This is a genomic window from Cellulomonas sp. Leaf395 (genome assembly GCF_001424125.1).
Taxonomy (GTDB): Bacteria; Actinomycetota; Actinomycetes; order Actinomycetales; family Cellulomonadaceae; genus Cellulomonas.
The window spans coordinates 288,165-344,398 of the sequence record NZ_LMQI01000002.1 but is presented as its reverse complement, the minus strand read 5'-3'; the positions used below and the strand labels follow the sequence as shown (position 1 = coordinate 344,398).

Sequence of the window (56,234 nt, the reverse complement as noted above, 5' to 3'; positions counted from 1 at the left end):
GCGCGGCATCCCGGTGGTCGAGGTCATCCTGCCCGCCGCCCGGCGCGCGGTGGCGGCGACCCGGACCGGGCGGATCGGCGTGATCGCGACCAAGTCCACGGTCGAGTCCAAGTCCTACGACGACGCGTTCGCCGTCGCCCCCGGCATCGAGCTGACCACGCAGGCCTGCCCGCGGTTCGTGCAGCTGGTCGAGGCCGGGATCACGTCCGGTCCCGAGGTCCTGGCCGTCGCGCACGAGTACCTGGACCCGGTCCGCGAGGCAGGCATCGACACGCTCGTGCTCGGGTGCACCCACTACCCGCTGCTCACCGGCGCGATCTCGTACGTCATGGGGGAGGAGGTCACCCTCGTGTCGAGCGCCGAGGAGACCGCCAAGGACGTCTACCGGACGCTCGTCGCGCACGACCTGGAGCGTGACCCGGCGGCGGGACCGCCCACGCACCGCTTCCTGGCCACGGGCGACCCGGACCAGTTCCGCATCCTCGCCCGCCGATTCCTCGGCCCCGAGGTCGAGGTCGTCGAGCCCAGCGCGGCCCTGCGGTGAGGCTCACCGTCCTGGGGTGCGCGGGCTCGTTCCCGAGTCCCGACTCGGCGGCGTCGGGCTACCTGGTGCAGGCCGACGACGCCGACGGGCGCACGTGGACCGTGCTGCTCGACCTCGGCAACGGAGCCCTGAGCCCTCTGCAGCGGTTCGGCGACCCCACCGCGCTCGACGCGATCGGGCTGTCCCACCTGCACGCGGACCACGTGGCCGACCTCGTGGTGCTCAACGTCCTGCGGCGGTACCGCCCGTCCGGCCCGTGCGAGCCGGTGGTGGTGCACGGTCCGGTCGGGACGGCCGAGCGGCTCGCGCAGATGGCCGGCAAGGACCCGGCGACCAGCACCGACGGTCAGTTCGACGTCGTCGAGTGGCAGGAGGGCTCGCCGGTGACCGTCGGCCCGCTCGTGCTCGTGCCCGTGGCCGTCGACCATCCCGTCCCCGCGTTCGGGATCCGGGTGTCCGGGCCCAGCGACGCGGACCCGTCGCACACCGTGACCCTGGCCTACACGGGGGACACGGATGCGTGCCCGGGCCTCGACACCCTGGCGGCAGGCGTCGATCTCCTGCTCTCCGAGGCGGCGTTCCTCGAGGGGCGCGACGACGCCACGCGCGGTGTGCACCTCACCGGCCGCCGGGCCGGCGAGGCCGCCGCGCGCGGCGGAGCCGGCCGGCTGGTGCTCACCCACATCCCCGCCTGGAACGACCCGGCGGTGACGCTCGCGGAGGCAGCCGCGGTGTACGACGGGCCGATCGACATGGCCCACCCGGGCGGGGTCCACGTCCTGTAGTCGCCACGTCCACACTCGAGCGGCCTCCGACCGGCCTGAGTGCGGACGTTGCACCTGTCGACCTGGTGACGTCCGCGCTCCGTAGGGCTCCAACCCGACGGAGTGCGGACGTCGCGGGGCGTCCGGGTGTGTCCGAGCGCCCGGTTAGGCTCGTACGCATGACTTCTGCTGCCACCACCTCGTCCGCGACCGGGAGCTCGTCGCGCGTCCGCGCCGACGGCCGCGCGCCCGACCAGCTGCGTCCCGTGACCCTGACCCGCGGCTTCCTGGAGGCCGGGGAGGGCAGCGTCCTCGTCGAGTTCGGCGGCACCAAGGTGCTCTGCGTGGCGTCCTTCACCCCCGGCGTGCCGCGCTGGAAGAAGGGCTCCGGCGAGGGGTGGGTCACCGCCGAGTACTCGATGCTCCCGCGCGCCACGTCCAGCCGCTCCGACCGCGAGTCGGTCAAGGGCCGCGTCGGCGGCCGCACGCACGAGATCTCGCGGCTGATCGGCCGGTCGCTGCGCGCGATCATCGACGTGTCCGCGCTGGGGGAGAACACGATCGTGCTCGACTGCGACGTCCTGCAGGCCGACGGTGGCACGCGGACGGCGTCGATCACGGGCGCGTACGTCGCGCTGGCCGACGCGGTCGCGTGGGCGGTCGAGAACAAGCACGTCCCCGCGAACAAGGTGGTCCTGCGCGACTCGGTCGCCGCCGTGAGCGTCGGCATCGTCGACGGCCTGCCCGTGCTCGACCTGCCGTACGTCGAGGACGTGCGTGCGGAGACGGACATGAACGTCGTGGTCACCGGGTCGGGCACGTTCGTCGAGGTGCAGGGCACCGCCGAGCACGCCCCGTTCGACCGCGCCGAGCTCGATGCCCTGCTCGACCTGGCCGTGGCCGGCACCGCGCAGCTGACAGCTCTGCAGGTCGCCGCGCTGGCGTCGGCACCCGGGGACGGCTCGGCCACCCGGCTGGCTCTGTGAGCGCGCGTCTGGTTCTTGCGACGCACAACGCCCACAAGGTCGGCGAGCTGCGGGCGATCCTCACGCCGGTGCTGCCCGGGCTGGACCCGGCATCGGTCGTAGGCGCCCGGGACGTCGGCGCTCCCGAGCCGGTCGAAGACGGTGTCACGTTCGTCGAGAACGCGCTGATCAAGGCGCGCGCCCTCGCCGCATTCACGGGGCTGCCGGCCGTCGCGGACGACTCCGGGCTCAGCGTCGACGTCCTCGGCGGAGCACCCGGCATCTTCTCCGCGCGCTGGGCCGGCAGGCACGGCGACGACGCCGCCAACCTCGCGCTCCTGCTGGCGCAGCTGGCCGAGATCGCCGAGCCGCACCGCACCGCCCGCTTCGTGTGCGCCGCCGCCCTGGTCACACCGGACGGCTTCGAGCACGTCGAGACCGGGACGCTCGAAGGCGTGCTCGCCACCGAGCCGCGCGGGGCCGGCGGCTTCGGCTACGACCCGATCCTCGTGCCCACCGGCGAGACACGTTCGTGCGCGGAGCTGACCCCGCAGGAGAAGAACGCGATCAGCCACCGCGGCACGGCGTTCCGCGCACTGGTCCCGACGCTGGTGCGGGTGCTCGGCGGATGACCTGTCGTGACTGAGAGTCCCTCGGGCGACGTGCAGCTCGTCGCCGACGCGGTGACCTACGGCTACCCGGGGCACCCCGTGCTGGACCGGGTCGACCTCGTCGTCAGCGAGGGTGACCGGGTGGGTGTCGTCGGCGAGAACGGCGCCGGCAAGACGACGCTGCTGCGGGTTCTCGCGGGCGAGCTGGCGCCTCAGACCGGCACTGTGCGCCGTCGCGGGACACTGGCGTCGGTCGAGCAGGAGCTCGATGCACCCGGCGGTGCGACCGTCGGCACGTTCGTCGCCGAGGCGCTCGGCGGGATCCGTGCGGCCGCCGTCGAGCTCGAGGCGGCGATCGCGGGCTTCGACCACGAGACCGGAGACCTCGCACGCCTGACCGCCGCCGTGGCCCGCTACGAGCACCTGGCCGCGTGGGACGCGGACCGGCGGGTCGACGAGGCGCTCACCCGGTTCGGAGCGCCGCGGGACCCGGACCGCCGGCTCGACGAGCTGAGCGTCGGCGAGCGGTACCGGGTGCGCCTGGCGTGCCGGATCGGGGAGCGCGCGGACCTGCTGCTCCTGGACGAGCCGACCAACCACCTCGACGCAGCCGGCATCGACTACCTGACCGCCCGCCTGCGCGAGTGGCCGGGCGCCGTCGTCATCGTCACGCACGACCGTCGCCTGCTCGACGACGTGATGACCGCGATCCTCGACCTCGACCCCGCGATGGACGGCCGACCCGCGCTCTACGGCGCGACGCGGTACTCCGACTACCGCTTCCTCAAGAGCCAGATGATCCGCCGGTGGCAGGCGCGGTACCGGGCGGAGCGCAAGCGCGCGCTGGAGCTGGCGGAGCGGCTCGACTCGACGTACGAGAACCTCTCCGACGAGTGGCGCCCTCCGAAGGGGTCGCAGACGCACCGCCGGGCCACCCGGGCGCGCGGGCACGTGAAGGCTGCCGACCGGCTGATCCAGAAGCTCGACGCCGAGGCGGTGGAGGTGCCCACCCCGCCGCTGGTCCTCACGTTCCCCGACCTGCCGTCGCTGCCGCCCGAACCGCAGCAGGCTCCGCTGCTGGACCTGCGCGCTCCGCTGGTGCAGGACCGGCTCGACCTGGCAGGTGTGCGGATCGAGGTGCCGGCGTGCGGGCGACTCCTCGTCACGGGTCCGAACGGCTCGGGCAAGTCCACGCTGCTCGCGGCGCTGGCCGGGTCCGTCACGCTCGACCGAGGTGTCCGGACCATCGCGCCGGGGGTCCGCCTCGGGGTGCTCGCGCAGGAGGGGCCGACGGAGCACGCCGCCGCCGTCATCGCCCACCCGCGTGCCGCGGGGGCGGCCGAGCAGCTCTCCGGCTTCGACGCGTATGCCAGGCACGCCCTGACGCTGCTGGAGGCCGAGCTGCTGGACCCGGACCAGCTGGTCCCGATCGCGGCCCTCGGGCTGCTGACCGAGGACGACCTCGACCGACCGCTGCGCGAGCTGTCCGTCGGTCAGCGCCGACGATTCGACCTGGCGTGCGCGCTGCTCGCGGCGCCGCACGTGCTGATCCTCGACGAGCCGACCAACCACCTGTCCGTCGGGCTGGTCGACGAGCTCACGGCCGCGTTGCGGGCGACGTCCGCCGCCGTCGTCGTCGCGACCCACGACCGCCGGATGCGTGCGGACCTGGCGGACTGGCCCGAGCTCACTCTCTGAGCGGCCCGTCCGTCACGGCAGCCGGCCGACGTGTCCCATCGCCTGCCGCAGCAGGAGGCCCTGGCCGCCGTTCATCTCGAACTGGATCTGCTGCGCGCACGCCTCCTCCGGCGTCATCCACGCGAGGTCGATCGCGTCCTGCTGCGGCCGGCAGTCACCCAGGACCGGCACCACGTACGCGAGCGACACCGCGTGCTGCCGGGGGTCGTGGTACGGCGTGACGCCGGGCGTGGGGAAGTACTCCGCGACCGTGAACGGCTGCGGCGACGCGGGGATCTGCGGCAGGGCGACCGGCCCGAGGTCCTTCTCGATGTGCCGCAGCAGGGCGTCGCGCACCCGCTCGTGATACATCACGCGGCCGCTGACCAGCGCGCGGGACATGACCCCCTCCTGCGTGACGCGCAGCAGCAGGCCGACCTGCACGACGTCGCCCGAGTCGTCCACCCGCACCGGGATGGCGTCCACGTAGAGGATGGGCAGCTGGGTGCGGGCGGTCGCGATCTCGTCGGCACTCAACCAGCCGGCGGGACGCTGCGGGCCGCGAGGGAACTCGGCGGAAGCAGTCACTGACCATGTCTACCGTCCCGCCGGTGCCGACGTCCGGCGCGCCGCGCGGATCAGCCCGCGCTGAGGTGTGCGTCGCGACACCCTCGGGAATAGTCGTCGGTGGCTGCGCGCTCTATCTGGCGGTAACCGAGCACTGGAGGAACTCATGGCGACGACTGAGCTGACCGGCAGCACGATCGGCCAGACCATCAAGGACAACGAGATCGTCCTTGTCGACTTCTGGGCGGAGTGGTGCGGCCCGTGCAAGCGCTTCGGACCGGTCTTCGAGGACTCCTCGGAGAACCACCCGGACGTCGTGCACGCGAAGGTCGACACCGAGGCCGAGCAGGAGCTGGCCGCCGAGCTGCAGATCTTCTCGATCCCGACCCTGATGGCGTTCCGCGACGGGATCCTGGTGTTCAACCAGGCCGGCGCGCTGCCCGCGCCCGCGCTGGAGCAGGTGGTCGAGGCCGTCAAGGCGCTCGACATGGACGAGGTCCGCGAGAAGATCGCCGCGGCCGCGACGCAGGCCTGACGCTCGAAGGACCGGCCCCCGATTCGGGGCCGGTCCTACTGCGCGTGCGGGAGACGGGATTTGAACCCGCACGCCCTTTCGAGCACCAGGACCTAAACCTGGCGTGGCTGCCGTTTCACCACTCCCGCGCAGCGGAAGTTTCCCACAGGCTCACGCCACCTTGAGGTCCCGACGCAGCTTCGCGACGTGCCCGGTGGCCTTGACGTTGTACTGCGCGAGCTCGACGCGACCCTCGGCGTCGACGACGACCGTCGAGCGGATCACCCCGGTCACGGTCTTGCCGTAGTTGAGCTTCTCGCCCCAGGCGCCCCACGCCTCGAGCACCGCGTGCTCCGGGTCGGAGCCCAGCGGGAACGTCAGGTGCTCCTGCTCGACGAACGCGGCGAGCTTGTCGACGGTGTCCGGGGAGACGCCCACGACGGCGAACCCGGCACCCTGCAGCGACGCGAGCGAGTCGCGGAAGTCGCAGGCCTGCGTGGTGCAGCCGGGGGTCATCGCGGCCGGGTAGAAGTACACGATCACCCGACGGCCGCGCAGGTCGGACAGCGTGACGGTGCTGCCGTCGGCGGTCGGGAGCGTGAAGTCGGGGGCGGGATCGCCGACGGCGAGACGGGGCACGTGATCTCCTGGGACGAGGCGTTCGGGATGCGGTCAGCCTATGTCGCACGGGTACGGTCGGACGCGTGAGCGACCTCCCGATCCGCATGCTGAACGACCGTCTGCTCGTCTCGCTCGACGGCGAGGCGGGGGAGCGACGTTCGTCCGCGGGCATCGTCATCCCCGCCACGGCCGCCGTCGGCAAGCGGCTCACCTGGGGCGCTGTCGTGGCCGCCGGTCAGCACGTCCGACAGGTCGAGGTGGGTGACCGCGTGCTGTTCGACCCGGAGGACCGCGCCGAGGTCGAGCTCGCCGGGGCGACGTACGTTCTGCTGCGGGAGAAGGACGTGCACGCCGTCGCCGAGCCGCGCGGCGCGGGCGAGGGAACCGGCCTGTACCTCTGATCGTTCATCCCCTCGACGGAGTCGGCCCGGCCACCTTGCACCGCGCGGAACGTGGTGATGGCATGGAGCAGTGGGGGACACGTCGTTCCCAGGGAGATGACGATGACCGAGCACGACCCCACGCCTGTACCTGCCGAGGACACCCAGGCCGTCCGCGACCTGCTCGCCCAGCACGTTCCGCTGGCCCTCATCGTCGACCTGGCCACCCCTGAGGCCACGTCCGCCGAGATCCTCGAGGCCGAGGGGCTGCCCGACGAGGCGTGGTGGGAGGCGGACCAGAAGTCGTCCGACGGCGGCGGTGCGTGACGGTCGTCACGGCACCCCGTTTCGATTGGCAGTTCGGGCGTCCGGCCTGCTAGCGTTCTCAACCGCGCGCCATTAGCTCAATTGGCAGAGCAGCTGACTCTTAATCAGCGGGTTCGGGGTTCGAGTCCCTGATGGCGCACCACCCGGAGGGCCTTCCACCAGCGGAAACGCTGGAGGAGGGCCCTTTGTCGTACCGCCGTGCTGCGCGGCCGCGACGACCGGGACACCATGGGCGAGGTCCCGGCTGCCCGCCGTGGACAGGGTGGGACGGACGGAGCCGGTGATGGTGCAGCAGGAACGCGAGTTCGACGTCGTGGTGATCGGCGGCGGTGCCGTCGGGGAGAACGTCGCCGACCGCGCCGGGCGGACCGGTCTGAGCGTCGCGCTGGTCGAGGCCGCCCTGGTCGGTGGCGAGTGCTCGTACTGGGCCTGCATGCCGTCGAAGGCGCTCCTGCGGCCCGGCGCGGCGCTCGCGGCTGCCCGTGGCGTCCCGGGCGCGGCCGCGGCCGTCACGGCTGACGTCGACATCGCGGCCGCGTTCGCGCGCCGGGATGCCGTCACCCACCGGTGGGACGACAGCTCGCAGGTCGAGTGGGTGGAGAGCACGGGGATCACGCTGCTGCGGGGGCACGCACGGTTCACCGGGGAGCGCGCCCTGACGGTCGACAGTGACGACGGGCCGGTGTCCGTGACCGCGCGGCACGCGGTCGTCGTCGCGACGGGGTCCGCCGCCGTGGTGCCGGCCATCGACGGGCTGGCGGAGCTGCCGCCCTGGACCAGCCGTGAGGCGACCTCCGCGCAGCAGGTTCCCGCGCGGCTGGCAGTCCTCGGGGGCGGCGTCGTCGGCGTCGAGATGGCCACGGCGTTCGCGGACTTCGGCAGTGCGGTGACGCTCGTCGTGCGGAGCGACCGGCTCCTGGCCAACGCCGAGCCGTTCGCCGGCGAGGCGGTCGCCACGGCCTTGGCCGACCGCGGCGTGTCCGTGCTGTTCGGCACCGAGGCGCAGTCGGTGCGGCGGGAGGCCGACGGCGTGCACCTGAGGACGGGCTCCGGCGCGGACCTCGTCGTCGACGAGGTGCTCGTCGCCACCGGCCGTCGGCCGCGCACCGTCGACCTGGGGCTGGAGACGCTGGGACTCGAGCCGGGCAAGCCCCTCACCGTCGACGACGCCCTCCAGGTGACCGGCGCCGATGGCGGCTGGCTGTTCGCCGTCGGCGACGTGTCCGGCCGGACCGCGACCACCCACCAGGGCAAGTACGACGCCCGGGTGGTCGGTGACGTCGTCGCCGCGCGCTTCGACCCGCGGGCCTCGTCAGTCGACTCCCCGGAGGGCGCGACGGCCGGCGATCGGGCGCTCGCCTCCGGCGACGAGCGGGCCGCCGCGCCGTGGAGCCGCTACAGGGCCACCGCGGACGTCACCGCCGTGCCGCAGGTCGTGTTCACGCGGCCCGAGGTCGCATGGGTCGGTCTGAGCGAGACGGCCGCCCGGGAGAAGGGCCTCGACGTGCGCGTGGTCGGGTACGACCTCGAGAACGTTGCCGGTGCCTCGGTCTTCGCCGAGGACTACGCGGGCCGCGCGCAGATCGTCGTCGACGAGGCTCGCGGCGTGATCGTCGGAGCGACCTTCGTCGGCCCGGAGGTGGCCGAGATGCTGCACGCCGCGACGATCGCCGTCGTCGGCGAGGTACCGCTCGACCGGCTCTGGCACGCGGTCCCGTCGTACCCGACGGTGAGCGAGGTCTGGCTCCGCCTGCTGGAGACCGCGGGGCTCTGAACGCGACGAAGGGGCGGACCCGACCGGGTCCGCCCCTCCCTCGGACCGTCAGCTGTCGGCGGCGAGGGACCCGTCGCTCGACAGCACCAGGCCGATGGCTGCCTCACCCTGGCGCACGGCCTGGCCGATCAGGCCGAAGTCGTACGACTGGAAGTCGGCGAACTCGATGCCGTACGTCTCCTCCAGACCGATCTGGCAGAACGGCCGGTCGGGGCACTCGGCCGGGCCGGCCAGGACCAGGCCACCGCAGGCGGCGGCGAGGTCGCTCAGCGTGGTCAGGTCGTGCTCCGTCGCGAACTCGCTGGTCACCGCGAAGGCGTTCTGGTCCTGCGCCGCGGACGCCGCGCCGACGGCCAGGCCGGCGGCGTCGGCGAGCGGGGTCAGCGCTGCCACGGTCTCGTCGACGTCCGCCGACGCCACGGACTCGGCGTCGGCGCCGTTCTGCTGCGCGTTGAGGAAGTCCGCGAGCGTCGCGGCGTACTCCGGGACCGCGGTGAGCGTGCCGTCCGCGAGCGGCGGGAGGTAGGTCTCGCGGTTGCCGATGGTGCGCACCTCGACGGTGAAGCCGGCCGTCCGCAGCACGGCCGCGTAGATCTCCGCCAGCGTCGCGCTCTCCGAGAAGTTCGCGGCACCGATGACGAGCGGCGCGCCCGCGCCGACGGCGCCGTCCTCGGCCGCGAGGTCCTCGGTGTCGACGAACTCCTGCGCCACGTCGCTCGACGTGCGCCGGTCGATGTCGACGGCCTTATTGAGCTCGATGAGCTTGTCGGTGTCGAGCGCGGCGGACACCGTGTCCAGCAGCTCGATGACGGCGGGGTTCGCCGCCGCGGCGGCCTTGTTCACCGCGGGGATGATGTTGTCCGCGTTCTGCAGGCCCTTGTCGTCCTCGAGGACGACAAGCTTCTCGCCCGCGATCGGGTCGCAGGTGGCCAGGCCGGACGTGCCGGACGACGTGGGGTCGGCCTCGCCTCCGCCCGAGCCGGGGTTCCCGCAGGCGCTGAGCGCGAGGGCGGCGATGGCGACCAGGGTCAGGGTGGTGGAGCGTCTCGCTCGCATCGTGCTCTCCTCGTGGAGTCGGCTGGGAGTGGTCCAGGGCGACGACAGGGCTGCCGTCGGAGGATGTCAGGCCGAAGAACCCGACCTATTCGATCCGCTTGGGGTGGGCTCGGCAAGCCCTGGGGCTGTGATCTGAGACCGGCGGGCGCGTCGGGACGGCGTGTCCGAGGTGTCCCGTGCCAAGGCGCGCAGCCCGCGCGGTGTCGAGAGTCGCTGCACGATCGCGAGCAGACCCTCGGAGACCAGGCACAGCCCGGCGACCAGGATGCCGCCCGCCAGCACCTGGCCGTAGTCCTGCGTCCCGAAGCCGGTGACCACGATCGTGCCGAGGCTGCGACCGCCGACGAGCGCCGCGAGCGGAACGGTCGCGAGCACCTGCACGGACGCGGTGCGGATACCGGCGGCGATCAGCGGGACCGCGAGCGGCACCTCGACCGCCCACAGGCTGCGTCGGCCCGACATCCCCACGCCGCGTGCCGCGTCGCGGATGTCGGCGTCGACCTCGCCGAGGCCGGTCACGGTGTTGGTGAGCAGCGGCGGGACGGCGAACACGGCGCACGCGAGCACGGTGGCCGTGTTGCCGAACAGGCCGCTCGCGGCGAGCAGGGTGAGCAGCGCGAGCGTGGGGAGGGCGCGCGTGGTGTTGGCGACGACGACGCCGGCGGTCGCGCCCCGGCGGCGGTGACCGAGCCACAGGCCGGTCGGCAGCGCGACGACGGCGGCGAGCAGCACAGCGAGGACCGACACGACGATGTGGTCGCGCGTCAGGGCGAGGACACCGTTGCGACCGACCCAGTTCAGCGGGTCGTTCAGCCAGAGGAAGGCCTCCTGGAGGACGTCCACGTCACACCGGCCTCTCGACGCGCGCCCACGGGGTGAGCCGGCGGCCGACCCCCGCGAGCACCAGGTCGCACACCAGCGCGAGCAGGAGGCACAGCACCGTCGCCGTCATGATCTCCGCGTGGTAGTTGCTGCGGAAGCCACGGAACATCAGCTGGCCGAGCCCGCCGTAGCCGACCACGACCCCGACGGTGACCAGCGCGACCGTGGTCACCGTGGCGAGCCGGAGCCCCGCGATGATGCTGGGAAGCGCCTGCGGCAGCTCGACGGCGAGCAGCAGCCGGGTCCGGCCGTAGCCCATGCCGCGCGCGGCGTCCCGGACCGCCGGGTCAACGCCTTGCAGCCCGACCAGCACGTTCCGGGTCAGGACGAGCAGGGCGTAGGAGACCAGGCCGATGAGGACGGTGGTGCGGCCGATGCCCGTGTACGGCGCGAGGATCGCGAAGAGTGCGAGGGACGGCACGGTGTAGAGGACGCCCGCGACGCCGAGCACCGGTCCGGCCAGGCGGGGCTTGAGGTGTGCCAGCGCACCGAGCGGCACCGCGAGCACGAACGCGATGACGACTGCCTGGAACGTCAGTGACGCGTGCTGCTCCAGGAAGCGGGCGATGTCCTGGTAGTTGCGCTCGACGTACTCCCAGGAGAACCACGGGTTGGGTGGAGCCTCGGCCGGACGCATGGGGGTGAACGTACCCGCGGCCTCCGACATGCGCAGGATGTGCGGCTGTGCGGCTGTCGGACGCAGCGACTAGCGTCCTGGAGGTGGCAGACGACCCGGCGATCGCCTTCGAGCACGTCAGCAAGTCCTACGCGTCCGGGCGCGGAGAGTCCGGCGCAGCGGTCGACGACCTGACCCTGGCGGTGCAGCCGCACGAGGTGCTCGTGCTCGTCGGTCCGTCGGGGTGCGGCAAGACGACCACCCTCCGCATGGCGAACCGCCTGGTCGAGCCCACCTCGGGACGCATCCTGCTCCAGGGTGAGGACGTCACGACGGTCGATCCCGTCGGGCTCCGGCGCCGGATGGGCTATGTCATCCAGAATGTGGGGCTCTTCCCGCACCGCACGGTCGCCCAGAACGTCGCGACGGTCCCGGGGCTGGTCGGCTGGGACCGCAAGCGGACGGCTGCTCGGGTGGAGGAGCTGCTCGACCTCGTCGGTCTGCCGCCCGACCGGTACGCGCGTCGGTTCCCTCACGAGCTGTCCGGCGGCGAGCGCCAGCGTGTCGGAGTCGCCCGGGCGCTGGCCACGGACCCCCCGGTGCTGCTCATGGACGAGCCGTTCGGCGCGGTCGACCCCGTGGGCCGGCGCCGCCTGCAGACCGAGTTCGCGCGGATCCAGCGCGCGCTCGGCATCACCGTGATGCTGGTCACGCACGACATCGACGAGGCCGTGCGGATGGCGGACCGCGTGGCGGTGCTCAGCACCGGCGCCCGGATCGAGCAGCTGGCCTCGCCGCTCGACATCGTGGCCCGGCCCGCCACCCCCGCCGTCGCGGACCTCGTCGGCCGCGGCCGCACCGCCCGCCTTCTGGCGCTCGGTCGCCTGGAGCGCGCTGACCTGGACCCGGGCGTGCAGGACGGCACAGAGAGCGCAGTCGGCACGGCGCTGACCATCGGCGCCGAGCTGGGCGACGTGCTGTCCGCGCTCGTCGGCGCCGACGGGCCTCTGCCGGTGCACGACGACCGGGGCCGGGTCGTCGGCAGCGCCACCCCCGCCACCGTCGTGCGCGCGCTGGACCGAGTCACCGAGCCGGACGACGAGACGCACGACACATCGGTCGGCGCCGCCCCCGTCGGTACGCTGCGCACGTGACCACGACGACGGCCCGACTCGCGCTCGCCACCTGTGCCGAGCTGCCCGAGCTCGACCCCGACGACCACGCCCTGCGCGCCGCGCTGCTCGAGCGCGGCATCGCCACGGACGCCGTCGTCTGGGACGACCCGACCGTCGACTGGGGCACGTACCCCCACGTCATCATCCGGTCCACGTGGGACTACACCGACCGGCCCGCGCAGTTCGCCGACTGGACGCGCCGCGTCGAGCGGACCAGCACGCTGCTCAACCCCGCCTCGGTGGTGGGCTGGAACATCGACAAGACGTACCTGCGGGACCTGGAGACATCCGGTCTGCCGATCGTGCCGACCATCTGGCTGGACCCGGAGCGCAACCACGACTCGCGCGCTATCCACACGCGCTTCCCCGCGTTCGGTGACTTCGTCATCAAGCCGACCGTCAGCGCCGGCGCCCGCGACACCGGGCGGTATGACGCCGGCGTCACGCAGCAGCGCTCGCTCGCCATCACGCACGCCAAGAACCTGCTGAGCGTGGGCCGCCGCGTCATGATCCAGCGGTACCTGCGCAACGTGGACACGGCCGGCGAGACGGGCCTGGTGTTCATCGACGGGCAGTTCAGCCACTCCGTCCGCAAGGGCGCTCTGCTCGACGGGCCGTTCCGGGGGCAGCTGGCGGACGAGCTGTACCGCCAGGAGATCATGGCCCCACGGGACGCGAGCGATGCCGAGCGCGAGCTCGCTGAGCGGGTCGTCGCCGCCCTGCCCGACCTCGCGCCGGGCGCGGACGGACCGCTGCTGTACGCCCGCGTCGACCTGATCCCGGACGACGAGGGCAACCCTGTCATCCTCGAGGTCGAGCTCACCGAGCCGTCCATGTTCTTCGCGCACGGGGAAGGCTCGGCGGCACGGTTCGCCGACGCGTTCACGGCGCGACTCTGACGTCGGCGGGGAGTGGCCCAGACCACTGCCCGTCGGTTCCAGAAGTGGTCCGAGCCTCGGGTACACTTCTGGACGGCCCGGCGTCCGCGTCGGGGATCGTGGTGGCTATAGCTCAGGTGGTAGAGCACCTGGTTGTGGTCCAGGGGGTCGCGGGTTCAAGTCCCGTTAGCCACCCCATCGCGTCGGGCGTCGACCATCTGGTCGGCGCCCGTCGCCGTTCCCGGGCCGCGCTATGGCCGCAGCGTCCTCGTGACGGACGTCGCGACGACCTCTGCGGCGATCTTCTTCGCCGCGGCCGAGTCAGGGCCCGGCTGGGCCGGCAGGAGAGCCGCGCGGTAGTAGCGCAGCTCGTCGATGCTCTCGAGGATGTCGGCCAGCGCGCGGTGCCCACCGTTCTTGCGGGGGGACGCGAAGTACACGCGCGGGTACCAGCGGCGGGCGAGCTCCTTGATCGACGACACGTCGATCACGCGGTAGTGCAGGTACGACACGAGCTCGGTCATGTCGCGGTCGAGGAACGCCTTGTCGGTGCCCACCGAGTTACCGGCCAGCGGAGCCTTGCCCGGGTCCGGCACCCACGCGCGGATGTACTCCAGAACCGTCTTCTGCGCGTCCTCGAGGGTGGTGCCCGTCGGCAGCTGGTCGAGCAGGCCGGACGTGGTGTGCATCGTGCGGACGAAGTCGTTCATCTGCTCGAGCGCGTCGGCGGGCGGCGAGATCACGACGTCGACTCCCTCCCCCAGGACGCGCAGCTCGGAGTCCGTCACCACCGCCGCGACCTCGACCAGGGCGTCGGCGCCGAGGTCGAGCCCGGTCATCTCACAGTCGATCCAGACGATGCGGTCGGCGCTCTCCTGGCCGGTCGAGGCGGGCGGGGGCGTCGGCGTGCTGGTCACGCTGGTCAGCCTAGGGGGCGTCGCGCGTCCGCGCGGTCGTGGGGTCGTCGTGTCCCGGTTAGCGTCGGTGCATGTCGGACGAACCCGCCCTCGCGCCGCCGAGCACCACAGCATTCGCCGGCCTGCGCGCCCGTCCCGTGCTCTGGGCTGTCCTGCCGGGGCTCGTGCTCGTCGCCGTCGGCCTCAGCGTGTTCCTCTCCGTCCTTGACGCCGTGCAGGAGCAGGACGACCTGTGGGCCCTCGACGAGCCGGTGCTCACCTGGCTCGTCGCCCACCGGACGCCTGCATGGACGGTCGTGCTGGCGGCCATCACCTTCGTGACAGGTCCGGTGGTCCTGCCGATCATCGTCGGGGTCGCGTGCCTGGTCTGGGGCCTGCTGAGCCACGAGTGGTGGCGGCCGGCGCTCCTCGCAGGGGCGATGATCGCCTCCACCCTGATCAGCCTCGCAGTCAAGGGCCTGGTGGGGCGCGAGCGACCACCCGAGGACGCGATGCTCGTGCCCGGTGCGGAGACCACGGCGTCGTTCCCGTCCGGTCACACCATCGGGACGGCGACGTTGCTGCTGGTGGCCGGCTACCTCGTGTGCAGCAGGACCCCGTCGGTGGCTCGGATCGTGGCGTGGGGCGTCGCGACCGTCGTCGGCACCGCCCTGGTCGCGCTGAGCCGGCTGTACCTCGGCTACCACTTCCTCACCGACGTCGTGGCAGCGGTGGCGCTCGCAGTCGTCGTGCTCGGGGTGGTCAGCGTGGTGGACCGGCTGCACACCGGACCGCCGTCGGGACCTATCGGTGCGGGTCGGGACCGGGGACCGTCGACGCCAACCACGCAGCGACCGGGATGATCACGGCGACCGTCCCCGCGATCCACAGGCTCGCCGTCCAGGACGTGCCGGCCCAGAGCAGGACCCCGAGCGTGCACGCGCCCGCGACGAGACCGAGTCCGATCCGCCCGAGCCATCGCAGGAGGAACCGCCCGAGACGCGTCCGGACGGGCAGCTGCGCGGCCGGGTCCGGGGTGTTGTGGCGACCCATCAGCGCGGCCCGCAGGTCCGGGAGCGCGCGCAGGGGTGGCTCGGCATGGCGACATGGTGACATGCACGACGGCGGGCGCGGACCAGTTCCTCAGGGAGGACCGGTCCGCGCCCGCCGGGGTGTGGATCATCGGGCGACGAGGACGCCGACGGGGTTCGTCGGACGCGCCTGGACGCGCCACGGATCTGGAGGTCGACCGATGTTCTCGGTCGGCTGTCTGGAGTCGAGTGCGGCCTCGCGGCCGTGGGCCTGGTGGGACAGAGCGAGGCGTTCGGCCTGGGCCTGGCGCATGACCTCGTAGGTCTGGGTCGGGTACACGGGGTGCTCCTCGGGCATGACGGCGTCCGGGTCGGAGCCCGGGCGATATGGATGGTGTGGGAGTACTCGACCACGCGGGAGTGGTCGTCGTCACACGTTTTTCGCCGCTTTTGCCCGCTTTGAGGGAGGCGGGATGGCCACCTACGCCGTGGGCGTGCCAGCGGCGTTGCGACAGCTCACGCGGGGAGCGCCAGGTGCTGGGCGGCTGGCTGCGCGTGCGCCCTGGCTTTCGGGCTCGCTGCGCTCGCGGGGAGGCATCAGTTGGTGCTGTTCGGGCTGCCGTTGGTCACCGTGGCGGTAGGCGTGCTCCCACACGGCAGGGCGCGCCCTCACTGAATGAGTCGTAGCCGGGGCCACGGGACGGCCGGCGCCCGGCGCTGCTTGTCCACAGATCGCGTCGATCTCCATCCGGTGCGTCCGGAATCGGTAGGTTCTCCCGCATGCGTGGACGGGGCAGCACGAAATGGGCATGGCAGCGGGTGGTTCCGGCCGTGCTCGGGGTGGCACTGGTGACGGGGTGTACGGGCGGGGAGCCGCAGGCGGCGGAGTCGACGCCGCCGCCCGTCGCAGATGCGCCACCGACGCCGACGCCGGTGGTGCTCCCGGAGCGGCCGGCGGCGATGAGTGAGCCGACGACGGACGGAGCGATCGCGGCGGCGACGTACTTCTTGCAGCTCTACGACTACGCGTTCTCCGTCCGTGATGCGGAGAGCTTGCTGAGCATGTCGGCAGAGGCGTGCAAGTTCTGCAACTACGTCGACGAGAGCGTTGCCGAACTCGTGGCCTCCGGGCACACATCAGTAGGGCCTCCAGTACGGGTCGTCTCCGCCATGTCGACCGAGATCAGGCCCGATGAGTGGTTCTCGGCGCGACTGCAGGTGGAGCAGGACCCCACGCGCGAGTTAGCCGCCGACGGAACCGTGGTCTCAGAGTCAGAGGCGAACGTCACGGACTTCATCTTTGCGCTCAGCTGGCTGGGCGACAGATGGAAGATCGAGGCCGTCGATCTTGCCGTGATCGAACAGTGACCCCTTTCACGGTCATCGCCATCGGCGTCGTGGCTCTCATGTTGCTCCCAGCGGTGCCCGGCGACGGTGAGTCCAAGTCCGACTCATCCAACAGCCGTGACTTCGCACACGGTGCACAGACTGTCGACCGTGGCCAGGCAATCGAGGTCGCTGGTTTCTGGTCTCAGCGACAGGCCAGTGACGACGGACCTGGGGGAAGCGGGCCGGGCGTGGTGCCGACCACGAGGTGGGAGTACATGAACGCCGCGGCGTGCTTGGAGGCACCGGGCGAATGGGTGCCAGCTGGTGACGATGGCGGGTGCACCAACGGGATACCTGATGCTCCTGCCCTGGACTGCATGGGGCAGGACTGGGTGGAGCCGCGCTGGCGGCGGTACCAGGTGCCTCCGGCCCCGGACTGGAGCGAGTGGGTGCAGATGGACTTCGGCTCGTGTGGCGCGCCGGTGGTGCCGTTGCTGACGGCGGAGGAGTTCCGGCGGTTGCCGTTGCCGGTCCCGGCGGTGCACATGCAGCCGGACACGGGGTGGGTGCTGGTGAACAAGGAGACGATCGTCTACACCGACCCGACTCCGGTGACGTTGACGACTCAGCTGTTGGGTCGGACGGTGACGGTGGAGGCGACGCCGTCGCGGTTCACGTACGCGTGGGGTGACGGCTCGGAGCCGGAGGTGACCAGCGATCCAGGAGCGCCCTATCCGGCGTTCGACGTGTTCCACGTCTACGAGGACCTCGGCGAGGTGGCGATCACCATCACCACGGAGTGGTCGGGTCGGTATCAGGTCGAGGGTGACCCACAGTGGCGGGATGTCACAGGCACGGCCACGACCACGGCGACCGGTCCGGTGTTCGAGGTCCAGGAACGCCGCTCCCGTCTCGTCACCGGCCTGTGCACCGACGAACCGAAACCCGCCGACTGCTGACGCATCTTCCAGTGCCGTTCGCGCCCTACCGCCATGGTCGGACTGCGGGACAAGTTCGGCGCGAGACCGACGGTCGTCGCGAGCGTTGCCGCCGGCCGGAACCTGCGTGGGCGCCCCCGGCAGGACTCGAACCTGCAACCTACGGATTAGAAGGCCGTTGCTCTATCCATTGAGCTACGGGGGCCGGACGTGCGCCCACAGCCTACTGGCGAGGCGCGCGATCCCGTGCTCGACAGGAACCGGACGGGGCCGGACCGCGTGGCGCGTTTTGCCAGGTCAGATCGCACCGTGACAATGGTTGAGTGAGCGCACAGCCCGGCACCGCGCCAGTGCAGCCTGTGCCGACCGCGCAGCCACCGGCCCCACACGCACGCCATGCCGCGTCGGACCCGCGCGACGTCCTCGCCCGTCCGCTGGCCGCGACGTCGCTGCTCGACGCGGTCCGGGACCTGCACCGCGACGTCGAGCGCACCGGGTTCCCGCTGGAGATCGATGGGATCGAGTCGGCCCGGGCGTCGCGGGCGCGGCTCGTGGACCAGCTCGGGGAGCATCTGGTGCCGCGCCTCACCGAGCTGTCCGCACCCGCGGTGGTGGTGGTCTCGGGCTCGACCGGTGCGGGCAAGTCGACGCTGGTGAACTCGTTGGTGGGGTCCGAGGTGAGCGCGGCCGGGGTGCTGCGGCCGACCACGCGCCGGCCGGTGCTGGTGCACAACCCGCTGGACTCCGAGCTTCTCTCGCACCACCCGGTCCTGGAGTCCGTGACCGTCATCGCCGACGAGCAGGTCCCACGCGGCATCGCGCTGCTGGACGCCCCGGACCTCGACTCGGTGCTGGAGTCGAACCGGGAGTCCGCCCACCGGCTGCTCGAGGCCGCTGACCTGTGGCTCTTCGTGACGACGGCCGCCCGCTACGGCGACGCGCTGCCGTGGCGGGTGCTGCAGGGCGCCGTCGAGCGTGGGGCCTCCGTCGCGATGGTGCTGAACCGGGTCCCGCCGGCGTCGCTGCCGACCGTGCGCGGTGATCTTCTCGACCGGCTCCGAGGCCACGGGCTGCAGGGGTCGCCGCTGTTCGTGGTCCCCGACCTGGGCCCGCACGAGGGGTTGCTCCCGGCTGCGGTCGTCGCGCCGATCCGGCGCTGGCTCGCGATGCTGGCCGGTCCCGACCGTGCGCGCACGGTCATCGGCCGCACGCTGCGCGGGTCGCTCGCGGCGCTGCGGCCGTGGGTCGACGAGCTGGCCGAGGCGGTGCAGGCTCAGGCCGACGCTGCCGGCACGATCGCGGCGGTGCTCGATGTGGCGACCGAGGCGCCGACCGTGCAGACGGCGGCGTCGATCCGTGGTGGTGCCGTCGCGGACGGTGCGGTGCGGGCGCGGTGGTCGGAGCTCGCGGCGGAGGGTGGTCCGCTCGGTCGGGTGGTCCGTCCGTCGGGTCGCATCCGGGGATCGTCGCGGGAGGGCCGAGCGCGCGCTGCCGCGGTCGAGCCCCTGGTGGAGGACCTGATCCGGTCGGCGGCAGCCACGCTGACGGCTGCCGGCGCGCACACCGAACGCGTCCTGCGGGCCGCGCTCACCGGCGCGGACGCGCCCGCGGGCGGCGCATCCGTCGACGCGGACTGGGAGTCCTCGACGCTGCGCACCGGTCGACGAGCTGCCGCCGAGCAGGCTGCACGTGCCTGGACGGCCCAGGGTCCGCGCGTGGTGCGCGCGGCGCTGACGGCCGGACCTGCCGAGACGTCGCCCGACGGGATCGCGCGTACGCGCAGCGACGTCGCGCGTGAGGCCCGTCGGCGGGCGAAGGCCGTGAACGCGCTGGGGGACGGCGGACTGGCGGCCGTCGCGCTCGCGGCGGCCTCGGGCGTACGCGAGGCGCGTGACCTCCTGGTCGACCTGATCGACACCGCCGGCGAGCGCGCCGTCGACGAGCTGCGGGACGACCTGGTCGCCCGGGTGGGGGGCCAGGTGGCGGTCGAACGTGCCGCGGTCAGTGAGGTGCTGTCCGACCCGGACCTCGCCGAGGACGCCTCGTCACGACTGCGTCTACGGCTCGCCGTGCTGAAGGGACTCACGTGACCGAGACCACCCGCTCGACGGTTCACGGCGACGACACGGCAGCGCTCACGGCTCGCGTCGACGCGCTCGGGCGTGCTCTGGCGATCGGCGGCGGGCGTCTGGCGCCCACCGTGGTGGAGCGGGTCGTCGGGACGGTCGACAGCGTGCGGGAACGGCTCGACCTCGGGGTGGACCACACGGTCGTGGCGCTCGTCGGCGGCACCGGTTCGGGCAAGTCGAGCCTGTTCAACGCGATCTGCCGGCTCGACTTCGCCGACGTGGGCGTCCGACGGCCGACGACGTCGGAGATCACGGCGTGCGTGTGGGGGGACGACGGCGGACCTCTCCTCGACTGGCTCGGGGTGGTGCCGGACCGCCGCATCGAACGCGAGAGCCTGCTCGACGGCGAGAGCGAGGCGGCGCTGCGGGGTCTGGTGCTGCTCGACCTGCCCGACCACGACTCGATCGCCCCGGAGCACCGCGAGGTCGTCGACCGGCTGCTGCCGCAGGCCGACCTGCTCGCGTGGGTGGTCGACCCGCAGAAGTACGCCGACGACGCGCTGCACAGCGGCTACCTGCGGCAGCTCGTCGGGCACGAGGCGTCGATGGTCGTGGTGCTCAACCAGGTCGACACCGTCCCGCCCGACGTGCGGCCGGACCTGGTGGCGGACGTCGAGCACCTGCTCGTCGACGACGGGCTCACCGGGGTCCCGGTCCGCGAGGCGTCGGCGCGCACCGGCGAGGGTGTCGTCGCCCTCCGCGAGCTCCTGGCCACGTACGTGGAGTCGCGGTCGTTGGCCGCCCGGCGGGCGAGTGCCGAGCTGAACGACGTCGCCACGCTGCTCGCGGCTGAGGTGGCGGAGCGCGAGCCTGCTCCGGCCGCCTTGTCGGTGACCGACGTGGTGGATCGATTGGCGGCTGCGATCGGGCTGCCTGCGGTGGCTGCAGGAGTCGGTGCAGCCGTGCGGACGCGGTCCACCTCGACGCCGGGGTTCGGTGCGGTCCAGGAGGACGCGGTCGAGGTGGCGCGGGCGACCTGGCTCGAGGCCGTGACCACGGGCCTGCCCCGCCGGTGGGGCGAGGACATCGCCTCGCGTGTGGCATCCACCACCGAGATGCGCCTGGCGGTGACGGACGCCCTGACGCAGCTCACGCTCACCGCCCGACGCTCCGGTCTCGCGCTGGCGCTGACGGTCGCGGCGGTGCTGCTCGCCGGTGCCGCGGTGCTCGTCGGGTCGGTGGCGGTCGGTTCGATGGTGGGGCAGGGGGACGCAAACCTGTGGGCTCCCGTGGGGGCTGTCTTGCTGCTCGTGGCGGCGGTCGTCGCCTTCGTCGGGGCCGGCGCTGCCCGACGGTCGGCGGGACGACGGCGGACCGCACGCGTGCTTCAGGACGGCCGGTCGGCGCTCGAGAGCGTGGCGCGCGCGCGGCTCGCCGTGCCCACCGAGGCGGTCCTGGCCGAGCACCGTACCGTCCGCGAGCTCATCGCCTCCGCCCGGGCCTGACCCGCCCACAGCCCCGTCCGGACGCGCACGATCCACTGGTTCGCCGCGGTCGACCCGGCGGGGGCGCGTGCGCGTCGACCCTGGTCGCACGAGCCCCGCAGCCGCTGGGGCCACGCACCGGAGGTATCCCATGAGCACGCACTCCCTGGACCTGACCGTCGTCGGGTGGATCGGCACGGACGTGCGGATCCATCACGAGTCGGACGGTGGCGTCCCGTTCACCACGTTCCGGCTGGGCAGCACGCGCCGCTGGTTCGACAAGCAGGCGGGCGAATGGCGCGACGCGCAGACCGAGTGGTTCAACGTGAAGGTGTGGCGCACCACGGCACTCAACGCCGCGCGGTCGCTGCGCAAGGGCGACCCGGTGATCGTGCAGGGCGTCCTGTCCACCGAGGAGTGGGTCGGCGCCGACGGGCCGCGGACCTCCCTCGTGCTCGACGCGAGCGCGCTCGGTCCCAACCTGGCGTTCGGCAGCTGCCACTTCGCGCGGACCGTGAGCCCGGTGCCGGCCACCGGCGCCGAGGATGCCCCGACCGACGTCTCCGCGTACGAGGAGATCCCGGACGACGAGGGTGGCGGTCTGGAGCCGGTGGCCGACGAGGAGCAGGAGCTCGCGCTGGCCGGTGCCAGGTGATCGCCTAGGCTGGGGCACCGGCAACCCGACGACGTGGCCGGTCGGACCGCGCGCACAGCGCAGCGCGGTCGACCAGCCTCGCGGGCGAGCCGGACAGCATTGCCCCGAGAACCGAGCGTGCGGGGCGACCCCCATCGAGCACCGAGGCGGACGAAGAGCCAGTGGCTGAGTTCATCTACTCCATGTACAAGACGCGCAAGGCGCACGGCGACAAGGTCATCCTCGACGACGTCACCCTGAACTTCCTTCCGGGTGCCAAGATCGGGGTCGTCGGACCCAACGGCGCCGGCAAGTCGACGATCCTCAAGATCATGGCCGGTCTCGACCAGCCGTCGAACGGCGAGGCACGCCTGAGCCCCGGCTACACGGTCGGCATCCTCCAGCAGGAGCCGCCGCTGAACGAGTCCAAGACGGTGCTCGGCAACGTCGAGGAGGGCGTCGCCGAGATCAAGGGCAAGCTCGACCGGTACAACGAGATCTCCGTGCTCATGTCCGAGCCGGACGCTGACTTCGATGCGCTGCTGGCGGAGATGGGCGTGCTGCAGGAGGCCATCGACGCGGCTGACGCGTGGGATCTCGACGCCCAGCTGGACCAGGCGATGGACGCGCTGCGCTGCCCGCCGCCGGATGCCGACGTCACGGTGCTGTCCGGTGGTGAGCGCCGCCGGGTCGCCCTGTGCAAGCTGCTCCTGGAGAAGCCTGACCTGCTGCTCCTCGACGAGCCCACCAACCACCTCGACGCCGAGAGCGTGCTCTGGCTCGAGGCGCACCTGAAGGACTACCCGGGCGCCATCCTGGCCGTCACCCACGACCGGTACTTCCTCGACCACGTCGCGGAGTGGATCTGCGAGGTGGACCGGGGCCGGCTGTACCCGTACGAGGGCAACTACTCGACGTACCTGGAGAAGAAGGGCGAGCGCCTCGCCATCCAGGGCAAGAAGGACCTCAAGCTCGCCAAGCGCCTCAAGGAGGAGCTGGAGTGGGTCCGGTCGAACGCCAAGGGCCGGCAGACCAAGTCGAAGTCGCGTCTCGCGCGCTACGAGGAGATGGCGGCGGAGGCGGACCGCACCAGGAAGCTGGACTTCGAGGAGATCCAGATCCCGCCGGGTCCGCGTCTGGGCTCGATCGTGCTCGAGGCGAAGGACCTGGAGAAGGGCTTCGACGGGCGTGTGCTCATCGACGGCCTGAGCTTCACGCTCCCGCGCAACGGCATCGTCGGCGTCATCGGCCCCAACGGCGTCGGCAAGACCACGCTGTTCAAGACGATCGTCGGGCTCGAGCCGCTGGACAAGGGTGACCTCAAGGTCGGCGAGACGGTGTCGATCTCGTACGTCGACCAGTCGCGCGGCGGCATCGACCCCAAGAAGACGCTGTTCGAGGTCGTCTCGGACGGGCTCGACTTCCTCAAGGTCGGCAACGTCGAGATGCCGTCGCGGGCGTACGTCGCCGCGTTCGGCTTCAAGGGACCCGACCAGCAGAAGCCCGCGGGCGTCCTGTCCGGCGGTGAGCGCAACCGCCTGAACCTCGCGCTCACGCTCAAGCAGGGTGGCAACCTTCTGCTGCTCGACGAGCCCACCAACGACCTGGACGTCGAGACGCTCGGGTCCCTGGAGAACGCGCTGCTCGAGTTCCCCGGCTGCGCCGTCGTGGTCTCCCACGACCGCTGGTTCCTCGACCGGGTGGCGACGCACATCCTGGCGTACGAGGGCACCGAGGAGAACCCGGGCAACTGGTACTGGTTCGAGGGCAACTTCGCCTCCTACGAGGAGAACAAGGTCGAGCGCCTCGGGGCCGAGGCGGCCCGTCCGCACCGCGTGACGTACCGCAAGCTGCGCCGCGACTGACGCGACGCGCGAAGCCGCTCGCTCCCCCCGGGGAGCGGGCGGCTTCGTCGTCGGGGGGCCGCCCGCCACCTGCGCAGATACGCTGCACACGACCTGGGAGAGGCGGTGCGGTGATGGAGCACGACGAGCTCGTGGGCGCGCTGCTCGAGCTGCGCGCCCGGGTCGCGGACCTGCGACTCCCGCTCGAGACCGCCACGGCACCGAGCGCCCGCGCGGACCGCACGCGCGTGCTGGACCAGCTCGACGACTACCTCCTGCCGCGCCTGCGGGATCCCGGCGCGCCGGTGCTGGTGGTGGTCGGCGGCTCGACCGGTGCGGGCAAGTCGACGGTGGTCAACTCGCTGGTCGGGGCCGAGGTGAGCCCGTCGGGCGTGCTGCGACCCACCACCCGCTGGCCGGTGCTCGTGCACCACCCGCTGGACGTGCGGTGGTTCAGCTCTGACCGGGTGCTGCCGTCGCTCAGCCGCGCCGACGCGGAGGGGGAGCAAGGGCTGGCCGGCGCCCGTCCGGGGCTGCGTCTCGTCGCGTCCGAGGCGGTGCCGGTCGGCCTCGCGCTGCTCGATGCACCGGACGTGGACTCCGTCGAGGAGGGCAACCGCGTCCTCGCCGCTCAGCTGCTGGGGGCCGCGGACGTGTGGCTGTTCGTCACCACCGCCGCGCGGTACGCCGACGCGGTGCCCTGGGAGCTGCTCGCCGACGCCGCGCGCCGCGGGACGCACCTCGCGCTCGTGCTCGACCGGGTGGACCCCGGTGCCGAGACGGCGGTGGGGGACCACCTGCGCCAGATGCTCGCCGACGCCGGGCTGGCCGCCGCGACGGTCATCGTCGTCCCGGAGGTCGAGCTGGAGGGCGGGCTGCTGCCGGAGTCGGCCATCGGCCCGATCGCCGACCTCCTCACCCGGACCGCGACCGACCCGGCCGTCCGTGCCGCGGCGCTGGCCGAGACGTGGGACGGCGCCGTGGCGGACGTGTCCCGGCGCGCGCTCGACCTGGCGTCCGCCGCCGACGAGCAGCAGGCGGCGGACGTACGGCTGCGCGCCGCGGTCGCGGCGGCGTACGCGACGGCGTCGGACCAGATCGCGCACGCGACGTCGGACGGGTCGCTGCTGCGCGGGGAGGTGCTGGCACGGTGGCAGGACGTCGTCGGCACCAGCGAGTGGTTCCGGTCGCTGGAGCAGGGTGTGTCGCGGCTGCGCGACCGCGTCGTGGGCTTCGTGCGCGGTCGACGCCCCGCTGAGCCGGCACTGGTCGAGGCGGTGGCTCACGGGTTGTCCGCAGTGATCCAGGACGCCGCTGAGGACGCCGCCGAGACGGCCCACTCAGCCTGGCGCCATGATCCTGCGGGGGCGGCGCTGCTGGACGGTCTGGCCCTGTCTCGGGCATCGGCGGACCTGCGGGCGCGGACGGCCGAGCAGGTGCGGGCGTGGCAGGGCGACGTGCTGGGCCTGGTGGAGACGGAGGGCGCCGACCGGCGGACCACTGCGCGGGCGCTGTCGTACGGCGTGAACGGGCTCGGTGCCGTCCTGATGGTCGCGGTCTTCGCGTCCACCGGCGGTCTCACGGGCGCCGAGGTCGGCATCGTCGGCGGCTCCGCGGTGCTCGCTCAGCGGGTGCTCGAGGCGGTGTTCGGTGACGAGGCCGTGCGACGGCTCACGCACGAGGCGCACATGAGCCTCGCCGCCCGCACGGACGCCCTGCTGGACGAGGAGTCGTCGCGGTTCACCCGTCAGCTGGACGCGACGGGCGCCGCCGGCCGGGACGGAGACGACCTGCGCGCGACGGCGGGGCGGGTGCAGGCCGCGATGTCGACGCGGACCGCCGCGGCCGCCTGGGGAGCCGGCGAGCTCCCCGCCGGGGGCGGTGGGCACCTGCGCGGGACGGGCGCCGTCGCACGATCCGCCGAGGTGGTCGTCCCCGAGCAGCCGGAGCGCACGCACTGGTGGTCGCGATGGCGGCGGGGGACCACGTGAGCGGGGCGACCGGCACGCTGCGCGGACGGGTCGCGGCGCTGGACGAGGCCATCACTCTGGCGCGCGGACGGCTGCCCGACACCACGCTCGAGGCGCCCGCCGCGGTGGTGGCCCGGGCCCGCGACCGTGCCGCGCTGTCCGGCGAGTACACGGTGGTGGCACTCGCGGGAGCGACCGGTTCGGGGAAGTCCTCGCTGCTGAACGCACTCGCGGACGCGCGCATCGCGGAGCCCGGGGTGCGCCGCCCGACCACGGGGCACCCGGTGGCGGTGATCGTCCCCGCGAAAGGCTCCGGGAGCGGAGCCGGTGACCAGCACGGCGCCGACGAGCTGCTCGACTGGCTCGACGTCCGCGACCGGCACGTGGCCGGCAGCCGTGTCCTGCAGGAGTCCGCGACGGGCCTCGTGCTCCTCGACCTGCCCGACCACGACTCCGTGGTGACCGAGCACCGCACGATCGCCGAGCGCCTGTACGAGCGGGTCGATCTGCTGGTCTGGGTGGTGGACCCGCAGAAGTACGCCGACGCGGCCCTGCACACCCGCTACCTGCGCGGCTTGCGCGAGCACGCCGGCGTCATGGTCCTCGTGCTCAACCAGGCCGACCGGCTGACCCCCGCCGAGCAGCGGGCGATGGTGGCGGACCTGCAGCGCCTCGCCGCGCAGGACGGGCTGGGTGCGTCGCCGGTGCTCGCGGTGAGCGCCTCGACCGGGATCGGCGTCACCGAGCTGCGCGACCTGTTGGCCCGCGCCGCGCAGCGACGCCTCGCGGCGACGGAGCGGGTGACGGCAGACGTGCGGCAGGCGGCGCGCGCGCTGGTCGAGGCCTGCGGTTCGCCACCGGACGCGCGCTGGGAGGTCGGTGCCGCCGCGACACTGGTCCGCGCGTGGGAGGCTGCGGCGGGCGTGGACGAGGTCGCCGACGCGGTGCGGCGCTCGACCAAGCGGTCGGCGCGCGCCGCGACCGGCTGGCCGGTCACGCGGTGGGTCGCCCGGCTGCGTCCCGACCCGCTGCGACGCCTCGGCCTGGGGCGTGAGCGCGTGCAGGCGGGCCAGGACGACCTGCTGCGCTCGTCCCGCTCTGCTCCGGCCGCGGGCGAGCGGTCCGCCGCGCTCAGTGCGGTGCGCTCGTACGTCGACGCGGCGACGGCCGGAGCACCCGACCACTGGGTGCTCGCCGCCCGGACCCGCGCGGCGGACGTCAACCTGGACGACGTGCTGGACCGGACCGTCGTACGCGTCCCGCTGGGCAGCGCCCGGGCGCCGTGGACGTGGGGTGTCCTGGCGTTCCTCCAGTGGGTGCTGCTCCTCGTGGCGGCGGCGGGGCTCCTCTGGCTCCTCCTGCTCGGCGGCCTCGGCTGGCTCCAGCTGCCGCTTCCCGAGACGCCGATGTGGTCGGGGTTCCCCGCACCGACGGTCCTGCTGCTCGGAGGAGTTCTGGCGGGGCTGCTCGTCGCCGGGCTCGGCTGGGTGCTGGGAGCTCTCGCGGGTCGTCGCCGTGCTGCGAAGGCGCGTCGTCGTCTGGGCGCCTCGGTGGCGCAGGCCGTGCACGACCACGTCATCGGGCCGGTGGCCACGGAGATGGATGCGCTGGCCCGGTGCCGCGCGTCGGCGTCGAAGGCCGCGGCCTGACCGCTCCTAGGATCGAGCGCATGACTCGCCTCGAGGTCCCGGTGCAGCTGCGCTGGTCGGACATGGACGCCTATCAGCATGTGAACAACGTGGAGATGCTCCGGCTGCTGGAGGAGGCCCGGATCGAGGCCTTCTGGAGCCATCCCGTGGCTCCCGACGGAAGCCGCGTCGAGAGCGCGTTCCCCACGGCTGTCATCGACGCCGGCCCCGGTGCGGAGGTGTCCACGCTCGTGGCCCGGCAGGAGATCGAGTACCTCAAGCCGCTCGGCTACCGCCGCACGCCGGTGATCGTGGAGATGTGGCTGGGGCACCTCGGCGGCGCCAGCCTGGACGTCTGCTACGAGGTGCGCGACGCGGGCGAGGTCGGCCCGAAGCGCGTCATCTACGCGCGGGCGCTGACCACGCTCGTCCTGGTCGACAACGCGACGGGGTCGCCGCGGCGCATCGATCCCGAGCACCGGGAGGCCTGGTCGGAGTTCCTCGAGGAGCCGGTCATGATCCGCCGGCGGCGGTGACGCGCCTGTCGGTGCGCGCCCGTTCGGCCGTCTCCGCGGCACGGGCGATGTTGCGCTGCATGCCGCCGAAGACGATGCCGTGGAACGGGTACACCGACCACCAGTAGGCCTGTCCGAGAAGCCCCTTGGGGTGGAACAGGGCGCGCTGCGCGAACACGGTGGGCGCCTCGTCGGAACGACCTGTGGGCTCGACCCGCAGCTCCAGCCACGCGAGCCCCGGCACACGCATCTCGGCGCGCAGCCGGATCAGGGTTCCTTCCTCGATGTCCTCGACCCGCCAGAAGTCCACCGCGTCGTCCACCAGCAGCTGCAGCGGGTCCCGGCGCCCGCGGCGCAGGCCCGGTCCGCCGACGAGTCGGTCCGCCACCCCTCGGATGTGCCACGCGAGGCCCCACGAGTACCAGCCGCGCTCGCCGCCGACGGCCTCGAGCACCCGCCACAGCGCCGCAGGCGAGGCGTCGACGGTGACCCGGCGCTCGTCGACGAACAGCGATCCGCCGGCCCAGTCGGGGTCGCTCGGCAGCGGGTCGCTAGGTGCGCCGGGGACGGCTGCCGACGACCAGCGCGTGGTGACCGCCGCGTCCTGGACCCGCCGCAGCGCGAGCCGGACGGCGCGGTCGAACCCGGTCAGACCGTCGGGCGGGTCCGGCACGTGCTCGGCGATGTCGTGCTCGTCGCACACCACCTCGTGCACCAGCGACTCGACGAGCGGCCGCGCGAGACCGCCCGGCACCGGGGTCACCAGCGACACCCACAGGGAGGACAGCTTCGGGGTCAGCACCGGCACCCCGACGATGATCCGCCGCTTGAGTGCTGCCGCCGCGGCGTACCGCTGCATCATGTCGCGGTAGGTCAGGACGTCGGGTCCGCCGATGTCAAACCCGCGGCTGACCTCGGGCGGCATTGCGGCCGCGCCGACCAGGTACCGGAGCACGTCCCGGATCGCGATCGGCTGGATCCGGTTCTCCACCCAGCGCGGGACCGTCATCGCGGGCAGCCGCTCGGTGAGGTAACGCATCATCTCGAAGGACGCCGACCCGGACCCGAGGATGACGGCTGCACGCAGCACGGTGGTCGGGACGCCGCTGGCCAGGAGGATCTCGCCGACCTCGGTCCGGGACTCGAGGTGCGGGGAGAGGTCCTCGCCCTCGGGGTACAGACCTCCGAGGTAGATGATCCGGCCCACTCCGGCCTCGCGGGCCGCCTGCCCGAAGACGAGTGCGGTGTGCCGGTCGGTCGCCTCGAACCGACGGCCGGAGCCGAGCGAGTGGATCAGGTAGTACGCGATCTGCGTCCCGTCGAGCGCTGCCCGGATCTGCTCCGGGTCCGCGGCGTCGGCGGCGACCACCTCGACGTCGCCGTACCAGTCCCGGCCGCGCAGCCGGTCGGGGTGCCGGGCGATCGCCCGCACGCGGTAGCCGGCCGCGAGCAGCTCGGGAACGAGCCGCCCGCCGACGTACCCAGTGACGCCAGTGACCGCGACCAGCGGAGCGTCCGGACGGGGTCGGCCGTCGGGACCGAGACCGGGGACGAGACCCGGGAGGGTGTCCGCCACGGGCGCAGGCAGGAGGTCGTCGACAGAGGTGGCCATCTGCGCAGTCTGCGGCGCGCGACAGCGATGCGCACCCGGTCGTGACGGATCCTCAGCCGCTGCTCAGCATCGCCAGGGTCTCCCGCTCGGCGACGGCCTGCGACCGTGTGGCGCGGATCGTCGTGCCCCGCTCCCACAGCTCGATCACCCGGGGGTCGATGTAGGAGGAGCGGCACACCGCCGGGGTGTTCCCCAGCTCCTCGGCCACGTCGCGCACCACCTGGGTCACGATGCGCTTGCGCGCGCGCTCGCTGGCCGGCGGGGGACCGACGTCGGCCAGCCCGCGCGCGGCCAGCACCGTGGCGTGCCACGTGCGGAAGTCCTTCGGCGTCGCGTCCCCGCCGAGCCGCGCCTTGACGTAGGCGCCGACGTCCGCGCTGGTCACGTCATGCCATCCACCGTCGTCGTCGCGCCAGGCCAGCAGCTCGGGACCGTCGTCCCGCCGCCGGGTCAGCGTCCGCACGAGCGTGGCGACGTCGTCGTCCTCCACCACGCTGTCCCGCACCTGACCGGACTTGGCGGGGAAGTTCAGGTGGACCCGCCCGGGGTCACCGTCGCTCTCGGGCGCCAGTACCCGGACGTGCGAGCGCAGGAGCGTCGCCAGCCCGTAGGAGCCGTGCTGGAGCGCGTACCCCTCTCCGCCCACCCGCAGGTACGCCAGGTCGAGCAGCCGGAAGGCGAGGGCGAGCACCTTCTCCTTCGGCATCCCGTCGAGTGCCAGGTCCGCGCGGACGCGTCGCCGCGCGGCGGGCAGGCGGCGGGCGACGTCGAGCACGTGGTCGTGCTTCAGGCGTCCGCGGCGCCGCGTCCACTGCTGGTGGTACAGGTACTGGCGCCGCTCAGCGTCGTCGAGGCCGGCGGCCTGGATGTGGCCGTTGGGCCAGGGACTGATCCAGACGTCGCGCCACGCGGGCGGGATCGCGAGCGTGGTGATCCGCTCGAGGTGCTCGTCGTCGACGATGCGGACCTTGTCCAGGTCGAGGTACACGAACCCCCGACCGGCGCGACGTCGCGACCAGCCGGGGGCGTCGATGCGGACGCGGCGCAGGCGGACCATGCGGGCAGTGTCGCCCGCAGAGTGCGGATCCGCGCGCTGTGTGGGTCCAGGCAGGTCCCAGCACGTCAGTCCGGGAAGCGGACCATGCCCTCCTGCGCGACGGACGCGACGAGCGTCCCGTCCTGCGTGAACACCCGGGCGGCGCCGAGCCCGCGACCACCTTGGGCGCTCGGCGTCGACTGGACGTACACGTGCCACTCGTCCACCCGTACGTCGCGGTGCCACCACATGGCGTGGTCGAGGCTGGCGATCGACAGGCCACGAGTGCGCCACGACTGGCCGGCCCGCCGCAGGATCGGCTCGAGCATCACCTGGTCGCACGCGTAGGCCAGCAGCGCACGGTGCAGGAGCTGGTCGTCGGGCAAGGGACCGCGCGAGCGGAACCACACCGCCTGCTGGCCGACCGCCTCCTTGGGCGGGCCCAGGTAGATCGCTCCGTCGACGTGGCGGACGTCGAACGCGGCCTCCTGCGTCCAGAACTTGGCGACCGGGTGGTCGATGCCGCCGAGCAGCTCGAGGGCCGACGGCACCTCGTCCGGACCCGGGATGTCGGTCGGCATGGGGTCGGCGTAGTCGATCCCGGGCTGGTCCTCCTGGAACGACGCGATCATCGACAGGATCGCGTCGCCGCCCTGCAGGGCGTGCGTGCGGCGGGCGCTGAACGACCGGCCGTCCCGCAGCCGCTCGACCGCGAACGCGATGGGCTCGCGCACGTCACCCGCACGCAGGAAGTACCCGTGCATCGAGTGCGGCAGGCGGGCGTCGTCCACGGTGCGGCCCGCCGCGAGCAGCGCCTGCGCGAGCACCTGGCCCCCGAAGACCCGCCCGCGCGGTTGCGGCAGGCTCCGGCCGGAGAACAGGTCGGGGGTGGTGGGGTCGTCCTCGAGCCGGAGGATGTCGAGCACGGAGGCGGTCGGGTCGGGCTCGGTCGTCATGGACGGCAGCGTCTCACGATGGACGGGCCTGCCAGGGTGTGTGCGGCGCGTGACGTCCGTCGCAGGAACCTCAGTCGTCGAACGTGTTGAGCATCGAGTGCGCGGCTCGCTCCAGGTAGTCCCACAGCTGCGCCTGGTGCATCGGTGCGAGGTCGAGGCTGTCGACCGCGGCCCGCATGTGCAGCAGCCACCGGTCGCGCGCGTCGGGGTTCACCTTGAACGGTGCGTGCCGCATGCGCAGGCGCGGGTGCCCGCGCTCGTCGGAGTAGGTGGTCGGACCGCCCCAGTACTGCTCGAGGAACAGCGTCAGGCGCTCGGCGGCGGGGCCGAGGTCCTGCTCCGGGTACATGGGGCGCAGCACGGGGTCGTCGGCCACGCCGCGGTAGAACTCGTCGACCAGCCGGACGAACGTCTCGTGCCCGCCGATCGCCGCGTAGAAGGAGTCGGGTCTCACGCCGCCATCCTCACACGCGCGTCAGAGCCCGAGCTCCTCCAGCACGGGCAGCCCGGCGCGCACGACGGCTCGCGCGTCGGCCGCGCTGGACGCGGCGAGGGCCAGCTGGGCGAGGCGACGGCACTCGTCGAGCGGGGTCACCGCCAGCAGCGCGGCGACGTCGGGGAGCGCGCGCGGGGTCATGGACAGGGACGAGACCCCGAGCCCGACCAGGACCACCGCGAGCGCGGGGTTGGCGGCGGCCTCGCCGCAGACGCCGACCGGCCGACCCTGCTGGGCGCCTCCGGCGCACGCCGCGGCGACGAGGAGCAGCACGGCGGGCTGCCAGGGGTCGGACAGCTCGGCGACGGAGCCGAGCAGGCGGTCGGCCGCCATCGCGTACTGCGTGAGGTCGTTGGTCCCGATGCTCGCGAAGGCCGCATGCGCCAGGATCGGCCCGGACACCAGGGCGGCGCTGGGCACCTCGATCATCACGCCGGCGACGGGCAGCCCGTGGGCGGTGCACGCCGCGACGAACTGCTGGGCCTCGTCGACGGTCGAGACCATCGGAGCCATGACCCACACGTCGGCGGTCTCGGCGGCGGTGGCCTGCGCGATCGCCGCGAGCTGGTCCTGGAGCACCTCGGGGTGCCGGACCGCGGTGCGCAGCCCTCGGACTCCGAGCGCGGGGTTGACCTCCGGGTCGCCGGCCAGGAACGGCAGGGGCTTGTCGGCGCCGGCATCGAGCGTGCGGACGACCACCTTGCGACCGGGGAAGGCGGACAGCACACGGCGGTACGCGGTGACCTGCTCGTCGATGCTGGGCGCCTCGTCGCGGTCGAGGAACCCGAACTCGGTCCGGAACAGCCCCACGCCCTCGGCGCCGGCGGCCGCGGCCGGAGCGGCGTCGGCGGGGTCGCCCACGTTCGCCAGCAGCTCGACGTGGTGGCCGTCGGCGGTGTGCCCGTGCCCGTCGAACGTCCGCACCTGCGCGGCCAGCGCGAGGGCTGCCGCGACCTGGTCCTTGGTGGGGTCGACCGTCACGGTCCCGGCGGAGCCGTCGACGAGCACCAGGCCCTCGGCGCGCACCGCCGCCTCGGCACCGCGGGCCGCGACGACCGTCGGGATGCCGCGGGCGCGCGCGAGGATCGCGGTGTGCGAGGTGGGTCCTCCCGTCCCGGTGACGATCGCGAGGACCCGCGCAGCGTCGAGCGTCGCGACGATCGCCGGCGCCAGGTCCGCGGCGACCAGCACGAACGGTGCCTCGTGCGCCGGCACGCCCGGGGCGGGTCGGCCGGTGAGCTCCGCGACCAGCCGGTCGCGGACGTCGGCGATGTCGCGCGTGCGCTCCGCGAAGTAGCCACCGAGCGCCTCGAACTGCGCGGACACCGCCTCCGCGGCCTCCCAGACCGCCCGCTCGGGCACCAGCCTGTCGTCCACGACGCGCTGCTCGGCGTCGGCGACGAGGGTGGGGTCCGCAGCGATCGCCGCGGTGGCGTGCAGGAGGTCCGCGCTGTCGCCGTCAGCGCGGTCGGCGGCGGCGTCGAGTGCGGCCCGGACCACCTCGGACGCCGCGCCGATCCGCTTCGAGGCAGCCGCGTAGTCGGTGCCGGGTGGGAGTCGCCGGCCCGAGGGCGGCTCGGCGATCGGGTCGGGCATGAGCACGGCGGGCGCGACGACGCGGCCAGGGCTCACCCCGATCCCCGTGATGACCGTGGGGGATGGCGCGTGCACCGCACTCGTCGAGCTCACCTGACGGGACCTCCTCGTCGACCTGACGGCAGTGTGGTCCCTCGACGTCCGCGGACGCCACCCTGACACCCGCACGGGCCGGTTGCCGGCTGCGAAGTGTGAGCGGCGTCTCAGGGTTAGGCTTGCCCCCGGGCGCAGATCGGCGCCGAGTGAGCTGGGGAGTTCCATTGAGCAAGGCAGAGCAGATCCTCGCAGCGCTGGGCGGCGACGCGAACGTCGTCGACCTCGAGCCGTGCATCACCCGGCTCCGCGTCGAGGTGAGCGACGCCCATCTGGTCGACGAGGTGGCCCTCAAGGCCAGCGGCGCGTTCGGCGTGGTGCGGTCGGGCCGCATCGTCCAGGTGATCGTCGGCCCGGAGGCCGACAACCTCGCCGCAGAGCTCGACAGCCTGCGCTGACCGGCCGCGGCGGGGTGTGACGGATGACCACCCTGCGGCTGCTCAGCCCCCTGGCCGGGGTCGTCCGACCCGTGTCGGCGGTTCCGGACCCCGTCTTCGCCGAGGGCATGGTCGGTCCCGGCATCGCCCTGGAACCGCAGCACGTCCAGCACCAGACCGTGCTCGCGCCCGCCGACGGAGTGGTGGGCGCCCTGCACCCGCACGCCTTCGCCCTGGAGCTCGGTGAGGGCCGGACGATCCTCGTCCATCTCGGCATCGACACCGTGGGGCTCGCCGGCCAGGGCTTCGCGCTCCACGTCGAGGGCGGGCAGACGGTGCGGGCGGGGGACCGGCTGGTGACCTGGTCCCCGGTCGACGTGTCCGCGGCCGGGCTGGCGACGATCTGCCCCGTCGTCGCGCTCCAGGCCGACCCCGGCCTGCTGACCCACCTCGTGGCCGACGGCGAGACCGTCGAGGCCGGGCAGCCGCTGCTCGACTGGGCCTGATCGCCCTTGCCAGCAGCCGACGCGGCGGGCACGGTGGAGACGAGCACCGGGAGGGTCCGATGGCAGAGCTGCTGGTCGACTTCATCACCTCGCTCGACGGGTACGCGTCGGCGGAGGGCTGGCCGGGCTGGTGGGGGCTCGAGGGGCCCGAGTACCTGGCCTGGCTCGGCGAGTCGCCGGAGAACGACTGGACGGTGCTGATGGGCGCCACCACGTACCGGCTGATGTCGCAGTTCGCCGCGGCGGGCGAGGAGGGCGTGGACGAGCTGACCGCGATGCCCAAGGTCGTGTTCTCCTCCACGCTAGACGAGCCGCTGACCTGGGCGAACACCCGCCTCGTCGACCATGACGCCGTCGAGGCGGTCCGGTCGATGAAGGCCGACGACGACCTTCCCGGCCTGCGCACCATCGGCAGCCTCATGCTGTGCCGGACGCTGCTCGTGGCGGGCCTCGTCGACCGGTTCCGCGTCGTCGTCTTCCCGGTGATCACCGGCAGCACCGGGAGCGAGCGGATCTACGACGGGTACCCCGACGTCGGCCTGCAGATGGTGGACAGCCGGACGTTCGACGGGCAGATCCAGCTGGTCGAGTACGTGCCGACCGTCCTGTCCGGGCCGCCGGGCAGGTAGCCGGTCTCAGCGCTCCTCGGTCGGCGCCGGCTCCTCCGTCGGCACTGCCTGGACGCCCGAGGCAGCGACCCGCGCGTCGCGGTTGCTCGCGACGTCATCGAGAGGCGTGCTCCGCGGATCCCGTGGGATGGGGTCGTCGGCGGGCAGCAGGGCGGCAGCCCGGTGCGTCGCCATGAGGTCCCGCTGACCCGCCAGCGGCACGTCCGCGCGCTCGAGCTCGTCGCGGGTCGCCGTGCGCAGCTCGCGGGCGACCTCCCACTGCATCGCCGGCGAGGTCTTGACCTTCATGCGCAGGGTCACGGCGTCGGCGCTGAGCCGTTCGATGCCCGTGATCGTCGGCTCCCCGAGGACGTGTGCCCCGACCACCGGGTCCTTGACCACGCGCGACGCGGCGGTCGTCAGCAGCTCGCGCACCTGGTCCAGGTCGGCGAAGTAGTCGACGTCGATCTCCACGACCGCGGTCGCCCAGCCCTGCGTCTTGTTGCCGACCCGCAGCATCGTCCCGTTGGGGACGTACCAGAGGGTCCCGTCGGAGTCGCGGATCTTCGTGATCCGCAGCGTGACCGCCTCGACCGTGCCGTTCGCCGGGCCGACGTCCACGACGTCACCGACCCCGTACTGGTCCTCCAGGAGCATGAACAGGCCCGTGAGGAAGTCCTTGACCAGGCTCTGCGCGCCGAAGCCGAGCGCGACACCGATCACCCCGGCCGAGGCGATGAACGGGGCGATGTTGACCCCGAGGGTGTCCAGGATCAGGAAGAAGGCGATCCCGCCGACGACGATCGTGGCGCTCGATCGCAGGACGGAGCCGAGCGTGCGGGCGCGCTGGGCGCGGCGGGCGCTCGACAGCGGGTTCGCCTTGGCCAGGACGCCGCCCACCTCGGACTCGCCGATGGGTCGCAGGATCCCGCGGTCGAGGAACGGGGTGCCGTCGGCGACGTGGTTGGTGATCGTCCGGATCGTGCGACGGATCAGGAACAATGTGATGCTGCTGATCGCGACGATGAGGATGATCCGCAGCGGGATGCCGAGGAACCACTCGCCCCACGACTGCGCCGACGTCGTGTCGTTCGGGCCGAGCGAGTTCTCCGTCTCCTGCGGGTCCGGTGCCGCCGCGGCGATCAGGAGCGCGGCCCTCATGCGCCGGTCCCGGCCAGACCGGTGTGGTCCGCGACGAACTGCAGCTGCTCCACGGTGAGCGCGATGCTCCGGGACAGTGCCCGCCCGCCGTGACCGACCCCGCGCTCGTTGCGCAGGAGCACCGGGCGGTCGCTGCTGGTCGCCGCCTGCAGCGCCGCGGCGAGCTTGCGGGCGTGCAGCGGGTCGACGCGGGTGTCGCCCTCGAACACCGTGAACAGGGTGGCGGGATACGCCATACCGACAGCGCCGGAGACGACCCGGTGGTACGGGGAGTAGCCGAGCAGCCAGCCGAGCTCCGTGGGGTCGTCGGCGTCGCCGTACTCCTCGGTCCAGGTGACGCCGAGCCCGAACCGCTGGTAGCGGACCATGTCCAGCAACGGGGCCGAGCACACGACGGCGGCGAACAGGTCGGGGCGCTGCGTGAGGGCTGCACCGACCAGCAGGCCGCCGTTGGACCCGCCCCAGCAGGCCAGCTGCTCCGGGGTGGTCCAGCCGTGCGCGACGAGGTGGTCGCCCACGGCGTGGAAGTCGTCGAACACGTTCTGCTTGTGCGCGCGCATGCCCGCGCGGTGCCACTCCTCACCCTCCTCGCCGCCGCCGCGCAGGTTGGCGACGACGTACACGCCGCCCACCTCGACCCACGCGAGCGTCGTCGCGGAGAACGCGGGGTCGAGCGAGATCCGGAAGCCGCCGTAGCCGTAGAGCATCGTCGGCGCCGTGGAGAGCGGTCGGCCCGAGTCGTCGAGCGCGTCGGTGCGCGCGACGACGAACGCGCGGACCGTCGTGCCGTCGGGACTGGTGACCTCGACCTGCTGGGCGCGGACGTCCGGCAGGTCGGCGACGATCCCGGGAGGAGCGGCCCACAGGGTTGTCTGCCCGGTGCGCGCGTCGAACCGGTGCACGCTGGTCGGCGTCGTGTGGTCGGCGTAGGAGAACCAGACCTCGGGGCCACCGTCGGGGTGCGTCGCCAGGCCGGAGATGGAACCGAGCCCGGGCAGGGCGAACACGTCCGGGCGACGCTCGCCCGAGCGGGGGTCGTGGACGCTGACCTCGGACACCGAGTGCCGACGCCAGGACGCCAGCAGCAGCGTCGGAGTGGTGTCGGTGCCGCCGCCGTCGATGAACGCGACGTCCTCCAGGACAGCCGTCGGGTCCTCGGCGAGCAGGGTCGTCCAGTGCTCGACGCCCGGCGCGGTGGGCTCCGTGACCGCGATCCGTCCCCGTGGCGCGTCCAGGTCGGTGTGCACGTACAGCCGACCGTCCCGGGCCACCCACGCGCCGGTCTCGGCGTCGAGGCCGACGGCGACGTCGACGAACGCCGGCGTCTCGAGTCCCGTCGCCGAGAGGTCCGCGATCCAGACGTCGGTGCGGGGGGCGGTCCCGGCGGACGCGGAGACGATGAGCCAGCGCCCGTCGCGGGAGACCGACACGCCGTAGTAGTTGGTGTGGTCGAGGCCCGCACCGAAGACCTCGACGTCGTCGGTCGCGGGTGTGCCCAGACGGTGCAACCAGATGCGGCGGTGGTACTGGGCCTCGTCCTGCGGCAGCTCTTCCGGGGGGAGCCGGCGGACGTAGTAGAACGCCTCACCGCCGGGCAGCCACGCCACGGGGGAGTACCTCGCACGGTCGATCGGGCCATCGACCAGATCGCCGGTGGCCACGTCCAGGACGTGCAGCACGCTCTCCTCGGTGCCGCCGGACGACACCTGGTAGGCGACCAGGTGGCCCTCCTTGGACGGCTGCCAGGCATCGAGCGTCGTGGTGCCTGTGGGATCGATCAAGATCGGGTCCAGCAGGACGCGCTCGCCGTTGTCGTCCACCACGACGACCACGGCGTGCTCCTGGTCACCGACCCGTCGCGAGAAGAACCGACGGTTGCCACGCCACGCGGGCGGGCTCACGAACCCGGCACCCAGCAGCGCGCTGAGCCGGTCGGTCAGACGGTCGGTGGCGAACGCCCCGTCCTGGCGGAGCGACCCGCGGTACTGCGCGTACACGTCGTCCTGCGCGGCCGACCACGCCTCGGTCTGGTCGGACCCCGCGTCCTCCAGCCCACGGAACGGGTCGGCGACGCGGTGACCGTGCAGGTCCTCGACCAGATCGGTACGAGGGGCCGGCGGGTACGTGCGCAGAGCGGGTGCGGTCATGGTCCGCAAGGCTACGACGCGCGCCATCGAGCGCGCGCGAGTGACGCAGTCGGGTGCGTCTGTCCTGCGTGTGCGCGTGCGGCTCTGGCAGGATCGGCGTGTGGCAGACGACCCGGGTACCGCCTCCGACGCCCTCCTGCGCCTCGCGGGGGCTTACGGGGTGGTCCCGGACCACTGGGACTTCCACGGGCAGAGTCGTCGCGCGTCGGCCGCCACCCTGCAGGGAGTGCTCGCGGCGCTCGGCGTCGACGCGTCCTCGCCGGAGCGCGTCGACCTGGCCATCGCCCACGTCGAGGACATGCCGTGGCGGCGCGTGCTGCCGCCTGTGCTCGTCGTCCGGGAGGGGCGGCAGGCGCACGTGCCCGTGCACGTCACGCACGAGGACCCCGTCGAGGTGTGGATCGAGCTGGACCCCGAGGTGGGTGGCGGCCGACGCGAGGTCACCCAGGCGGACGTGCCCGTGGAGCCACGGACGGTCGACGGCCGACTGGTCGGGCGCGCCACGTTCACGCTGCCCACGGACCTGCCGCTCGGCTGGCATGAGGTCGTCGCCCAGGGGCCGAGCGCCGGCGCGCACAGCCCGCTCGTGGTCACGCCGTCCCAGCTGGAGCTCCCCGAGGCCCTGCGGGAGCGCCGGGCGTGGGGGCTCATGGCCCAGCTCTACTCGGTGCGGTCGCGCGCGTCGTGGGGCGTCGGCGACCTGGCGGACCTGGCGGAGATCGGCTGGCTCGCCGGTCGCGAGCTCGACGCCGACTTCCTCCTCATCAACCCCCTGCACGCCGCGGAGCCGACCGTCCCGCTGACGCCGTCGCCGTACCTGCCGACGACGCGCCGCTTCGTGAACCCCATATACATCCGCGTCGAGGACGTCCGCGAGGCCGGCTACCTCTCGTCGGCGGACCGCACGCTCGTCGAGTGGGCGGCCGAGCCGGTGCTCGCCACCGACGACGATGCGGGCGCCATCGACCGCGACGCCGCCTGGACCGCCAAGCGCGCCGCGCTGGAAGTCGTCTTCGCAGCGCCGCGGTCGGCCGCCCGGCAAGCGTCTTTCGACGCGTTCGTCACGCAGGAGGGCGCCGGGCTCGAGACGTTCGCGCTCTGGTGCGCGCTCGCCGAGAAGTACGCCGACGTCACACCGTGGCCCGCCGCCGCACTCGACCCGACGTCCGCGCTGGTGGCCGAGCTCCGTGTCGAGCTGGCGGAGCGCGTGGAGTTCCACCTGTGGCTCCAGTGGGTGGCCGACGAGCAGCTGGCAGCGGCCCAGCGCGCCGCGCTCGAGGGTGGCATGGCACTGGGGATCATGCACGACCTCGCGGTCGGGGTGCACCCGCAGGGGGCGGACGTGTGGGCACTCGGGGACGTGCTCGCCCGGGGCGCCACGGTCGGCGCACCGCCGGACATGTACAACCAGCAGGGGCAGAACTGGTCCCAGCCGCCGTGGCGTCCGGACGCCCTGGCGCGCGCCGCGTACAAGCCGTACCGGGACATGCTGCGCACCGTCCTGCGGCATGCCGGCGCCATCCGCATCGACCACGTCATCGGGCTGTTCCGCCTCTGGTGGATCCCCGAGGGCGCCGACTCCGCCGACGGCGCCTACGTCCGGTACGACCACGAGGCACTGGTCGGCATCCTGGCGCTCGAGGCGCACCGCGCCGGCGCAGTCGTCATCGGGGAGGACCTTGGCGTCGTCGAGCCGTGGGTGCGGGACTACCTGTCGGAGCGGGGGATCCTCGGGACGTCCGTGCTGTGGTTCGAGCGCGACGTGCACGGTGCGCCGCTCGCTCCCGAGCACTACCGGAAGCTGGTGCTGGCCACCGTGACCACGCACGACCTGCCGCCCAGCGCCGGGTACCTCGCGGGCGAGCACGTCGCCATTCGCGAGCGCCTGGGACTGCTCACCGAGCCCGTCGCGGTCGTCCGCGCCGCCGCGCTCGCGGAACGCGACCAGATGCTGGGCGTCCTGCGCGACCGTGACCTGGTCGGCGCCGACCCCTCGGAGCGCGAGATCGTCGAGGCCCTGCACCGGTACGTCATGGCGACCCCGTCGGTGCTGGTCGGCGTCTCGCTGGCCGACGCCGTGGGGGAGCGGCGTGCGCAGAACCAGCCCGGGACCGACCAGGAGTACCCCAACTGGAAGGTGCCGCTGGCGGACAGCTCCGGTCGGGTCGTCCTGGTCGAGGACCTGTTCACCAACCAGCGGCTGCGGTCCCTGGCGGCCGTCCTCAACAGCGGAGCATGACCGGGAACCTCCGCCGCGTCCGCGTCGTGGGGACCACCGGGTCGGGGAAGACGACGTTCGCCGGCCGGCTCGCCGCGCGGCTCGGGGTTCCGCACCTCGAGCTGGACGAGGTGTTCTGGGGCGCCGACTGGACCAAGCGGGACCCGGACGAGGCGCGTGCCCTCATCGGTGCCTTCGTGTCGTCGGCGGACCGCGGCTGGGTGACCGACGGCAACTGGACCGCCGGGACCGACGGGCTCCTCACCGACGCCGACGCGTTCGTCTGGCTCGACTACCCCCGTCGGACGGTGATGGCGCGGGTGGTCCGACGGACCCTGCGTCGTGGGCTGCTGCGCACGGAGCTGTGGCACGGCAACCGCGAGGACCTGCGCAACGTGCTGAACCGGGACCCGGACCAGAACGTCGTGCTGTGGTCGTGGACGTCGCACGCCCGCAACCGCGACCGGTACACCGCGCTCGCCGCCGAGTCCGCGATCCCGGTCATCCGTCTGCGCAGCCCGCGCGAGGCGAGCCGATGGCTGGCCGGCGTCGCACCCTGACAAGCCCCGCTCGCGAGCACGACGGGCCCGCACCCCGAGGGTGCGGGCCCGCATGGTGAGCGGCGATCAGGCGCGGCGGAGGTCCGCCTCCTGCGCGGCGAGCGCGCGGCGGACCCCGTCGCGGGACTCCAGCACCAGCCGTCGCAGCGCCGAGGGTGCGTCCGGGTGGCCGTCGAGCCAGGCGTCGGTCGCGCCGAGCACGTCGACCGACGCGTTGTCGGCCAGCTCGGTCGGATACAGGCCGACGACGATGTTCTGCGCCATCTCGCTGGTCTTGTCCGCCCAGACCGTCTCGAGGCCCGCGAAGTACGGCGCCACGAACGGCACGAGCAGCGAGCGGTCGTGCACGCGGCCGAAGCCGGCGATCGTCGCCGCCTGGATGGCGTTCGGCAGACCGTCCTGGTCGACCACCGACGCCCACGCGGTCGCCTTGGCAGCGGCCGTCGGCACGGAGGCGCGCGCGGCGGCAGCGGCGCGCTGGCCGGTCGCGGTGGGGTCGGCGGCGAGCTGGGCCGCGATGTCGGCCTCCCCGGCGCGGCCGCCCGTGACCAGCGAGGTGAGGAGCTCCCAGCGCAGGTCGGTGTCGATGGACAGGCCCTCGAGCGTCGCCTGACCGTCGAGCAGGTCCCGGACGGCGTCCAGCTGCTCGGTGGTCGCGGCGCGTCCGGCGAAGGACTTCACCAGCTGCAGCTGCGTGTCGGAGCCGGCGGGCGCCGACCGCGCGAGCGTGAGCAGCCTGTCGGCCGCCGCGATCTCCGTGGCGGACCGGTGCTCGGGCGCCACGTACAGGTCGAGTGCCGTGGACAGCTGGCGCAGCAGGACGAGCACGACGGACGAGTCGGTCTCGTGCGCGATGTTGTTCAGCACCAGGTCGACGAAGTCGCGGGCGGGGGTCTCGCCGTCGCGGGTGGCGTCCCAGGCCGCGGTCCACACGAGCGTGCGGGGCAGCGAGTCGTCGAACTTGCCCAGGTGCTCGATCGAGGCGGCCAGCGACTGCTCGTCGAGGCGGACCTTGGCGTAGGCGAGGTCGTCGTCGTTGACCAGCACGAGCGTCGGGCGCTGCACGCCGACCAGCTGGGGGACCTCGGTGCGGGCGCCGTCGATGTCGAGCTCGACATGCACTGTGCGCACGAGACGACCCTCGGACAGGTTGTACCCGCCGATGGCGAGGCGGTGCGGGCGCTGCACGGGGTGCTCGTCGGGCACCTCCTGCATGACGGCGAACGAGGTGATGACCCCGGCGTCGTCCACCGTGATCTCGGGCCGCAGGAGCGTGACTCCCGCCTTCTCCAGCCAGAGGCCGGACCAGGCGGACAGGTCCCGGCCGCTGGTGGTCTCGAGCTCGGTGAGGAAGTCGCGCAGCTCGGTGTTGCCCCACGCGTGCTTGGCGAAGTAGGCGCGGACGCCGGCGAAGAACTCGTCCTGGCCCACCCACGACACGAGCTGCTTGAGCACGCTGGCGCCCTTGGCGTAGGTGATGCCGTCGAAGTTGACCTCGACGTCCTCCAGGTCGCGCATGTCCGCGACGATCGGGTGCGTCGAGGGCAGCTGGTCCTGCCGGTAGGCCCAGTTCTTCTCCAACGACGAGAACGTGGTCCAGGCGCTGGTCCAGCGGGTGGCCTGGGCGGTGGCCAGGGTCGACATGTACTCGGCGAACGACTCGTTCAGCCACAGGTCGTCCCACCAGCGCATGGTCACCAGGTCGCCGAACCACATGTGCGCCAGCTCGTGCAGGATCGTCACCGCACGTCGCTCGATCGTGGCCTCGGGGACCTTGGACCGGAACACGTACGACTCGAGGAACGTCACCGCACCGGCGTTCTCCATCGCCCCGGCGTTGAACTCCGGCACGAACAGCTGGTCGTACTTGGTGAACGGGTACGGGACGCCGAACGCGCGCTCGTAGAAGTCGAAGCCGGCACGGGTGAGGTCGACGATGTTGTCGGTGTCCAGGTGCTCGGCGAGCGAGCCGCGGCAGTAGACGCCGAGCGGGATGATGCGACCGTCCTGGCTGGTGAGCTCGCGGTGCTCGGCGTGGTACGGCCCGGCGATGACGGCGGTGATGTACGACGAGATGCGCGGCGTGGTCTCGAACGTCCACGTGGCGGTGCCCTTGTCGGCGCCGCCGTTGCGGTTGGTGCCGCCCTCGACGACGGCGGGCATGCCCACCTGCGGGTAGTTGGACACGACGGTCCAGTGCGCGGGCGCCGTGACCGTGAACGTGAACGTGGCCTTGAGGTCGGGCTGCTCGAACACGGCGAACACGCGCCGGGAGTCGGCCACCTCGAATTGCGAGTACAGGTAGACCTCGTCGTCGACGGGGTCGACGAACCGGTGCAGGCCCTCGCCGGTGTTCATGTACGCGGCGTCCGCGACGACCACGAGCTCGTTGCTCGCGGCGAGGTCGTCGAGCGCGATGCGCGCGTCAGTGACCACTGCCGCGACGTCGAGCGAGCGTCCGTTCAGCGTGACCTCGTGCACGGTCGGCGCGATCAGGTCGATGAACGTCGAGGCTCCCGGGGTCGCCGCGAACCGCACGACGGTGCGGGAGGCGAACGTCGTGGGCCCGGTGGTGAGGTCCAGGCTGACGTCGTACGACTCGGTGGACACGACTGCGGCGCGCTCGCGCGCCTCTGCACGGGTGAGGTTCTCTCCAGGCACGCAGGTACTCCTCGGGACGCGATCGGGTGGGCTCATGGCCGGGTCGATCATCGCACGCAGCGGTGCGCGGCCTATGGTCGACGGGTGCGCGCGACCTACGACGCCGTCATCGTCGGCGGCGGCCACAACGGCCTCACCGCGGCGGCCTACCTGGCCGCCGCGGGGCGGACCGTCCTGCTGCTCGAACGGGCGGACCACCTGGGCGGTGCTTCGCTGTCGGCGCGGTCGTTCCCGGGGGTCGACGCCAACGTGTCGCGGTACTCCTACCTCGTCTCGCTGATGCCGCGGCAGGTCCGTGACGAGCTCGGGCTGCGCGTCGCGCTGCGGCGCCGGCGGATCTCGTCCTACACCCCGTCCGACGGCGGGGGACTGCTCGTGGACACGGCCGACGACGCCGCGACAGCCGCCTCGTTCGCCTCGGTGGGAGCGGCTGCGGACGTCGCCGCCTGGCGCGCGTTCGGTGCGCGGACGGGCGCGCTCGCCGCGCGGCTCTTCCCGACGATGACCGAGCCGCTGATGTCGAGCCCCGACGCGCGGCGCCTGCTCGGGGAGGACGACTGGCACGACCTGGTCGAGCGGCCGATCGGTGAGGTCGTCGACACCACCTTCGGCTCCGACCTGGTCCGCGGGATCGTGCTGACGGACGCCCTCATCGGCACCTTCGCTCGCGTGCACGAGCCCGGCGGCCGGGCCAACCGATGCTTCCTCTACCACGTGATCGGCGGGGGGACCGGGGACTGGGACGTGCCCGTCGGGGGCATGGGCGCGGTGGCGGATGCGCTCGAGGGTGTGGCTCGGGCGGGGGGCGCCGAGCTGGTGACGTCGGCCGACGTCACCGCGATCGATCCGGGGAGCGCGACTGCACCCGCCGAGGTCGTGTGGACGGACGCGGACGGCGTGGAGCGCCGCGTCGGCGCTGCCCACCTGCTGGCGGCATGCGCGCCGGCGGTCCTCGACCGGGTGCTCGGGCGGCCGGCAGGTCCGGCCCCGGAGGGAGCTCAGCTGAAGCTGAACATGCTGCTCACGCGTCTGCCGCGGCTGCGATCGGGGATCGACCCGACCGTCGCGTTCGCCGGCACGTTCCACGTGCACGAGTCCGCGACCGAGCTCGAGACCGCCTACCAGCGGGCCGCCGCCGGGCGGATCCCCGACGTCCCGCCCGTCGAGACGTACTGCCACTCGCTGACGGACGGCTCGATCCTCGGCGCGGACCTGCGCGCCACCGGCCACCACACCCTCACGGCGTTCGGTCTGCACATGCCGGCACGGCTGTTCGTGGCGGACCCGGACGGTGCCCGCGAACGCGCCCTGGCCGCCACGCTGCGGTCGATCGACAGCGTCCTCGCAGAACCGCTCGAGGACTGCCTCGCCCGCGACGCGACGGGTGCGCCCTGCCTGGAGGTGCGCAGCCCCGTCGACCTCGAGGCCGATGTCGCTCTGCCCGGCGGCCACATCTTCCACCGCGACCTCGCCTGGCCCTGGGCGGAGCACGACGACGAGATCGGCACCTGGGGCGTCGCGACAGCGGATGCGCGCGTGCTGCTCGCGGGGGCGGGTGCCAGGCGCGGCGGCGGCGTCAGCGGCATCCCCGGCCGCGCCGCCGCGATGGCGGTCCTCGACGCCGGCTGACGAACCTGCGGGAATACCGCGGCGCGCGTCGATGGTTGCGCGAGGCACCGACACTCTGGAGGACCTTGTGACGAGCACGCCCACCGCCCGCCCCGTCGTCGACTTCTGGTTCGACCCGGCCTGCCCGTGGGCGTGGATGACGTCCCGCTGGATGGACGAGGTCTCCGCGATCCGCGACGTGGACGTCCGCTGGCACGTCATGAGCCTGTCCGTCCTCAACGAGAAGAAGGACGACCTGCCGAAGGGGTACCGCGACCTCATGGACGAGGCCTGGGGTCCGGTGCGCGTCATCGTCGCCGCCGCGCGCGACCACGGCGACCAGGTCATCAAGCCGCTCTACGACGCGATGGGCACGCGCCGCCACCCCGGAGGCCGCAAGGACACCGCCGCGATCATCGCGGAGTCCCTGGCCGAGGTCGGGCTTCCGGCGGAGCTGGCCGAGGTCGCCGGTGCGGACGAGGTCGACGCGCTGCTGCGCGAGTCGCACGGCGACGGCATCGGGCTCGTCGGCGACGAGGTGGGCACCCCGGTGGTCGCCATCGACGGCGTCGGGTTTTTCGGTCCGGTCATCACGCCCGCCCCCACCGGCGAGGCCGCCGGTCGCCTGTTCGACGGTCTGGCGCTGCTGACCAGCGTCCCCGGCTTCTACGAGCTCAAGCGCTCACGGACGGCAGGACCGTCCTTCTGACCACCTGGGGAGACGCCTGGCCGGTCGACGCACCTGATGAGACGGCCGGCCCGGCTGAGTTCCTGACCAGGCGAGTGGCCCGCCTGGTTCGACCCGTGTGATCCTGGTCGCCGACTCCGCCCCGGACGGGGCGGGTCGGTGACCCCCACGGGGAGGAACGGAGCAGCATGACCTCGGCGCGCACCATCCGGCTCTTCGTCATCGTCGACGCGGTGCTCGTGGTGCTCCTCCTGATCCTCGCGATCATGTACCTGGGCGGCGACGACGGAGGTTCCGACGACGCGGACGGCGGGTCGACCGCGACGAGCGCTCCGACGTCGAGCTCGTCGTCCACGTCCACCGAGCCGGTCACGTTCGCGCTGCCCAGCGGGAACATCGCGTGCACGATGTCCGTCGACGGCGTCACGTGCTCGATCGCCAGCTACACGTACGCACCCCCGGTCGTCGCGGGGTGCACCGAGGTGACGGGCCACGTGATCGTGCTCAACGCGGACGGCGTCGCGTTCGACTGCGTGAGCGGACCGCCGCCCGCGGTCGCCGGCGACGACGTCCCCGTCCTCGAGTACGGGCTCACCACGAGCGTGGGCGACTACACGTGCCGCAGCGCGACCGACGGCGTGCAATGCACGGACGGGTCGGGCACCGGGTTCCAGCTCGCGCGCGCCTCCTGGTCCGAGCTGCCCGCCTGACGCGGGCTGCCCGGACCGGCTGGCAGCCTCACCAGATGCGGACGCGCTCCTCCGGTGCGAGGTACAGGGCGTCGCCCGGCTGGACGTCGTAGGCCGCGTAGAACTCGTCGACGTTGCGCACCACGCCGTTGCAGCGGAACTCGTTGGGGGAGTGCGGGTCCGTCGCGATCCGGCGGATCATCTCCTCGTCGCGACCCTTCGACTGCCACACCTGCGCCCAGCCGAGCAGCACGCGCTGGGCGCCCGTGAGCCCGTCGATCACGGGGGCGTCCTCGAGCGGGGCGCCGAGCGCGATCCGGTAGGCCGTGAACGCGATGGACAGACCGCCGAGGTCGCCGATGTTCTCGCCGATGGTGAGCTCGCCGTTCACGTGGTGGGACCCGTTCAGCTGGACCGGGGAGAACTGGGAGTACTGGTCGATCAGTGCCTTGGTGCGCGACTCGAACTCCGCGCGGTCGTCGGCCGTCCACCAGTCCTCAAGACGCCCGTCGCCGTCGTACTTGGACCCCTGGTCGTCGAACCCGTGGCCGATCTCGTGGCCGATCACGGCACCGATCCCGCCGTAGTTGACGGCGTCGTCGGCCTCGGCGTCGAAGAACGGAGGCTGCAGGATCGCGGCCGGGAACACGATCTCGTTCAACCCGGGGTTGTAGTACGCGTTGACCGTCTGCGGGGTCATGAACCACTCGTCACGGTCGATGGGCTTGCCGATCTTGGCCAGCTCGCGGTCCTGCTCGAAGGCGTAGGCCCGGCGCACGTTGCCCAGCAGGTCGTCGGCGGACACCACGAGCGTCGAGTAGTCGCGCCAGCGGGCCGGGTACCCGATCTTCGGGGTGAACGACTCGAGCTTGGCCAGCGCCTTGGCGCGCGTCTCCTCACCCATCCAGTCCAGCTGGGAGATGGACTCGCGGTAGGCGGCGACCAGGTTGGCCACGAGCCCTTCCATCCGCGTCTTGTGCGCGGGCGGGAAGTGCCGGTCGACGTACACCTTGCCGACGGCCTCACCGAGCACGCCCTGGACCAGGGAGACGCCGCGCTTCCAGCGGTCGCGCAGCTCCTGGGCACCCGTGAGCGTCCGGCCGTAGAAGTCGAAGTTCGCCTCGACCAGCTCGTCGTGCAGGTAGGGCGCCCGGTCGGAGATCACGTGGTAGCTGAGCCAGGCCTTCCAGTCCTCGAGCGGCGCGCTCGCCCAGAGGGCGGCGAACGCCTCGGCGAACGACGGCTCGCGCACGATGAGGTGCTCGAACGTCCCGGCCGGCGCGCCGAGGGCCAGCACCCAGGAGTGCCAGTCGAACCCGGGGGCCCGCTCGGCGAGCTCGGTGAGGGTCAGGGCGTTGTAGGTGAGGTCGGCGTCCCGGTCCTTGACGACGTCCCAGTGCCCGGCGGCCAGCTCGGTCTCGAGGGCCAGGACACGGCCCGCGAGCTCGTCGGCCCGCGCCTCGTCCGCCGCTGCCCCGCCGAGGCGCAGCACGCGTGCCACGTGCGGGCGGTAGGCCGCGAGCACCGGCGCGTACTGCACGTCGCGGTAGTAGGCCTCGTCCGGCAGGCCCAGGCCGCCCTGCGCCAGGTGCACGGCGTACCGCGTCGGCTCCTTGGCGTCGTTGTCGACGTAGAACCCGACGGCGCCGCCGGCCCCGGTGCGCTGCAGGGCGCCCAATACGCCGGTGAGCTCGGCCTGCGTGCTCGCCGCCTCGACGAGTGCGAGGTCGGCGCGCAGCGGTGCGATGCCTGCGGCCTCGACGGCGTCGGTGTCCATGAACGACGCGTAGACGGCGCCGACCTTCGCCTCGACGGAGTCGGCCGCGCCGCCCGACGCGGCGGCGGCGCCGGCGTCGGTGATGATGTCGCGGACCTGCTCCTCCGCCTGGTCGTGCAGGGCGCGGAAGGAGCCGTCCATCGCCCGGTCCGCGGGGATCACGTGAGAGGCGACCCAGCGGCCGTTCACGTGGGCGTAGAGGTCGTCCTGGGGGCGGACGTCGGGGTCGAGTGCGGTCAGGTCGATGCCACTGCGCGTCATGCGGACATGCTACGGACGGCTACGCGTGATCCGCCGACCCTTACGCCCAGGGCTGACGACCGCCTGCCGGACGCCCGGGGCGGTGCCCCGCCGGTGGTGCGGCAGGATGGCCCCATGCGCATCCACGTCGCCTCCGACCACGCCGGCTACGAGCTGAAGGTCGCCCTCGTCGAGCACCTGCGCGCCGCGGGCCACGACGTCGTCGACCACGGTGCCGACACCTACGACGCGCTCGACGACTACCCGCCGTTCTGCATCGCGGCCGGTGAGGCGGTCGTCGCCGACCCAGGGTCGCTGGGCGTCGTCATCGGCGGCTCGGGCAACGGCGAGCAGATCGCCGCGAACAAGGTCACCGGGGTGCGCGCCGCCCTCGCGTGGAACCTCCCTACCGCGCAGCTGTGCCGTCAGCACAACGACGCCAACGTCGTCTCGATCGGCGCCCGTCAGCACTCCGTCGACGAGGCCCTGGAGCTGGTGGACGCGTTCGTGGCCGAGCCGTTCAGCCACGACCCGCGCCACCAGCGCCGGATCGACCTCCTCGCGGCCTACGAGGCCGCCCGGTAGCCGCTACCAGACGTAGGTGCACATGGGGGCGACGGGCCACAGGAACGCGACCGCTGCCGACTGGAGCGCTCCGGGCGTCGCCTCGGACACGAGCCCGGCACGGGCCAGCGCCGCGAGCGACCGACCCCCCAGGTAGACAGCACCGAGCTCACGGACGTCGAGCGTCAGGTCGGCGTCGTCCTGCGTGGGGGTGACCTGTGCGGCGTAGGTGCCGTCGTCCTGCCGCTCGCCCGTGGTCAGCCGCCAGCGACCCGCGTTCGCGGTCAGGTGGGTGTCGGTCACGTCGAGCACCGCGTCGACCGGGGCGGAGTACCTGCGCCCGACCAGGGCGACTGGGAGGTCGAGCAGTCGGACCCACAGGTTGTCGTTGACCTTGGGCACCACCGCGCGCGGGTCCAGCAGCAGGTGCAGGAGCGCGTCGTCGACGGGCAGCATCGGCCCCTCGACGGTCGCGGTGAGGTCGAGGTCCAGCAGGAACGACCAGAGGCGGTGCGTCGCGGCTGCGTCGACGGCGACCGCCTCGCGCACCAGGACCGTCCCGGCGGCGCCACCATCCGCCCAGTTCTCCTTGCGCCGGAACAGCGCGTACGCGCGGACCTGCCCGGCCGCGTCGTGGACCGTCACGATCCGTAGGGGCTCGGCGCCCTCGCGCCACGCGGGCGGGTCCACCAGCACCCGGGTCCGCCACGCGTCGGAGTCGCGCGTGGTCCAGCCCGGTCGCCCGGCCCCGGCCGCCCGGTGGACCGTGTCGACGACCGCGCTGTCGCGGGCGACGTCCACGGTTGCGAGCCGCACCTCGAGCTCGTCGGCGCCGGGAACGTCGCGAAGCGCAGCGCCGCGGGGGAGCTTCACGCGGACGTGGTCGGCGGCCGAGCCGTAGCCGAACCGCCCGTAGATCGAGTGCTCGGCGGCGAACAGCGCGGAGATCGGCTCGTCGCGGGCGAGCGACCGGGCGAAGTGGGAGTCGATCGCCGCCCTCAGCAGGCCGCGGCGGCGCTGGTCCGGGCGGGTACCGACCCAGGTGAGCCCCGAGCAGGCGATCGTCGCGCCCGGCACCGGCATCGCGTGCGCGTAGGAGGCGTGCACGGAGACGAGCCGGCCGTCCTGGTCCTCGACGGCCTGCGCGCGGTCCCACTCGAACGTGATCGGGACGAGCGCGTCGGTCTCGGCGTTCGAGTCGAACGCGAACGCGAGCCTGTCGACCTCGAGGAACTCGGTCGTGCGGCTCTCCGGCACGTCGACGTGGCGGTATCCGTCGGGAAGGGGACTCATGACGCCCATCGTGGAGCACGAGCCCGCACCGCCGCACCCCCAATACCGGTTGAACGGCTGTATCTCGTGCCGGTGACCTGCGGATACGCTCGCCGGGTGTGGGGAACCCGATGGGTGCCGGCGCAGGGGCTCTTCACCCGCGCCAACCTGACGCTGCGCCGGTGGAGCGGTCGCTCGCAGGCGACGCTCACCGCGGCCCTCGTGCTCGCTGCCGGGCTCGTCGCCCTGGGCGTCGCGCAGCAGCCCGAGTGGGTACCGCCGTCGACGTTCCTGCTGATCGAGCTGGTGGCGGTGTTCCTGCTGCGACTGCGCAGCCTCGTGATCCTCGGGGTCGTGCTCCTGGTGTGCGCGTGGGGCCTGTGGTGGTGGGGAGCGCCCACGATGATCCCGGGCATCCTCGTGGTGATCACCGTCTCGGTCGTCGCGATCGTCGCCTTCGCGCGCGAGCGGCAACGGCTCGGTCTGCAGGGGGCGCCCGGCGACCTCATGCTCGTCGACCTGCGGGACCGGCTCGCTGCCCACGGCCGCGTACCCCCGCTGCCCGCCGGGTGGCGCGTCGACAGCGAGATCCGCTCGGCGCACGGCGACGGCTTCTCCGGGGACTTCATGGTGGCGGGCTCCGACGACATCGCGCTGGAGATCGTCCTGGTCGACGTGTCCGGCAAAGGGCTCGACGCGGGGGTCCGCTCGCTCCAGCTCTCGGGGGCGTTCGGCGGGCTGCTCACGGCGCTGCCGCGCGACGAGTTCCTCCGGGCCGCCAACGGGTACCTGCTGGCCCAGGCCTGGGAGGAGGGATTCGCGACGGCGATCCACGTGGCTGTCGACCTGCGCACGGGCGACTTCTGGGTGTCGTCGGCGGGGCACCCGCCCGCGGTGCAGCTGCACGCCGGCTCCGGGCGCCTCGAGCTGATCGACACGGTCGGCAGCCCCGCGCTCGGGGTGGTGGCCGACTTCCGGTGCGAGCCGCGGGCGGGACGGCTGGAGCACGGCGACGTCCTCCTGCTCTACACGGACGGGCTGGTCGAGGTGCGCGGGGGAGACCTGGACCAGGGCATCGACCGGCTCATGGGGGTGGCGGACAGGGTCCTCGCGCCCGGTCGCGGCTCCGCGGCGGCGGTGCTGGCCGGGGCGAAGGCGGGCGACGACGACGACCGTGCGGTCGTGCTGGTCCATCGCGACTGACGTCAGGGCTGCACGGACCGGACCAGCCAGTCGGCGTACCCCTCCCGGCCACCGCCGGCCTGCAGGTGGATGTCGTCGCCGGTGAACCAGGCGCGGTTGGCGGTGCCGAGCGTGTTCCAGTCGAGCAGCTGCGCGTGGGGGTACTCCGGGGTGACGCGAGCGAGGAGCTCGTTGTTGTAGTCCGCCCAGGTGCGCGGCACGTGGACGTTGACCAGGTAGACGCGACGGTCCCGCGTGAGCTCGAGCAGCTCCCGCAGGCTCGCCTCGTCGATCGGTCCGTTGGTCCCGCCGTGCACGATCAGCGTGTGTCCCAGGGTCCCTGCGGCGACGCCGGCGCGCACCAGCTCGAGCATGGCGCCGAACTGTCGTGACTGGACGGCGTCGACGGTGACCCCTCGGGCGGTCAGGTCCGCGGCGGCGCCGAGCATCACGGAGTCCCCGATGCTGGACACGGTGCCGACCTCCTCGGGCGGAGGTGGCGGTGGCACAGCGACGGCCGTCTCGACCGGCGTCCGCGTCGGCGTCGGCGTGGGTGTCGGTGTGACGGTAGGTGTCGAGGTCGGCCGCACCGAGGTCACCGCGGGGACCGGTTCCGGCTGCCAGGACCCGGAGTCCGCACCCCCCCGGGGGACCTGCGCGAGGGCGGCCGTCGCGACCCCGCCGACGACCACGAGACCGACCGCCGCGGCGATGACCCGCAGCACGGTGCGTGCCCGGTCCGCGTGTGGCCGACGCACGTGCGCGACCGCCCGGCCCACCGCTCCCCGGCGGACGGGGACCTCGACGAACCGGTAGGAGAGCTCCGCGATGCCCAGCACGGCGGCCAGCCGCAGGATCGTGGCCGGCCACGGGGACAGGTCGAGGTCGACCCCGGGACGGGTGAGCATGAAGACGGGCCAGTGCCACAGGTAGATGCCGTAAGACCGCTCCCCGAGCCAGCGCAGCGGCTGGCGGCCCACAGCTCGCCCGAGCAGCCCGGCGGGGTCCGCGACCGCCCCGACGAGCACCGCTGCCAGCAGCGAGAACGCCAGGAAGCCCCCGCGGTACAGCGCGTCGCTGAACTCGTCGACCCACACGAATGCCGCCACGACCCCGAGCAGCGCGAGGACACCGAGCACGTCCGTGACGCCCGCCTCGAAGCGGCGGACCGCCCGGCCGCGCTCGCGGAACCACGACCCGGCCGGCTCCCAGGTGCGCCACGGCGTCCAGGCGGCGGCCATGGCGGCGCCGACGAGCAGCCCCATCGAGTGGGTGTCGGTGCCGAAGTACACCCGGCTGGGGTCGTTCGGTACAGGGGAGGAGGTGCGGATGGCCAGGACCGCCATCGCCAGCGCCGACAGCAGGGCCAGGATCCCGGCGACCTGGCCGACGCGTGCCCGCCCTGCTCGCAGCGCCACCACGGCGACCAGCGGGAACACCAGGTAGAACTGCTCCTCGATGGCCAGGGACCACAGGTGCTGGAGCAAGGGCGGCCGGCTGACCATCTCGAAGTAGGAGCGGTCGGCGAAGATCTGCCACCAGTTGGACGCGTACGTCACGGCGGCAGCGATGTCCCCGCGCAGCTCCGCCGCCTCGCTGGGCATCGCGACCGCGACGCCGGCCATCGCCACCAGCAGCAGGGCGAGTGCCGGCAGCAGACGGCGTGCCCGCCGGACGTAGAAGCGGCGGAACGAGAAGGCGCCGGTGCGTTCCACCTCGTCGATCACGAGCGTGGTGATGAGGTAGCCGGACAGGACGAAGAAGACGTCGACACCGAGGAACCCGCCCCGCATCCAGGGCGCACCCAGGTGGTAGACGACGACCCCGGCGACGGCGATCGCGCGGATCCCGTCGAGCCCGGCCAGGTAGGGCATGCGTGCCGGCACGACCGGCACAGCGGGGATGGCATCCACCGCCGGTCGGGGTGCCCGCTGCTCCGCGAGCGCGGGGCGCTGGGCGGTGACAGTCATGGAACCCCCGGTCGGTGCACGTGCACGGGGCCCTGCGGGGCGCTCCCGTGCGGCCAGGGTAGGTCGGGGAGGCAGCCGATCCGGCCGGGGACACGCGGGTCGGTCAGTCCTCGTCCGGGAACCAGATGGCGCGACGCAGCGCGACCCGGGTGCCGTCGGCGGTGAGCGGCGTTCCCTCGTCGGCGAGCAAGGCGAGCGCGCGCGTGGTGTGCCGTGCCGGTGGTCGGCCCGCGGCGTTGACGACGCGCCACCACGGCACCCCCGAGCCGGCGTGGCTCATGACCTGGCCGACCTGCCGGGGCCCGCCGCGGCGGAGGCCGTCGCGGGCCTCGAGCAGGTCGCCGACGACCTCCGCGACGGTCCCGTAGGTCATCGCGCGGCCGGTGGGGATGGCGGCGACCAGGTCGAGCACCGCCTCCGCGTAGTCGTCGTCCATGCCGCGGGTCAGGCCGGTGCGCGCAGGGCGTCCGCGATCGCCGGTAGGGTCCGCGGGTCGGCCTGGACGAGCATCGTCGTGACCGCCGTGCCCTCCCACGCCGGCAGCTGGGCGCGGATGTCCTCGACCGTGCCGACCAGCGCGATGTCCTGCACCAGCTCGAGGGGAACCGCGGCGGCGGCCCGCGCACGGTCGCCCGACAGATAGTGCGCCTGGATCTCGTCGCACGCGTCGGCGTACCCGAGCCGGTCCAGCACGTCGCGGTGGAAGTTGGCCCCCTTGGCTCCCATGCCGCCGGCGTAGAGCGCGATGAACGGCCGGACGCTGTCGGCGGCGGACTCGACGTCGGCGCCCAGGACGACCGGGACGGTAGCGACGACCTCGAAGTCCTCGACGGGGCTGAGTCCGGGGGCGCGCTTCGCGAAGCCCTCCGCGAGGAGCGTGCGGTACTCGCCGTCCATGCGCGGCGAGTAGAACAGCGGCAGCCAGCCGTCGGCGATCTCCGCCGACATCGCGATGTTTCGCGGTCCCTCGGCCGCGAGGTGGATCGGCAGATCGGCCCGCAGGGGGTGCACGGTCGAGCGCAGCGCCTTGCCCAGGCCGGACCCCTCGTCGGCGGGCAGGGGGAGCCGGTAGAACTGGCCGTCGAACGTGACCGGAGCCTCGCGCGCGAGGACCTGGCGCACGATCGACACGTACTCGCGGGTCCGGGCGAGCGGCTTCGGGTACGGCTGGCCGTACCAGCCCTCCACCACCTGCGGACCCGAGGCGCCGAGCCCCAGGACGAACCGGCCGCCGGACAGGTGGTCGAGCGTGAGGGCCGCCATCGCGGCCGCCGTCGGCGTGCGGGCGGAGATCTGCGCGATGGCCGTGCCCAGCCGGATGCGCGACGTGCGCGCACCCCACCAGGCGAGGGGGGTGAGGGCGTCGGAGCCGTAGGCCTCTGCCGTCCAGACCGAGTCGAACCCGAGCTGCTCGGCGCCGAGGACCGCCTCCTGCGCTCCGGGCGGGGGACCCGCCGACCAGTAGCCCGTGTGATAGCCCAGCCGCATCGTCAGTCCTCCAGGTCGGGCGTCGCCGTCGACGCCCGCGCCAGGCTACCTGCTACCGCGGGTATCGCGTGTCGCAGCCGACGCGACTCGGGCAGGACGGGCGGTGTCATAGCAGTGCTTCGTTGACCAGGGCCGTGGTGGTCTGCGGGGCGACGCCGAGCGACCTCGCGACTCGTACCAGGTTCTCGACCGCTGCGTGCAGCTCGCTGTAGTCCTGGGGAGGGGCGGTGACCACGGCGCCGCGCCCGCGACGGAGCTCGATCAGCCCTTCGTCACGCAGGTCCTGATAGGCGCGCAGCACCGTGTGCAGGTTGATGTCGAGGGAGGAGGCCAGCTCCCGGGCGCTGGGCAGCCGCTCGCCGTCGACAAGCTCCCCGCGCGCGACAGCGGCACGCACCTGCCCGGCCAGCTGCGTGAACAGCGGGTCGGGGGAGGCGGGATCCACCCGGAAGAGCACGCGTCGATCCTAGTTGTTCGGCAACAACTAGAACACTCGACGGGTCAGATGTAGATCGCCGGGTCGTCGATCTCGACGTCGAAGGGCGCGGCAGCGGGGCGCAGCCGGATCGTCGCCGGCACCCCGACCGCGATCGCACCGGGCGGCACGTCGTGGATGACGACGGCGTTCGCACCGATCTGCGCGCCTTCCCCGACCCATACGGGACCGAGGATCTTGGCCCCGGCCCCGACCACCACGTGGTCGCCGAGCGTCGGGTGCCGCTTGCCGTGGCGCATCGACTTGCCGCCCAGCGTCGACCCGTGGAACAGGACCACGTCGTCCCCGACCTCGGCGGTCTCGCCGACGACGACGCCCATGCCGTGGTCGATGAACAGCCGCCGCCCCAGGCGGGCGCCGGGGTGGATCTCGATGCCGGTGACTGCCCGCGCGAGCTGGGAGACCAGTCGCGCGGGCAGCCGCAGGCCGGGCTGGTGCCACATCCTGTGCGTCAGCCGGTACACCCACACCGCGTGCACCCCCGGGTACCCCAGAGCGACCTCGGCGAGCGACCGGGCCGCGGGGTCGCGGTGCCGGGCGGCCT

General features: G+C 73.0%; 54 protein-coding genes and 4 tRNA genes (2 of these 58 cut by a window edge). 33 read left to right on the top strand and 25 right to left on the bottom strand.

The features are described from left to right. The 5 genes from murI to ASG23_RS05850 all read left to right on the top strand — a co-directional run. Positions 1 to 544, top strand: partial view of a glutamate racemase gene (murI, locus tag ASG23_RS05870; RefSeq protein WP_056021567.1) — the 3' portion only. 272 nt of this gene lie to the left of the window's left edge; only the last 544 of its 816 coding nucleotides appear in the window; its start codon lies beyond the left edge, outside the window; it ends in the stop codon at positions 542 to 544. Continuing rightward, entirely contained in the window at positions 541 to 1,329 is a 789-nt protein-coding gene (locus ASG23_RS05865; RefSeq protein WP_056021565.1) for an MBL fold metallo-hydrolase, read from the top strand. Before murI ends, ASG23_RS05865 begins: the two co-directional genes overlap by 4 nt. A 158-nt stretch (positions 1,330 to 1,487) precedes the next feature. Continuing rightward, on the top strand, positions 1,488 to 2,294 hold the full coding sequence (gene rph / locus ASG23_RS05860) for a ribonuclease PH (protein WP_056021563.1): 807 nt from the start codon (positions 1,488 to 1,490) through the stop codon (positions 2,292 to 2,294). Then, a complete protein-coding gene (gene rdgB / locus ASG23_RS05855) occupies positions 2,291 to 2,905 on the top strand; it encodes an RdgB/HAM1 family non-canonical purine NTP pyrophosphatase (RefSeq protein WP_056021560.1) in 615 nt (204 codons plus the stop codon). Before rph ends, rdgB begins: the two co-directional genes overlap by 4 nt. 30 nt (positions 2,906 to 2,935) lie before the next feature. Then, a complete protein-coding gene (locus ASG23_RS05850; protein WP_056021557.1) occupies positions 2,936 to 4,582 on the top strand; it encodes an ABC-F family ATP-binding cassette domain-containing protein in 1,647 nt (548 codons plus the stop codon). Positions 4,583 to 4,594: 12 nt separating this feature from the next. Here ASG23_RS05850 and ASG23_RS05845 read toward each other — a convergent pair whose 3' ends face one another. Beyond that, positions 4,595 to 5,149, bottom strand: coding sequence for an NUDIX hydrolase family protein (locus ASG23_RS05845; RefSeq protein WP_056021554.1), 555 nt, complete (start codon positions 5,147 to 5,149; stop codon positions 4,595 to 4,597). 145 nt (positions 5,150 to 5,294) lie between these two features. On the opposite strand from ASG23_RS05845, the gene trxA reads away from it, so the two are divergent. Further along, the gene (gene trxA / locus ASG23_RS05840) at positions 5,295 to 5,663 is read left to right on the top strand and encodes a thioredoxin (protein WP_056021551.1); all 369 of its coding nucleotides are present in this window, start codon (positions 5,295 to 5,297) and stop codon (positions 5,661 to 5,663) included. Between the two features lie 45 nt (positions 5,664 to 5,708). On the opposite strand, the gene ASG23_RS05835 is transcribed toward trxA, so the two are convergent. Together ASG23_RS05835 and bcp are read right to left on the bottom strand one after the other, a co-directional pair. Beyond that, positions 5,709 to 5,791, bottom strand: a tRNA-Leu gene (locus ASG23_RS05835). 22 nt (positions 5,792 to 5,813) lie between these two features. Continuing rightward, on the bottom strand, positions 5,814 to 6,281 hold the full coding sequence (bcp, locus tag ASG23_RS05830; protein ID WP_056021548.1) for a thioredoxin-dependent thiol peroxidase: 468 nt from the start codon (positions 6,279 to 6,281) through the stop codon (positions 5,814 to 5,816). Between the two features lie 86 nt (positions 6,282 to 6,367). Between bcp and ASG23_RS05825 the strand changes: the two genes are divergently transcribed. From ASG23_RS05825 to ASG23_RS05810, 4 genes are all read left to right on the top strand, one after another. After that, on the top strand, positions 6,368 to 6,664 hold the full coding sequence (locus ASG23_RS05825; RefSeq protein ID WP_056022651.1) for a GroES family chaperonin: 297 nt from the start codon (positions 6,368 to 6,370) through the stop codon (positions 6,662 to 6,664). Between the two features lie 102 nt (positions 6,665 to 6,766). Next, positions 6,767 to 6,970: a hypothetical protein gene (locus ASG23_RS05820; protein ID WP_157465536.1), complete on the top strand. Its 204-nt coding sequence runs from the start codon at positions 6,767 to 6,769 to the stop codon at positions 6,968 to 6,970. A 66-nt stretch (positions 6,971 to 7,036) separates the two neighbouring features. Next, a tRNA-Lys gene (locus ASG23_RS05815) sits at positions 7,037 to 7,112 on the top strand. A gap of 141 nt (positions 7,113 to 7,253) precedes the next feature. Next, on the top strand, positions 7,254 to 8,744 hold the full coding sequence (locus ASG23_RS05810; protein WP_056022648.1) for a dihydrolipoyl dehydrogenase family protein: 1,491 nt from the start codon (positions 7,254 to 7,256) through the stop codon (positions 8,742 to 8,744). 48 nt (positions 8,745 to 8,792) lie between these two features. On the opposite strand, the gene ASG23_RS05805 is transcribed toward ASG23_RS05810, so the two are convergent. The 3 genes from ASG23_RS05805 to ASG23_RS05795 form a co-directional block, all read right to left on the bottom strand. Continuing rightward, positions 8,793 to 9,800, bottom strand: a complete 1,008-nt coding sequence (locus ASG23_RS05805; RefSeq protein WP_056021543.1) for a glycine betaine ABC transporter substrate-binding protein — start codon at positions 9,798 to 9,800, stop codon at positions 8,793 to 8,795. Between the two features lie 66 nt (positions 9,801 to 9,866). After that, the gene (locus tag ASG23_RS05800; RefSeq protein ID WP_056021540.1) at positions 9,867 to 10,643 is read right to left on the bottom strand and encodes an ABC transporter permease; all 777 of its coding nucleotides are present in this window, start codon (positions 10,641 to 10,643) and stop codon (positions 9,867 to 9,869) included. Position 10,644: 1 nt separating this feature from the next. After that, positions 10,645 to 11,319, bottom strand: a complete 675-nt coding sequence (locus tag ASG23_RS05795) for an ABC transporter permease (RefSeq protein WP_056021537.1) — start codon at positions 11,317 to 11,319, stop codon at positions 10,645 to 10,647. An 83-nt stretch (positions 11,320 to 11,402) separates the two neighbouring features. On the opposite strand from ASG23_RS05795, the gene ASG23_RS05790 reads away from it, so the two are divergent. The 3 genes from ASG23_RS05790 to ASG23_RS05780 all read left to right on the top strand — a co-directional run bounded on the left by ASG23_RS05790 (position 11,403) and on the right by ASG23_RS05780 (position 13,549). After that, on the top strand, positions 11,403 to 12,452 hold the full coding sequence (locus ASG23_RS05790) for an ABC transporter ATP-binding protein (protein ID WP_056022645.1): 1,050 nt from the start codon (positions 11,403 to 11,405) through the stop codon (positions 12,450 to 12,452). After that, entirely contained in the window at positions 12,449 to 13,372 is a 924-nt protein-coding gene (locus ASG23_RS05785; RefSeq protein ID WP_056021534.1) for an ATP-grasp domain-containing protein, read from the top strand. The genes ASG23_RS05790 and ASG23_RS05785 overlap by 4 nt, the downstream gene beginning before the upstream one ends. Positions 13,373 to 13,473: 101 nt before the next feature. Then, a tRNA-His gene (locus tag ASG23_RS05780) sits at positions 13,474 to 13,549 on the top strand. A gap of 53 nt (positions 13,550 to 13,602) precedes the next feature. Here the strand turns inward: ASG23_RS05780 and orn are convergent. Continuing rightward, positions 13,603 to 14,268 (bottom strand): oligoribonuclease, encoded by a 666-nt coding sequence (gene orn, locus ASG23_RS05775; protein WP_056021530.1) that lies wholly within the window; start codon positions 14,266 to 14,268, stop codon positions 13,603 to 13,605. 71 nt (positions 14,269 to 14,339) lie between these two features. Between orn and ASG23_RS05770 the strand changes: the two genes are divergently transcribed. Beyond that, positions 14,340 to 15,110, top strand: a complete 771-nt coding sequence (locus tag ASG23_RS05770) for a phosphatase PAP2 family protein (protein WP_056021527.1) — start codon at positions 14,340 to 14,342, stop codon at positions 15,108 to 15,110. On the opposite strand, the gene ASG23_RS05765 is transcribed toward ASG23_RS05770, so the two are convergent. Both ASG23_RS05765 and ASG23_RS05760 read right to left on the bottom strand, forming a co-directional pair. After that, entirely contained in the window at positions 15,052 to 15,363 is a 312-nt protein-coding gene (locus ASG23_RS05765) for a hypothetical protein (RefSeq protein WP_157465534.1), read from the bottom strand. The two genes, ASG23_RS05770 and ASG23_RS05765, sit on opposite strands and share 59 nt — an antisense overlap. Positions 15,364 to 15,426: 63 nt before the next feature. Then, positions 15,427 to 15,618, bottom strand: a complete 192-nt coding sequence (locus ASG23_RS05760) for a hypothetical protein (RefSeq protein ID WP_157465533.1) — start codon at positions 15,616 to 15,618, stop codon at positions 15,427 to 15,429. Between the two features lie 500 nt (positions 15,619 to 16,118). On the opposite strand from ASG23_RS05760, the gene ASG23_RS05755 reads away from it, so the two are divergent. Together ASG23_RS05755 and ASG23_RS05750 are read left to right on the top strand one after the other, a co-directional pair. Then, positions 16,119 to 16,646, top strand: coding sequence for a DUF6318 family protein (locus tag ASG23_RS05755; RefSeq protein WP_157465532.1), 528 nt, complete (start codon positions 16,119 to 16,121; stop codon positions 16,644 to 16,646). A 338-nt stretch (positions 16,647 to 16,984) separates the two neighbouring features. Further along, positions 16,985 to 17,566: a hypothetical protein gene (locus ASG23_RS05750; RefSeq protein ID WP_235520904.1), complete on the top strand. Its 582-nt coding sequence runs from the start codon at positions 16,985 to 16,987 to the stop codon at positions 17,564 to 17,566. 111 nt (positions 17,567 to 17,677) lie between these two features. Here the strand turns inward: ASG23_RS05750 and ASG23_RS05745 are convergent. Continuing rightward, positions 17,678 to 17,750 (bottom strand) — tRNA-Arg (locus tag ASG23_RS05745). A gap of 118 nt (positions 17,751 to 17,868) precedes the next feature. Between ASG23_RS05745 and ASG23_RS05740 the strand changes: the two genes are divergently transcribed. The 7 genes from ASG23_RS05740 (at position 17,869) to ASG23_RS05710 (ending at position 27,710) form a co-directional block, all read left to right on the top strand. Then, the gene (locus ASG23_RS05740) at positions 17,869 to 19,635 is read left to right on the top strand and encodes a GTPase (protein ID WP_056021516.1); all 1,767 of its coding nucleotides are present in this window, start codon (positions 17,869 to 17,871) and stop codon (positions 19,633 to 19,635) included. After that, positions 19,632 to 21,119, top strand: coding sequence for a GTPase (locus ASG23_RS05735; protein ID WP_056021513.1), 1,488 nt, complete (start codon positions 19,632 to 19,634; stop codon positions 21,117 to 21,119). The genes ASG23_RS05740 and ASG23_RS05735 overlap by 4 nt, the downstream gene beginning before the upstream one ends. A gap of 130 nt (positions 21,120 to 21,249) precedes the next feature. Continuing rightward, positions 21,250 to 21,753: a single-stranded DNA-binding protein gene (locus tag ASG23_RS05730; RefSeq protein WP_056021510.1), complete on the top strand. Its 504-nt coding sequence runs from the start codon at positions 21,250 to 21,252 to the stop codon at positions 21,751 to 21,753. 161 nt (positions 21,754 to 21,914) lie between these two features. Continuing rightward, positions 21,915 to 23,597, top strand: coding sequence for an energy-dependent translational throttle protein EttA (gene ettA / locus ASG23_RS05725; RefSeq protein WP_056021508.1), 1,683 nt, complete (start codon positions 21,915 to 21,917; stop codon positions 23,595 to 23,597). A 113-nt stretch (positions 23,598 to 23,710) separates the two neighbouring features. Beyond that, positions 23,711 to 25,567, top strand: a complete 1,857-nt coding sequence (locus tag ASG23_RS05720) for a dynamin family protein (RefSeq protein WP_056021504.1) — start codon at positions 23,711 to 23,713, stop codon at positions 25,565 to 25,567. Further along, positions 25,546 to 27,195 carry a GTPase gene (locus tag ASG23_RS05715; RefSeq protein WP_056022640.1) on the top strand — a complete coding sequence of 550 codons (1,650 nt, stop codon included), beginning with the start codon at positions 25,546 to 25,548 and terminating at the stop codon, positions 27,193 to 27,195. Before ASG23_RS05720 ends, ASG23_RS05715 begins: the two co-directional genes overlap by 22 nt. A gap of 20 nt (positions 27,196 to 27,215) precedes the next feature. Further along, complete coding sequence (locus tag ASG23_RS05710; protein ID WP_056022637.1) at positions 27,216 to 27,710, top strand: acyl-CoA thioesterase; 495 nt, start codon at positions 27,216 to 27,218, stop codon at positions 27,708 to 27,710. Here the strand turns inward: ASG23_RS05710 and ASG23_RS05705 are convergent. From ASG23_RS05705 to ptsP, 5 genes are all read right to left on the bottom strand, one after another. After that, positions 27,688 to 29,301: an SDR family oxidoreductase gene (locus tag ASG23_RS05705; protein WP_082515864.1), complete on the bottom strand. Its 1,614-nt coding sequence runs from the start codon at positions 29,299 to 29,301 to the stop codon at positions 27,688 to 27,690. The genes ASG23_RS05710 and ASG23_RS05705 overlap by 23 nt on opposite strands. Positions 29,302 to 29,353: 52 nt before the next feature. Then, positions 29,354 to 30,358: a DNA topoisomerase IB gene (locus tag ASG23_RS05700; protein WP_056021501.1), complete on the bottom strand. Its 1,005-nt coding sequence runs from the start codon at positions 30,356 to 30,358 to the stop codon at positions 29,354 to 29,356. Between the two features lie 65 nt (positions 30,359 to 30,423). Beyond that, entirely contained in the window at positions 30,424 to 31,293 is an 870-nt protein-coding gene (locus ASG23_RS05695) for an acyl-CoA thioesterase (RefSeq protein WP_056021498.1), read from the bottom strand. 70 nt (positions 31,294 to 31,363) lie between these two features. After that, positions 31,364 to 31,747, bottom strand: a complete 384-nt coding sequence (locus ASG23_RS05690) for a globin (protein ID WP_056021495.1) — start codon at positions 31,745 to 31,747, stop codon at positions 31,364 to 31,366. Between the two features lie 21 nt (positions 31,748 to 31,768). Beyond that, the gene (ptsP, locus tag ASG23_RS05685) at positions 31,769 to 33,478 is read right to left on the bottom strand and encodes a phosphoenolpyruvate--protein phosphotransferase (protein WP_268760883.1); all 1,710 of its coding nucleotides are present in this window, start codon (positions 33,476 to 33,478) and stop codon (positions 31,769 to 31,771) included. Between the two features lie 167 nt (positions 33,479 to 33,645). On the opposite strand from ptsP, the gene ASG23_RS05680 reads away from it, so the two are divergent. Genes ASG23_RS05680 through ASG23_RS05670 form a run of 3 tightly spaced genes read left to right on the top strand, consistent with a single transcriptional unit; the run spans position 33,646 to position 34,990 of the window. Continuing rightward, a complete protein-coding gene (locus tag ASG23_RS05680; RefSeq protein WP_055921493.1) occupies positions 33,646 to 33,876 on the top strand; it encodes a glucose PTS transporter subunit EIIB in 231 nt (76 codons plus the stop codon). Positions 33,877 to 33,899: 23 nt separating this feature from the next. Next, positions 33,900 to 34,361 carry a PTS sugar transporter subunit IIA gene (locus tag ASG23_RS05675; protein ID WP_056021492.1) on the top strand — a complete coding sequence of 154 codons (462 nt, stop codon included), beginning with the start codon at positions 33,900 to 33,902 and terminating at the stop codon, positions 34,359 to 34,361. A gap of 59 nt (positions 34,362 to 34,420) precedes the next feature. Further along, entirely contained in the window at positions 34,421 to 34,990 is a 570-nt protein-coding gene (locus ASG23_RS05670) for a dihydrofolate reductase family protein (protein WP_056021489.1), read from the top strand. A gap of 6 nt (positions 34,991 to 34,996) precedes the next feature. Here ASG23_RS05670 and ASG23_RS05665 read toward each other — a convergent pair whose 3' ends face one another. Then, positions 34,997 to 36,130 carry a mechanosensitive ion channel family protein gene (locus ASG23_RS05665; protein WP_056021486.1) on the bottom strand — a complete coding sequence of 378 codons (1,134 nt, stop codon included), beginning with the start codon at positions 36,128 to 36,130 and terminating at the stop codon, positions 34,997 to 34,999. Then, positions 36,127 to 38,277, bottom strand: a complete 2,151-nt coding sequence (locus ASG23_RS05660) for a prolyl oligopeptidase family serine peptidase (RefSeq protein WP_056021484.1) — start codon at positions 38,275 to 38,277, stop codon at positions 36,127 to 36,129. The genes ASG23_RS05665 and ASG23_RS05660 overlap by 4 nt, the downstream gene beginning before the upstream one ends. 100 nt (positions 38,278 to 38,377) lie before the next feature. Between ASG23_RS05660 and malQ the strand changes: the two genes are divergently transcribed. Next, the gene (malQ, locus tag ASG23_RS05655) at positions 38,378 to 40,516 is read left to right on the top strand and encodes a 4-alpha-glucanotransferase (RefSeq protein WP_056022629.1); all 2,139 of its coding nucleotides are present in this window, start codon (positions 38,378 to 38,380) and stop codon (positions 40,514 to 40,516) included. Then, positions 40,513 to 41,055 carry a toxin gene (locus tag ASG23_RS05650; RefSeq protein ID WP_056021480.1) on the top strand — a complete coding sequence of 181 codons (543 nt, stop codon included), beginning with the start codon at positions 40,513 to 40,515 and terminating at the stop codon, positions 41,053 to 41,055. The genes malQ and ASG23_RS05650 overlap by 4 nt, the downstream gene beginning before the upstream one ends. 66 nt (positions 41,056 to 41,121) lie before the next feature. Here the strand turns inward: ASG23_RS05650 and pepN are convergent, their stop codons facing one another. Beyond that, positions 41,122 to 43,716 carry an aminopeptidase N gene (gene pepN / locus ASG23_RS05645; RefSeq protein WP_056021476.1) on the bottom strand — a complete coding sequence of 865 codons (2,595 nt, stop codon included), beginning with the start codon at positions 43,714 to 43,716 and terminating at the stop codon, positions 41,122 to 41,124. An 84-nt stretch (positions 43,717 to 43,800) separates the two neighbouring features. On the opposite strand from pepN, the gene ASG23_RS05640 reads away from it, so the two are divergent. The 3 genes from ASG23_RS05640 (at position 43,801) to ASG23_RS05630 (ending at position 46,722) form a co-directional block, all read left to right on the top strand. Further along, on the top strand, positions 43,801 to 45,345 hold the full coding sequence (locus ASG23_RS05640) for a phytoene desaturase family protein (RefSeq protein WP_056021473.1): 1,545 nt from the start codon (positions 43,801 to 43,803) through the stop codon (positions 45,343 to 45,345). A gap of 31 nt (positions 45,346 to 45,376) precedes the next feature. After that, the gene (locus tag ASG23_RS05635) at positions 45,377 to 46,033 is read left to right on the top strand and encodes a mycothiol-dependent nitroreductase Rv2466c family protein (RefSeq protein WP_056021470.1); all 657 of its coding nucleotides are present in this window, start codon (positions 45,377 to 45,379) and stop codon (positions 46,031 to 46,033) included. A gap of 167 nt (positions 46,034 to 46,200) precedes the next feature. Beyond that, entirely contained in the window at positions 46,201 to 46,722 is a 522-nt protein-coding gene (locus ASG23_RS05630) for a hypothetical protein (protein WP_056021467.1), read from the top strand. A gap of 28 nt (positions 46,723 to 46,750) precedes the next feature. Here ASG23_RS05630 and ASG23_RS05625 read toward each other — a convergent pair whose 3' ends face one another. After that, a complete protein-coding gene (locus tag ASG23_RS05625; protein ID WP_056021464.1) occupies positions 46,751 to 48,739 on the bottom strand; it encodes a M13 family metallopeptidase in 1,989 nt (662 codons plus the stop codon). Between the two features lie 114 nt (positions 48,740 to 48,853). Here ASG23_RS05625 and ASG23_RS05620 point away from each other — a divergent pair, with 114 nt between their 5' ends. Further along, a complete protein-coding gene (locus tag ASG23_RS05620; protein ID WP_056021461.1) occupies positions 48,854 to 49,303 on the top strand; it encodes a ribose-5-phosphate isomerase in 450 nt (149 codons plus the stop codon). Between the two features lie 3 nt (positions 49,304 to 49,306). On the opposite strand, the gene ASG23_RS05615 is transcribed toward ASG23_RS05620, so the two are convergent. Beyond that, a complete protein-coding gene (locus tag ASG23_RS05615; protein ID WP_056021458.1) occupies positions 49,307 to 50,575 on the bottom strand; it encodes a GNAT family N-acetyltransferase in 1,269 nt (422 codons plus the stop codon). A gap of 96 nt (positions 50,576 to 50,671) precedes the next feature. On the opposite strand from ASG23_RS05615, the gene ASG23_RS05610 reads away from it, so the two are divergent. Further along, positions 50,672 to 51,757, top strand: a complete 1,086-nt coding sequence (locus ASG23_RS05610) for a PP2C family protein-serine/threonine phosphatase (RefSeq protein WP_056021455.1) — start codon at positions 50,672 to 50,674, stop codon at positions 51,755 to 51,757. Between the two features lie 2 nt (positions 51,758 to 51,759). On the opposite strand, the gene ASG23_RS05605 is transcribed toward ASG23_RS05610, so the two are convergent. The 5 genes from ASG23_RS05605 to epsC all read right to left on the bottom strand — a co-directional run. Continuing rightward, positions 51,760 to 53,706 carry an acyltransferase family protein gene (locus tag ASG23_RS05605; RefSeq protein WP_056021452.1) on the bottom strand — a complete coding sequence of 649 codons (1,947 nt, stop codon included), beginning with the start codon at positions 53,704 to 53,706 and terminating at the stop codon, positions 51,760 to 51,762. Positions 53,707 to 53,809: 103 nt separating this feature from the next. Beyond that, positions 53,810 to 54,142, bottom strand: coding sequence for an MGMT family protein (locus ASG23_RS05600; RefSeq protein ID WP_056021449.1), 333 nt, complete (start codon positions 54,140 to 54,142; stop codon positions 53,810 to 53,812). Positions 54,143 to 54,150: 8 nt separating this feature from the next. Further along, a complete protein-coding gene (locus ASG23_RS05595) occupies positions 54,151 to 55,194 on the bottom strand; it encodes an LLM class F420-dependent oxidoreductase (protein ID WP_056021446.1) in 1,044 nt (347 codons plus the stop codon). A gap of 106 nt (positions 55,195 to 55,300) precedes the next feature. Next, positions 55,301 to 55,651, bottom strand: a complete 351-nt coding sequence (locus ASG23_RS05590; RefSeq protein WP_056021443.1) for a GntR family transcriptional regulator — start codon at positions 55,649 to 55,651, stop codon at positions 55,301 to 55,303. 44 nt (positions 55,652 to 55,695) lie between these two features. Continuing rightward, positions 55,696 to 56,234 carry the 3' portion of a serine O-acetyltransferase EpsC gene (epsC, locus tag ASG23_RS05585; RefSeq protein ID WP_235520902.1) on the bottom strand. 49 nt of this gene lie beyond the right edge of the window, so only the last 539 of its 588 coding nucleotides appear in the window; the start codon falls outside the window, past its right edge — the gene reads right to left on this strand; it ends in the stop codon at positions 55,696 to 55,698.

Bases quoted from the DNA above. Each gene is read 5' to 3' on its own strand.
- rph (WP_056021563.1), top strand. From the start codon at position 1,488: ATGACTTCTGCTGCCACCACCTCGTCCGCGACCGGGAGCTCGTCGCGC.
- trxA (WP_056021551.1), top strand. From the start codon at position 5,295: ATGGCGACGACTGAGCTGACCGGCAGCACGATCGGCCAGACCATCAAG.
- ASG23_RS05825 (WP_056022651.1), top strand. From the start codon at position 6,368: ATGCTGAACGACCGTCTGCTCGTCTCGCTCGACGGCGAGGCGGGGGAG.
- ASG23_RS05820 (WP_157465536.1), top strand. From the start codon at position 6,767: ATGACCGAGCACGACCCCACGCCTGTACCTGCCGAGGACACCCAGGCC.
- ASG23_RS05810 (WP_056022648.1), top strand. From the start codon at position 7,254: ATGGTGCAGCAGGAACGCGAGTTCGACGTCGTGGTGATCGGCGGCGGT.
- ASG23_RS05805 (WP_056021543.1), bottom strand. From the start codon at position 9,800: ATGCGAGCGAGACGCTCCACCACCCTGACCCTGGTCGCCATCGCCGCC.
- ASG23_RS05795 (WP_056021537.1), bottom strand. From the start codon at position 11,319: ATGCGTCCGGCCGAGGCTCCACCCAACCCGTGGTTCTCCTGGGAGTAC.
- ASG23_RS05770 (WP_056021527.1), top strand. From the start codon at position 14,340: ATGTCGGACGAACCCGCCCTCGCGCCGCCGAGCACCACAGCATTCGCC.
- ASG23_RS05765 (WP_157465534.1), bottom strand. From the start codon at position 15,363: ATGTCACCATGTCGCCATGCCGAGCCACCCCTGCGCGCGCTCCCGGAC.
- ASG23_RS05750 (WP_235520904.1), top strand. From the start codon at position 16,985: ATGGGGCAGGACTGGGTGGAGCCGCGCTGGCGGCGGTACCAGGTGCCT.
- ASG23_RS05730 (WP_056021510.1), top strand. From the start codon at position 21,250: ATGAGCACGCACTCCCTGGACCTGACCGTCGTCGGGTGGATCGGCACG.
- ASG23_RS05720 (WP_056021504.1), top strand. From the start codon at position 23,711: ATGGAGCACGACGAGCTCGTGGGCGCGCTGCTCGAGCTGCGCGCCCGG.
- ASG23_RS05715 (WP_056022640.1), top strand. From the start codon at position 25,546: ATGGCGGCGGGGGACCACGTGAGCGGGGCGACCGGCACGCTGCGCGGA.
- ASG23_RS05710 (WP_056022637.1), top strand. From the start codon at position 27,216: ATGACTCGCCTCGAGGTCCCGGTGCAGCTGCGCTGGTCGGACATGGAC.
- ASG23_RS05705 (WP_082515864.1), bottom strand. From the start codon at position 29,301: ATGGCCACCTCTGTCGACGACCTCCTGCCTGCGCCCGTGGCGGACACC.
- ASG23_RS05700 (WP_056021501.1), bottom strand. From the start codon at position 30,358: ATGGTCCGCCTGCGCCGCGTCCGCATCGACGCCCCCGGCTGGTCGCGA.
- ASG23_RS05695 (WP_056021498.1), bottom strand. From the start codon at position 31,293: ATGACGACCGAGCCCGACCCGACCGCCTCCGTGCTCGACATCCTCCGG.
- ASG23_RS05675 (WP_056021492.1), top strand. From the start codon at position 33,900: ATGACCACCCTGCGGCTGCTCAGCCCCCTGGCCGGGGTCGTCCGACCC.
- ASG23_RS05670 (WP_056021489.1), top strand. From the start codon at position 34,421: ATGGCAGAGCTGCTGGTCGACTTCATCACCTCGCTCGACGGGTACGCG.
- ASG23_RS05665 (WP_056021486.1), bottom strand. From the start codon at position 36,130: ATGAGGGCCGCGCTCCTGATCGCCGCGGCGGCACCGGACCCGCAGGAG.
- ASG23_RS05660 (WP_056021484.1), bottom strand. From the start codon at position 38,277: ATGACCGCACCCGCTCTGCGCACGTACCCGCCGGCCCCTCGTACCGAT.
- ASG23_RS05650 (WP_056021480.1), top strand. From the start codon at position 40,513: ATGACCGGGAACCTCCGCCGCGTCCGCGTCGTGGGGACCACCGGGTCG.
- ASG23_RS05635 (WP_056021470.1), top strand. From the start codon at position 45,377: ATGGTTGCGCGAGGCACCGACACTCTGGAGGACCTTGTGACGAGCACG.
- ASG23_RS05630 (WP_056021467.1), top strand. From the start codon at position 46,201: ATGACCTCGGCGCGCACCATCCGGCTCTTCGTCATCGTCGACGCGGTG.
- ASG23_RS05625 (WP_056021464.1), bottom strand. From the start codon at position 48,739: ATGACGCGCAGTGGCATCGACCTGACCGCACTCGACCCCGACGTCCGC.
- ASG23_RS05620 (WP_056021461.1), top strand. From the start codon at position 48,854: ATGCGCATCCACGTCGCCTCCGACCACGCCGGCTACGAGCTGAAGGTC.
- ASG23_RS05615 (WP_056021458.1), bottom strand. From the start codon at position 50,575: ATGAGTCCCCTTCCCGACGGATACCGCCACGTCGACGTGCCGGAGAGC.
- ASG23_RS05605 (WP_056021452.1), bottom strand. From the start codon at position 53,706: ATGACTGTCACCGCCCAGCGCCCCGCGCTCGCGGAGCAGCGGGCACCC.
- ASG23_RS05600 (WP_056021449.1), bottom strand. From the start codon at position 54,142: ATGGACGACGACTACGCGGAGGCGGTGCTCGACCTGGTCGCCGCCATC.
- ASG23_RS05595 (WP_056021446.1), bottom strand. From the start codon at position 55,194: ATGCGGCTGGGCTATCACACGGGCTACTGGTCGGCGGGTCCCCCGCCC.